Raw genomic sequence first — 51962 nt, 5'->3', positions numbered from 1 at the left:
GGCGGCCAGGGCGGTCAGGGTCTCGGCGCGGTAGTAGAAGTCCTCGCGCAGCACCTGGTGTTCGCGGCCCTCGGTGCGGTCGAAGGTGAAGTCGAAGGTCAGGTCGTGGGTGAGGTGCGGCAGCTTGGCCTGGAGGCCGTTGCGGGACAGCGTCTCCTTGGCGCCGATCAGGATGTCAGGGTTGATCACAGTGGCCTCGCCCTGCCCAAGGTGGGAGGCGGTGCCCTCCACTTCGTGGAGGGTAGGCAACGTCGCTTTGTCAGTTCGTGCCTACCCCATCCAAGGGGCGTGCCATCGGTGCTCGTCTCCGTTACCGGGAATACTCACAGTCAACCGCATGGTGCGGGACCGCAAATGCGCCGGACATGACGGCGTGCCCCCGCATGGCCGAAGGCGAAGCCCCGGTGGGGCCCCGCCAGAGGGGAAAGAACGGCGGCGGGTCCCGGTGGGGTGCCCCCACGATCTTACGGGCGGACATCCGGGTGAGCTCCCATGGTGCGCTAGGCGCCCAATCGGGCATAGAGCCCCGGGACGAATCCCATGGCGACGCCCGGCCCTCACCGCCTGTCGCTGGCTGTGACTCAGGGATCTTGGAGCGGACACCCCTGCGAGGGCCGAGCAATTCAGAGTTTAAGGTCCCCCGCGTTAGCCGGACAGTCCTCATCCGAGCGAACGCCGAGGCGCCAGATTGACAAGTGTGATGTATCGCTGGGCATATTCCGCCCCGTTGACGCCCGACGCCAGCCTCCATCCGGTCCCCCTCAGACAACCGCCCCGCGGGCGAACGGCCGTCGCAGGCTGGTTCCAACCCAGTTCGGGTGGCCGGGCCTGGGCTCATGCACTGATCGCGACTGATCCGCCCAAGACCACCACGCCGGGTTGCCACCATCGTGGTGCGCGCGCCGGCCTCCAAGGCACCGATCGATCCCGGGGCCCGCGATCTCGAACCCCTGACGTCGACGCCGTTCGCGTCCATGCGGCTGGCCGAGGTGGCGGTGTCCACCATGCCACTGGCTGACCGGCCGCGGTTTTCCGAGCACGTACATGTGCATCCCCATGGGCCACGCGAGAACCATGCGGACAAGAAGGCTGGCACCGAACGGCTTCGCCCTTCGGTGTGAGGTGCCGGGGCGCCTACGCGTCATCCCCCCGTAGCTTCACGGACGGTGAACGTGAGCCCACATCGGCGGGTATCCGCCCAACGATCTGGCTCCCCCGGGCCGCCCAACAACCTCAAGGACTCCCATGCGCATCCGTGCCGTGATCGCCGCCATGTCACGAGGCACTCGCTCTCGCCAGCCCCGCCCAGACCAACGCCTCGGTCGGCGTGACCTGTCCCAGCGACGTCCTGTGCATCTTCTGATCTACACAAGCGTTGTGGCCAGGCCCGGTCGCAGCCAGCGACGGCCACGACCGCGCCAACCACGGGCACGCCCGGGCGGCCGAACCACGCAGGAGTTCGGAGTGAGCGTCTTCGTGGCGTAGGCGTCCAACCCTCGGGGCGCCACCGGCGCCTTCGCGAAAGCGCGTGACGGCGCTCTTCTCCGCCCGTTTGGGCCGAGAAGAGCGCCGTTGCCGCGTGAGGGGAGAACGGCCGTGTCGCCACGGCCCCGCACGGAGCCGACCCGCTGGTGCCGACCGCCCCCGTCCTCGTCGTCCACCGGCCGCTTACGTCCACCAGCCCAATATGCGGCATCTGGGCGGCTTTGCATTTGCGGGCCCGATATGCCGGCCACAGGCTGTGGGGGAGACCGCGCTACCGGAGTCCGCGGTGAACTGGATGGAGGTCCCTGATGGAAGAGCCCATGACGGAGTCGGTGGTCAAGGAGCCCTACGAGCCGCCGATGCTGGTGGAGGTGGGGTCGTTCGGCGAGCTGACCGCCGCGGGCGGGATCGACCGCAACGACTTCTTCGACTCCTACGCCTGAGTCGGCGTCGCGCCATGGCACATGGAGAAGAGTCGGGTCATGGCCGTGACTGGTTCGCGGTGCTGCCGGACTGCGACGCGGCCTGGGCCGCGATCGCCTCGGTGGCACCGCGTCCAGTCGTGTCCGCGTCTCACGCTTCGGGTCGGCCTTGGCTGGTCGAGCCGGGCGACGCGGGCGGGCGAGGCAACCGGCGGAGGGGCGTCGTGGCGGAGGCGGGCCCGGTCCGGCTGGCGGTGTGGGGGGACTGCTCGCCGAGTGAGAGACGGTTGGCCGAGTTGGCCGGCCGCGTTCGCTGTCTCGAGGATCTGGATCGCCTGGTCGGCGCGATCCCCGGCAGCGTCCACCTGCTGGCGTCGGTGGACGGGCGGGTGCGGGCCCAGGGCACGGCCTCCGGACTACGCCGGATCTTCCACGCCCGCGTCGGTGGTGTGACACTGGCCTGCGACCGCTCCGACGTACTGGCCGCCGCGATGGGCGCGGAGCTGGATGAGGAGACGCTCGCGACGCGGCTACTGGAGCCCGCGGTGCCGCACCCGCTGGAGGAGCGTTCCGTCTGGCGGGGCGTCCACACGGTCGGCGACGGCTGGTGGCTGCGATTGGACGAAGACGGCTCCGCTCGCTGCCGGCAGTGGTGGACGGCGCCCGAGCCCGAACTCCCGCTGGCGCGCGGCGCCCGTTCAGTGCGTGCCGCGCTGGCCTCGGCGGTCGCCGCTCGAACCGCCGACGGCGGGAGCGTGAGCGCCGACCTGTCCGGCGGGATGGACTCCACTTCGCTGTGTTTCCTGGCCGCCCGTGGCCCTGCCCGCCTGCTTACCTGTACTCGCACCGGAGGGGACAGCTCCCACGACGACGCCGCTTGGGCACGGCAGGTCCCGGCTCATCTGCCCCGTGCCGAACATCTGTTGATGGACTGCGCCGACCTGCCGCCGTTCTTCGCCGGCTTGCTGGCCTTCGGCCGTGACGCCGACGAACCGGTCCGCGGCGCCCGCACCGCCGCCTACGCCACGGACCTGGCCCGCCGGATGGCCGCCGCCGGCTCGCGCCTGCATCTGTGCGGCGAGGCCGCCGACCAGGTGGTCCAGGGATTCCCCTCCTACCTGCACACCGCCGTCCGCACCGCGCCTGCCGTCGCCGTGCGTCATCTGCGGGCCCTGGCCGCCCACCGCCGCTGGCAGGTGGTTCCGACGGTGCGGGCCCTGGCCGACTCCCGCACCTACCCGCGATGGCTGACCGCCACCGCGGGTGATCTGACACCGCTGTGGCAGCACAGCGGCCGCCCGGCAATGGGCTGGCAGTTGCGGCCTGGCATGCCGCCGTGGGCCAGCGACCAGGCCGTCGCCACCGTCCGCGGCCTGATCCGCGACGCCGCCCCCGACGCCCGGCCGCTGGCGGCCTCGCGGGGTCAGCACACCGTGCTGATGGTGATCCGCTCCGCCGCCCGCATCGCCCGCCACCTCGCCCGCACCACCGCCGGCGCCGGCACTCCCACGCACTTTCCCTACCTCGACGACCAGGTCATCGACGCCTGCCTGGCCGTACGGCTGCACGAACGCACCAGCCCCTTCGTCTACAAGCCCCTCCTCGCCGCGGCCATGCGCACCACCGTGCCCGACGTCTTCCTGGGCCGCCGCACCAAGGGCGAGTTCACCCTCGACGTCCACACCGGCCTGCGCCAACGCCGCGCCGACATCGCCGAACTGCTCGACGACCCGCTCCTGGCCCGCCTCGGCCTCGTCGACCTCCCCGCCCTGCGCCAGGCCGCCCTCGGCCTGCACCCACCGCTCCTGCCCACCGTCCAGCTGGAGACCACCCTCGCCCTGGAGAGCTGGCTGCGCCACCACACCGCCCCTGGCACCCCGGCCCGCACGACACCGCCAGCGCCTCTCGTGAAGGAGCCACACCCATGAGCCCAGCCCTGCGCCGCGACATCAGCACCGCCGACACCCCGGAAGGCACCGTCCTGCTCGACCAGCGCACCGGACGGTACTACCAGCTCAACCCCGCCGCCGCCCTCATCCTGCGCGCCCTGCTCGACGGCGCCGACCCTCGGCAGGCCGCCGACGCCCTCACCCACCACTACGACATCCCTCGCGACCGGGCGGAAGCCGACGCCACCGCACTCACCGCCCAGCTGCACGCCGCGGGACTGATCACCCGGTGAGCGTCCACGTCATCGTCGCCGAACGCCGCCGCCTGCCCCCGCACCGCCAACTGCTCCCCCGCCTCGCCGTGGGCGCCGCCCATCTCATCGCGCGCCTGCCGCCCGTGCACATCCGGCGTCTGCTCACCCTCGCCGCACGCGACGCCAAGCCCGCCACCTACGCCCAGGCAGCCCAGGCCCGCGCCGACGTCACCGCCGTCAGCATCCGCTGCGCGGGCAACGGATGCCTCCCCCGCTCCATCGCCACGGCCCTCCTCTGCCGCGCCCAAGGCACCTGGCCCACCTGGCACGCCGGCGTCCGCGTCATCCCCTTCACCGCACACGCCTGGGTCGAAACCGACGGCACCCCCGTCGACGAACCCTGCCCCACCACCAGCCTCCACCCCCTCATCACCGTGCCACCCGGGACAACCCCGGCCCCACCCATCAACCAGCCCGGCCCGCACCTCTGACCGGAGAGAACCGGCTCCTACGTCGGCTCGCCACCCGCGGATGGTCGAGTTACCGGTTTCGCGACGGCGACTACCTTCTGAAAGAGACAGATACGCCGATTTATCCTTTCTCGTCGAGTGTCTGCCGGGAGAGGCCAGACACGGGTGACGGAGAGACGCCATGACGAAGAAGAAATTCAAGGCGGAGAAGAAGTTCATGGCAGAGGCGGTGCGCCTCGCGATGGAGTCGGTGGTACACGGCTGGGGCGGGCCGTTCGGCGCGGTGATCATCCGCGACGGTGAGATTATCTCCCGTGGCCAGAACCGGGTCCTGCTGACCGGCGACCCGACAGCGCACGCCGAGGTGGAGGCCATCCGCAAGGCGATTCAATTGCTGAATCCGAAGGCGCCGTCGATCTCGGTGAAGCACCAGAACGAGAGCACGCTGGAATTCATCGAGCGCGAGGAGGGCTCCCCCGACACGGTGAAGGAGCGGGCTCGGATGCTCAAGGGCTACGAGATCTACGCCAGCGGCCAGCCGTGCCCGATGTGCATGAGCGCCATCTACTGGTCTCGGTTCGACGCCCTCTACTACAGCCGCAACCTGCACGACACCGCCGAGATCGGGTTCAGTGACGAGTTCCAGTACCAGGACTTCACGAAGCCGGACAACAAGCGCATCATCCACATGGAGCAGAGCTACCCCGAACTCGGCAAGAAGGCTTACAAAGCCTGGGCAGTCAGACCTAACAAACATCCCTACTGATATTCCGAGCAGATGAGCAGCTGCCAGAATCAGATAGCGGAGTTCCTCAGCGGGTTGCACCGCTGCGCACCTGCCGATTGACGGCTCGGATAAGGAAATCCTCGACTGCGCGGGCGTAGGCGCCTGGATGAGAGAAGCGGAACATGTAGCCCGGTGCGGTCCCGTACGGCCTCGTGGACACCCGGGATGTGCTCGCGCGAGATCCTGGGCGGCGTCCTCACCGATCGGCACGTCATGGGACGGGGTCAGAATCAGCATGAGTACGTGCACTTGGCCGAGACGATTGGTGTAGTCGGCGTTTGGTGCAGCGACGAGGCGGGCGGCCGGGTGTTGTCCAGGCGGCTGCTGTCGGCCTGCTCCAGGGGACTTGCCCCTCAGCATCATGATCATGCGGCGAGGCCAACCGGCGCACATGGACGCGAAGACCGCCGGTTCCGGGCGAGCAGCCGCCCGGCGCGGCACATCGCACCATCCTTCACCCTCACGGGCGAATAACCCTCCTGATGGGCTTAGCCGCGGAGTACCTCGGTCACCATGGCGGTGGGGTGGCTTCTCCTTCGGCACCCTCCCGGCGCCACCGCGCGCGACATGGCGCTCCGCCGAGAGGTGCACACGAGACGCGGAGGTGCCAACGTGTCTTCCGGATCGCTGGTTGTCGTCGGGACGGGCATCAGGGGCATCGGCCAACTGACCTTCGAGGCCGCGGGGTGGATCCAGCAAGCGGACCACGTCGCCTACTGTGTGTCCGATCCGGTGACCGAGGTGTGGATCCAGGAACACAGCAAGTCGTCCCAGGACCTGTACGCGCTGTACGGCAACGACAAGCCGCGCCGGGAGACCTACCAGCAGATGGTGGCCGCGTTGGTCCAGCCGGCGCGCGAGGGCCAGACGGTGTGCGGGGTGCTCTACGGGCACCCCGGCGTGTTCGCCGACCCCCCGCACGAAGCGATCAAGGTCCTGCGTGCCGAGGGAATCCCCGCGATGATGCTCCCCGGGGTATCGGCAGTGGACTGTCTGTTCGCCGATCTGGGAATCGACCCGGGGACGGTCGGCTGCCAGGAGGTCGAAGCCACCGAACTGCTGCTCAGCAGCCCCCCTGCTCACCGACTCACACGTGGTGATCTGGCAGGTCGGCTGCGTCGGAGACCTGGGGTTCCGCTTCGGTGGCTTCGACAACGACGACAACCGTCGAGTACTCGTCGAATACCTGGAGAGGTTCTATCCCTCGGAACACCAGGTCACCCACTACTCTGCCGCCCAGTACTCCGTGTGCGGGCCGCTCATTCGCACACTCGGGCTCCATGAGCTTCGCGAAGAACACCTGACCGGTGTGAGCACCCTGCATGTGCCACCCCTCGCTCCACCGGGCGAAGACCACGCCATGGCCCACCGTCTGAGAATCCCGTCGAGGCCACAGACGGGACGTGCCGCCAGGACCAGGGTGCCGCCGCACCTGGACCGCTACCTGCCCACCCGCAGAACCAGCCCGCTGGCGACCTACCTCGCTCGGCTGGCATCTGATCCCTCCCTGTTGAGCGCATTCATGCGGGCTCCCGAATCGGCGGTCACGGAAGTCGCGGGACTGGGCGACGACGAGCGCGAGGCACTGCTCTCCGGCGATCCCGGCGCGATCCGCATGGCGATGAAGGACACCACCGAGGCAAGGGAAGCCGAGACCCCCTCCAGCTGATGGAGGGCCAGGGCCGAGCCGTGCCCAACCAGCGCACCACCGACCTCAGGAGGAACAGCCGTGCCCCAGCACACTCCCGGCCCCCGCTCCACGGATGAGCGAACCGCGCCCGCGAGCGAGGGCCTGCGAGCGGCGGTCATGGACCCCACCCGCTGCGCCATCCGCACCCTTCCCCAACCCGGCACGACCCAGGTGGCGATCATCAACGTCCACGTCACCCACGCCGTCTACCCCTCTCCGGGCACGACATGACCTGAGCCGGGGCGCCGGACAGCGGGGACCACCGGCCGGCCGGGCAGCCCTCCGGCCGCCCGGCCCATGCTCTCCCGGCCCAGCCGCCTTCACGCCTTCCGCGCGCCGTTGCCGTTGCGCGGCTTGGTCTGCTGCTGCGGGTCGTAGCCGGCGAAGGGCCGGTCGAAGAGCCAGTTGTAGAGCATCTCCCGGCAGATCTCCGGTTGGTACGCCGGCACCTCGTGACCGGAGTCCGGCACGGCCACCTGCGTCAGGTTCCGCAGGCTGCGGACGAAGCCCTTGGGGTTGCCCTGTGCCTGGGTCCAGACCAGCCGGGGCGCGTTGCGCCACTGCGCCTGCTCGCCCCGCTGCTCCATGAGGCCGTCGAGGATCTCCTCGGTGCACCGGTATCCGCAGGCGAGGTCGAAGTTCCCGGTGTAGAGCAGGGTCTGGTATCCCTTGTCGATGATCTCCCCGTACTTGCCGGAGGCGTCCGCCATGTTGTCGTCCACCAGGGCCTCCGCCACTGGGCCCTCGTTGTCCTGGCACTCCCAGACGATGTCGGAGTGCACGTGTAGGGCCTTCTTGACGTCCGAGCTGTTGAGGTAGGTGCGCAGCGCGCCCATGGAGATGTCGTCCCAGCGCCGGACGTCGTAGAGGTCGAAGTTCCCGCCGTAGGCGAGGACGGTGTTGACCAGGTCGTTGCCGAGCTTGGTGGCCTTCTTCATGTCTCCGGCCCGCAGGGCGGCCTGGAAGTCGGCGTAGGCGTCGTCGAGGGAGTCGCGCCCGCTGATGCCGAGGTAGCCGGTGGCGTAGGCGTAGTCGATCGAGACGCGCAGCGAGAGCTCCGGGGTGATCCAGCCGTTGCCGACGGCAATGCCCTTCAGCTCGAGGTGTCGGCCCTCGGTGCCTTCGCTGTTGCGCCGGTCGATCTCCAGGGCGATGGCCGGCACGTACTTGCCGGCATAGCTCTCACCGCAGACGTAGAGCGGGCACTTGGCGTATTCGGGGTGCAGGCGGAAGAACTCCTGAAGGCCCTGCCAGAACATCCGGGCGAGGGTCTCCTCGTCGTGGACGTACTCGCCCTCGGTGTCGGAGTAGCTGTATCCGGCGCCGATCGGCTGGTCCCAGTAGACGACGTGCGCCTCCTGGTTCCAGCTCCTGGGGGTCACCGACACCGTCCCGTCCGCGTCGTCGCCGATGGACAGCGGGCCGTTCTCCAGGAACAGGCCCATCAGCGAGGAGGCGCCGGGCCCGCCGTTGAGCCAGATCAGCAGCGGCGTCCGGCTGATCACGTCCTGCTGGTCGGGCACGGCGATGTGGGGGTTGCAGGTCTGGCTCTCGAAGAACCAGTAGAAGAGGTGGTTCTGGGTTCCGGGGTGCTCGGTGTCGTCGATGTGCACGTGCCCGGCGTAGGAGCGGACCTTCTTGGTGTCCTTGGTGAGGAAGTCGATGCTCAGCGTGTTGGGGATGTTCGCCGGAATCGAGGCGACGAGGTCGGAGGACATGGTTGCACCGTCCGTTCGGCAGCGAGGGTCAGGGGGCGAGCAGGCGGCGGCGCCGCGACTGTGTGTGGTAGGAGCCGGTGAAGAGACCGGCCGTCCTCTCCTTGGCTTCGAGGGTTCCGATGCGCTGTCCCATGTGCAGTTGCAGGGCGGGGAACCGGTCCTTCTCGAACAGCAGGATGTTCAGCGACCCGCCGTACTTGAAGTTTCCGATCTTCTCGCCCTTCTCCACCGGGACCGGCTCGTCGATCGGGCCCTTGAACTTGTCCAGGAAGTTGACGGAGGCGATCGAGTTGAGCCCGACGGGCACCAAGCCCACATGCGTTTCGTGTCGTTCGCCGAACGGGTCATGGAACGCGGTCCTGATGATGACGTAGCCGCGGCGGAAATCGTCGAACATCTCGTAGTCGTAGCCGTAGCCGACATTCCCCTTGTTGAGCAGTTCGGGGAAGTCCCGCATCCCGTAGTAGACCCCGCCGACGCCGTCATTGGCCTCCACTACCTCACCGCCCACCGGTGAGTGGTACCAGTGATAGGTGTCGGGCATCAGGATGCAGGACACCGCCGTGCCGCCGATGAAGTTCTGGTAGTAGTCGGAGTCGGCGAGCAGCTGCTTGACGTTCATGGTGACCGTCTTGACGGGGATCGGCGTGGTGTCCGTGAGTTCGTCGACGATCATGTTGATGACGCAGTCGGTCGGAGCGACCACGACGCTGTTGTCGTTCTCGGCTTCGATCGGTCGTTTCCCTGGCTTGAGATCCCGTACGAAGAACTCGTTGAAGTTGGGCCAGGGGCCGTCCTCGAAGTCCTCCATCTTCGATCCGAGCTTCTCGATCCAGATGTTGACGAGTTCCTGCGACTTCACCGGGTCGTCCATCTGCTGGCCCTGAAGTTGAGTGAAGTCCGCCGTCATCTTCAGGCCAGGTCCGCAGGTCACGAACACCATGCCGTAGTCGTTCTCGTAGTTGATCCAGCTGAACTTCTCGATGAAGTCGAGGCCGGCGTTGGGCTCCGCCGTCCAGCCCCACTCGTACCACTCCTCGAAGAAGCGGCACAGGAATTCAATATCCCTTTTCCGCCAGTCGCAGCGCACGTTCGCCGGAGTGTCCGCCGGAAACGGCACCACGTTCCTGATCGCCGCGTCATACATGGTCCTGAAACCCTCGTAGTCGACCTCATACCACCCTCTGATCTTCGCGAGAAAATCACCGAGGCTCTGCGATGGTTCATCTTTGACCTGCATAGGCTGCCCCTGACTCTTCTGGCCATCGTGGTACCCCTGCGACACCACGATCACGGCAGCACCAGTATTAACTGTTTCGGGCTCGCCACCCGGGGCACACGCGCTCGCTTCACCAGGACGTGAACTGCCCTCCTGATGTGAAAAATTCCGTTCTCGTCATAGCTCGAAAGAAGCCGGAACGTTTTACCGCGCCTCCGGGCTGAGATCCCATCATTCGAACCAATGACAGCCGCACATCATCGCCCACGGCGACCTCCGCGCGAACAGGGGACCGCTGATCGGCGCATCGGACCGCCCCGCTGGATCGCGACGCACCTGCGGCCCTCCCGGGCAGGCTTGTCCACCGCTCCTGGTCATGGCCCGCCGTAGCCCGACTGGATGTCCCACCCGTCAACCAATCCGTCGGCCACTGCGGATCGCTTCTTCTGCATGCCCACTGTCGAAACTGCCGACAAGGGCACCAACAGAACCGCGCTCCGAACGGTGAACCAGTCCCGCGGCACGCAAGTCGAAAGTGGCCAAGGCGCACTTCACGCCGTACACATGAGCAGCATCCGTGCCTGCCCCTGGGGCCGCTCGGGTGCGATCACGCCGCCCCGCCAGCCACTCATGGCCTGCGACACACCTACTGCCCCAGGCAGCCACACTGGCGCCGGGCCCTGCCTCCACTGGATCATCCGTCCGCAGACATCCGCCCGCGCGCCGGCGCGACATTCCCGCTATTTGGCGGTGTTCTTGTAATAGGTGTAGAGGGGGGATCCTTCCTTGATCGCCTTCTCCCACTTCTTGTGCAAATAGGTGTGCATGTCGATGGAGGCCGCGCCGCCTTCACCGATGGCCGCGGCGATCCGGCGTACGGAGCCCTCGCGTACGTCTCCGGCGGCGAAGAGCCCGGCCGAGCCGGTCTCGGTGAGGGAGCCGAGCTCGTGTTTGACCGCGCCGGTGACCACCGCGCCGACGGTGCGGTACCTCTTTGCCTTGACGTCGTCCTCCGTGACGAGCTGGACAAGACGGACCGGCTTGTTGAGCCATGTGTTGTCGGCGTCGCCCCCGATCAGCACGTACAGGGAAGTCAGGTTCATCGACAAAGTATTGGTTGGCTTGCCGGTTGGACGGTATTTCACTCCGGTGAACTTCCCACTCTGCCCGTCACACTCGAACACCTCCGTGTTTTCGTGGACCTCGATGACCTTGTCCTTGGTGACCCCACCCTTGTCCACATAGCTGTTGATCGCGTCGAGGTTCGACTTGATCATGTCCGTGCCGAGTTTTCCACGAATGAACATGACCACCTTGTTCGTCGAGGATCCCTTGCCTTTCTTCTTCTCGGCGAACATCTTGGCCGCCACCGCGGCGGTGTCCCCGCCCCCGTCGATACCGATGACGCTTGTCGCCGCCGCATGGTCGACATCCGTGGGGAGCGCGCCGTAGTACACCCCGCGCCCCAGATAGTCCGCTTCTCCCTTACGGTTGAGCAGCCGCGGCTTGAGACCGGTGGCGATCAGTACCATGCCCGCGCAGATCGTCTCGGTCTTTTTCTTGTCCAGCGTCTGCACGGTGAGTTGGTACGCCGGATAGACCGAGGAATCCGGGTCGACCTTCTCCTTCGCGGGATCCGCGACCTTGGTGATTCCGGTGGCCCGGCGGCCGGAGAGCCATTCGGCACCGGCACTCCTGATCTGCAACATCCACGTGTGGGTCAGCTCCAGGGGAGCGACGCCCTTGCCGTCGACCTTGGGGACGCCCAGGACGTTGTCGATCGGGTTGAGCGCCGAGCCGGCCACGCCGCCGGGGGCATTGTCCTCGACGATGAGCGTGGTCCAGTTGAACAGCGTCCTCGCGTTCAGCGCGGCGGACATCCCGGTCGGGCCGCTGCCGATCACGACCAGGTCGTACGAGGCCTTCCCGGTGTAGGTCTTTCCGTAGAGCGCCTCCGTTACCTTCGCCTCGATACCCTCCGTGATCCTCGTCTGCGTCTTTCCGTCGAGCGTGAAGTCGACAACAACCTCATGGTCCTTCTCCGGGTCTACGAAGCTGCACTTGACGTCGTTGAGCTCCAGGAACCGTTCCACCCGAAGGACCTGTAGGTGGCTTCGATCCCCATGGATGACGGCACTCGGGCCTGCCATGTGTGTGCTCCCTTTCGTTGGTGAGGTGTCCGCTCGTCGCGGAGATCACCTTCCGGTGCGCGATGGCCGCGAGTTCTCCGGCCTGTGAACGGCACGCTCGCTCGAGGTCGACGACCCGGCGGCGCATGTGCGTACGAACCTATGGGAACCATTGCAAAGCGGAACGATTCCTCTCGCCTCGGATCCCCCGTTCGGAAGCGGGCGCGCGTCAACCACGCGCGGCGTGCGGTGGGTCGGGTCGCAGCGGAGAACCCGCCACGCCCTGGGGGCGCGCCACTGGCCACCATCACCCACACGGGTCACTTCGCGTGTCCGTACAGCTGCGGACGGAAAGGGAGTTGGAGGTAGCGGTCGATCCGGAAGGAGTGCCTGTCATGGAGCATGAGTCGCGTATCGAGGAGTCCGAGGTCTACGAGCCGCCGGTCCTGGCGGAGGTCGGCGGGTTCGCCGAGCAGACCAGGGGCTGGATCGGAGACCATTCGGACGGCTTCGTAAGGACGTACGCGGGCGGCTGACGCACCCGTGACCTCAGCCTGTGGCGGGCGATGGTTCGTGGTCCTTCCCGATCACGAGGCGGCGCCCGCCGTTTCGAAGCGGTTTGCGCCCTATGCATGCCGGATCCTGAGGCATGTGTCCGGCAGGTCGTGGCTGGTCGGCTGCTGGGCCGATGGGGAGGCGGTGACGGCTACCATCGGCACGACCCGGCTCGCGGCGATCGGCCCCTGTTCTCTGACACCTGATGGCCTCGCCGCTCGGGGCACGGCGTCGGACGGCATGGCGGGCAGCTTCCACCTGCTGGCTTCGTACGACGGCCGGATCTATGCCCGGGGTACCAACTCCGGCGTCCGACGGCTGTACACGGCCCACGTCGACGGTCTGACCGTGGCCGCGGACCGGGCCCACACCCTCGCCTGGCTGACCGGAGCCGAGCCGGACCCAGCCCGACTGGCCCTCCGCATGCTGCTGCCGGAACCGCCGCATCCGTTCCAGAGCACGGGAATGTGGCGGAACATCGAAGCCGTTCGACCAGGGCATGCCCTGCGCATCCACCCGGACGGGAGCAGCCACACCAAGCGGTGGTGGCAGACGCCCTCGCCGGAACTGCCACTAGAGAAGGCCGCACCGCTGCTGCGGGACACGTTGCGAAAGGCGATCGCCCTACGCGTACGGCCGGGGGAGGTCTGGGGCGCGGATCTGTCGGGCGGCATGGATTCCACCTCACTGTGCTTCCTCGCCCACGAAGCCGGCGCCCGGCTGGTCGCGGCCACCCTGGAATGGTCCGCCGTGGGCAACGAGGACGCCGCCTACGCCCGTGAAGCCGCCCGCCATCTGCCGGGAATCGTCCACCTGACGATTCCCACCCACGAGATCGCGGGCCATTTCGCTGGCATCGAGAGCCGGCGTCCGCCCGGAGACGAGCCCTCGGAGTTGGTTCGCAGCAGGGCTCAACAGGCGGATCTCCTGGCGAGATTGCTCGAACACGGTGCCCGGTCGCGGTTCTGCGGCCATGGTGGGGACCACGTCGTCATCCCACCGCCCGCATACCTGCACCGGTTCCTGCGCGGCCACCCGCTCGCGGGTCTGCGGCATGTCGCCGCACATCGCGCGGCCAAGCGCTGGCCGCTCGCTGGACTCCTGCGAGAACTGGCCTCACGACGCACCCTGGCCGACTGGCTCACCGCACAGTCGGAGACCCTGGGCAGCGTCCAACGCAGGGAATGGCCCATGTGTGACTGGGGCCCACGCCTGTCCCTTCCGCCCTGGTCGACACCACAGGCTCGGGAGCTTGCGGCCGGGCAACTCAGGATCGCCGCCGCGGAGTGCGAACCGCTGGGTCCCGACCGCGGCTCCCACACCTGGGTCTACGCGGCCCGGGCCGCCGGCACCCTGGCCACCCATGTCACCGAGTGGTCCGAGCGACTCGGCCTGCCCACCGAGATGCCCTTCTGTGACGACGCGGTGCTCGACGCCACTCTGCGCGTCCGACCGCAAGACATCGGACACCCCACCGTCTACAAGCCGTTGCTCGCCACGGCGATGGACGGCATCGTCCCGGCAACGATCCTGGAGCGCACCACCAAGGACCACTGTGACACCGAGTGGTACGCGGGCATCACCGCCCAGCGCCGCACCCTGGCGGCCTGGGCCGACGACTCCCGCCTCGTCGCCACCGGCCTCGCCGACCCGGCGTCGCTGCGCCGCGCCGTGCTCGCCCCCACTCTGCTCACCGGCGGCGTCGGCGAACTCGAGTCCACTCTCGGCGTCGAGGAGTGGCTACGCGACCTCGAAGCGCATCCCCACCCCCACTACCTCAAGGAACACGCCCATGACCTCGCCCCCGCCGGCCCCGAGGATCCGGCTGCGCCATGACGTCACCACCTGCGAAACGGACGCGGGCATGGCACTCCTCGACGAACGATCCGGCCGCTACTGGCAGCTGAACACCGCCGGCGCGCATGTCCTGCGTCAGCTCCTGGACGGCACCACCCCCGAAGATCTGGCCGATCAGCTCGCCACGACCCGAAACGTCACCCGTGCCCGGGTCGCGGCCGACATCGACACCCTGCTGGACCAACTGGCCGCCGCGAGGCTCACCGAACCCGGCCCGACCACCCGGCGAGCTCCGCGGTGAGTCAGATCCTCGATCGCCGCGGCGGCCGCCCCCCGCTGCGTCGCCGCGTCCCCACCCGCCTCGCGATCGTCATTGCCGGTCTGTTGGCACGTCTCCCACCCCGCCGGATCCGTGCCATCCTCAGCATCGCGCGTCGCGGCGCGAAGGCGGCCGGCTACGAGCAAGCCCTTGCCGCCCGCCGCGACGTGACCGGCACCTCCACCCTGTGCTCCGGCCAGTACTGCCTCCAACGCTCACTGGCCACCACCCTGCTGTGCCGCCTACGCGGAACCTGGCCCACCTGGGTCACCGGCGTCCGCATGCCCCCCTTCGCCGCCCACGCCTGGGTCGAAGCCGACGGCCGCCCCGTCGACGAACCCGAAAGCACCACCACCTACCGCCGCCTCATCAGCGTCCCGCCACGCCACTGACACTGCCTGGAGTTCAGTGCGGCGAGGCCCGACCGCCATGACCGAGTCGCGATCTCGCGAACCTGACGGAAACGGCCGGTGAGGTTCTGCCTGCCCGTGACTCGAAGGTGTGGCCCCGACGGCGAGGTCGTCCCCGGGGCTGGAAGCCTCGGATCGTGCTCACCGAACAGGCAGTCGAGATGTGGGACCACGACCTGGACAATCTCTTCGTCAACATCGGACACCACTTCGGTCGCGTTGAACCTCGCCGCCGCATGCGGGACTACGTGCGCGGGCTGCTGGCTCCGGTGGCCCGTAAGAACAGCTGGCAACTAGCCGAGCACGCCGGCAACGCCACCCCCGACGGGGTGCTGATCGTGGACGATACGGGGTTCCTGAAGAAGGGCACCACCTCCGCCGGGGTGCAGCGCCAGTACTCCGGCACCGCGGGCCGCACCGAGAACTGCCGGATCGGCGTCTTCGCCGCCTACGCAAGCTCCGCCGGCCGCGCCTTCGTGGACCGGGAGCTGTACCTGCCCAAGTCCTGGACTGGGGACCGTGACCGATGCCGCACGGCCAAGGCCCCCGTTGAGCGGGAGTTCACTACCAAGGGTGACCTGGCCAAGGCCATCGTGCTGCGGGTGCTCGCCTCGCCGCTGCCGATCTCGTGGGTGACGGCTGCCGCCGCCCACGGTCAGGAGTGCCGTTTCCGGCGGCTGTTGGAGAACGCCGGTGTCGGCTACGTCGTGGCGGCGCCGAAGTCCCAGTTCACCGTTGGCTGCCCACGTAGCGATCACCTCTTCGCCCAAGCGCCGAAGCAGGCGTGGGAGCGTCGCTCGTGTGGGGAGGGCGCCAAGGGGCCGCGGATGTATGACCGGGCCGCGGTGCGGCCGCCCGTGGTGGCGGAGTTCGACTACCAAGGTGACGTGCCGGTGCAGCAGCGGTGGGCACTGGCGCGGCGCAGTGTGAGCAAGCCGGACGAGGTCGCCTACGACCTCGGTTACGCGCCCTTGGCCGTCGGCGTCGACGAACTCGTGCGCGTCGCCGGCATCCGGTGGGCCATCGAAGAGTGCTTTCAGGCGGCGAAAACGAGTGTGGGCTGGACCAGTACGAGGTGCGGCGCTACGTCGGTTGGTACCGACACATCACCCTCGCGATGCTCGCTCACGCCTTCCTCGCGGTGACGACCGCGCCGACAGGGGAAAAGAGGGCCACACTGGTGGGGAGGCCGAGGTCATCGAGCTCACCGTGGCGGAAGTGCGGCGACTCCTGGCAGCTCATACTCCCCGACACCCCTGTGCCCCCACGCGCGCGCTGAGCTGGTCGCATTGGCGTCGACAACGACAGGCAGTGGCCCGCCGCTGCCACTACCGCAGTCGGGGCCACACCTTCGAGTCACGGGCAGGCAGAACCCGCCCGTGACCGGCACACCCCAACGACTACACTCCCACCACTCCACGTTTCCCCAGGTCAGACACCAAAGTCCTGCTGGAGTACTCAGCCGAGCAAGGAGCAAAACGCCTGGGATGCACGGGGAGTCACCATCTCCTGCGACGCAGGGTGGAGCGATCACCGCTCAAAGAGCCGGACAGGCTGTGGGAATTCTCTGGGACTTTCGGCCGCATCAGAGAGCAAGCGCGGGAAAGACCTGAAATGGCATACCCACAGGCCAACGGCCCATCGGCGCTCATCGTCGCAGGTCAGAAGACCGCGTGGTCTCTTCCGCAACATCTGACAGAACCCGTTCGACGCACCCGCCCCGGCCCGACGTTCCGAAGGCCGGGGCGGGTGCGGTCACGGCCGGAGGGCCGCGTCGAGGTGGTCGACTTCCGGGCGATTCCCGGTGGTTCGCCCGCCCCCCGCTTCCGCCGGCCCCCGAGGGGGCCTAGCGTCGGCGCCAGGGGGTGTCGATGACGGGGAACGGCGGCGATCAGCAACAGGAACCCGATGGAGACGCGGGGGCGGACAGCGGCGGACTCCTGGGCCTGCGTGCCTGGGCGGCCAGCCTGATCGATCGCGCGGACGCGATGCTTCCCGGCACCGGATCCCGCGCCCGGATCGAGGAACTGGGTCCGCTCCTCGCCCAGCTCACCGAGGTGGCGGAGCTGCTGGGCGACGAGGAGCCGCAGCGGCCACGACTCGACTTCCGGCGCGGCGCCCTGCTCGCGCTCCGCGGTCTCAGCCCCGCCGCCGAGCCCGGCGACCTGGCGGAGGCCGAGCGGATCCTGCGCGGCGTGAGGCAGTGGGGGCTGCCGGGGCCCGACGGGGCACGGGCGGCCCTCTTCCTGCTCGTGGTCCTGCGCGACAAACCCGGTGCCGGGGCGGAGATCGACCAGGCCGCGCTCGTCGACTGGGCGCTCGCCGGGGGTGCGGAGCACTTCACCACGCGGCTGCGGGAGTTGGGCGAGCTGGCGGCGGACGTCTACCCCGCCATGGACGAACTGGGGTTCCTCGGCGGCCCCGGAACCCGGGCGTGGTCGGATGAACTCGCCCCGATCGCCGCCCTGATCCGCGAAGGGGCGTTGTCCCCGGACGCCGAGGTCGCCGACATGCTCGGCCGGCTTCCCGAGGACTCCCCCTTCCGCCCACTCCTCGAGACCGCGATGCGGATGTTCGGTGTCGACGAGCGGGCGGGTGCGATGGCCGGGGAGGCGGCCGGGGAGGCATCGTCCGCGGGCCGGGCAGACGCCGCGGACACCGCTCCCACGGGGTCGGAGGAGGCGTCCCCGAGCGAGCGCCGGCGGGAGACCGCGCTGACCGTGTCCATGCTGGGGTCGATGGCGCCGGGGTCCGTGGCACCGGAGACCCTGCGCCGACAGGTGGACGCGCTCGACGCCCAGTTGGCGGAGCACGGCCGCGCGTCCGCCGCACCGGGGGAAGGGATGCCTCCGCGGGAGGTCATGCTCGCGGCCCTGATGTCCCTCCAGGTGAAGCTGACGGCCGCGCTGCGCGACGGCGACACCGGCGCCATGGACGATGCGTTGAAGGTACTGCGGGACGCCATGGCCGCGCTGCCCGCGGACGACGAACTGCGCCACGTCCTCGAACCCCTCGTCCCGGCTCTCCTCGATCTGGGAGGTCAGGTCGGTGGCAACCTGCGGGACCAGGAGGCCGCCAGGCGCCTGCTGGACGCCACGGCCGCGCGAAGCGACCCGACGGAATCCCCTGGGCCCGCGGCCGGGCTGGCCAACGCCGCCCGGCTGGGGATCCGAGCCGCGCTGGCCTCGGCCGAGGCCCTCCGCACCGGAGACCCCGCCGTCCTGAGGCAGGTCGTCGCCGAGGTGGAGGCGACCCTCGCCGCCCCGCACGACGACCTCGGCATCATCGACGACGCGCTGTCGCTCGCCCTCGGTCAGCTCGTCCTCCAGTTGGGCAACCTCACCCGGGACCGGTCACAACTGCTGGCCGGCGTGGGCCTGATGGAGGGGGCGATCGAGCGTCTCTCGTGGCAGCCGTCCGTCCGCCGCTGGGGGCAGGAGGTGCTGCTGTCCCTCAAGGCCGTGCGCGCCGAGGTCGAGGCCGCGCCGGAGGTGCTCAGGCAGAGCCTGGAGGAGCCATCCGACCCGCCGCGCCTTCCCGGTGACCCGCCGCCTTCCGGCGAACCGGCCGCCGGGAGTTGGGGAGCCGCGCTCGGCCGTACCTCTCTCTTCGCCCTCACCAAGGAGCCGGCCGAACTCGACCGCGCGATCGAGGAGTTGGAGCGGCTGCGCACCGAGATCCGGGACGGACGCCACCCCGGATTGGCCCCCGACGGGCTGTGGCGTCTCGCGGAGGTGTACCAGTCCCGCTGGGCCCTGGCGGCCGATCTGCACTCCGCCGTCGGTGCCGCCATGGAGTCACTGCGCCACCTCGCGGCCGACGTCCTGCTCCAGAGCGGGCCGGAGCACGGCCTGCTGACCGCCAGGCGGGGGGCGGCGCGCGCCGTCGCGACCGCGGGCTGGGCCGCGAGCAACGGCTGGATCGACGAGGCCGTCGCCGCGCTGGAACTCGGCCGCGCCATGGTCCTGCACGCCGCCGCGGCTTCCGACGCGGTGGCGGACCTGCTCTCCGCCCGCGGCCACACCGCACTCGCCGCCACCTGGCGGGAGCACTCGGCGGCCAGCGCCGAAGGAGCGGAGGACGAGCCGCCACCTGACGTGACCGAGCTGCCGAGCAGTCTGCGCCGCCGAGCCCTCGAGGCACTCGGCTACCGGCAGGACGGCGGAGCTGAACCGAGCCCCTTCGCGGCACCCGGCGTGTCGGAGCTGGCGGCCGGCGTGGCGGCCGCCGACGCCGACGCCCTCGTCTACCTGATTCCCTCGCGGGGCTCCGATCCGGGGACCGCCCTGGTCATCGGAGCCGACTTTCCCCCCGGGGTGCTGGCGCTGCCCGGGCTCATCAGGGAGAACGCCGAGCCCCTGTGGGACTATCTGGACGCGGCGGCGGCCCGCTCCGGACTCCCGGCCGACGCCCGGGCGGCTGACCGCGAGGCGACCGAGCAGGCGTGGGAGAAGGCCCTCGGCGAGCTCTGCGACTGGGCCTGGTCCGCCGTCATGTCCCCGCTCCTCAGCGGAGTCGCGCATCGACTGGCGGCCAACCCCGACCGGCGTCGCGGCCGGCCGGGACCGCCCCGGCTGGTCCTGATCCCCTGCGGCACGCTCGGCGTGGTGCCCTGGCACGCGGCGCGCTACAGCCACGGAAGGGGATCGTGCCGGCACTACGTCTGCCAGCAGGCGGTGATCAGTCATGCCGCCTCGGGAAGCCAGTTCCTGCGCACGATCGCCCGCTCGCCGCGCCCGGTCACCACCGCGCCGGCGCTGATCGCCGACCCGCGGATGGACCTGGTGTGGGCCGAGTTGGAGGTGACCGCGCTGCACGAGGCGTGCTACCCGCGCGCGGTCGTCTACGGGGAACTCTGCGAGCCGTCGGGGCCGGTCAGTGGAACCGGGACGCCCGAGGAGGTGCTCGCCCTGCTGTCTCCCCCGCGCTCCGGGGCGCCCGTACCGGTGTCCCTCCTCCACGTCGCGTCCCACGCGGCCGCCGGTACACGTCCCACGGTCTCCGCACTCCGCCTCGCCAGCCCCGCGGGCGGCGCGGGACGGCCCGCGGAGCCGGACGGCGCCGCGTCCGATGCCGGGCTGCTCACCGTCGCCCGGCTGCTGGAGAAGCGCGGAACCAGCACCGCGCCCCAGGACACCGGCCCGCTCGTCGTACTCAGCGCCTGCGAGACCGATCTGACCACCCGTGACCACGACGAGGCGCTCACCCTCGCCACCGCCTTCGTCGCCCGCGGCGCACGGGACGTCGTCGGGTCCCGGTGGACCACCAGGGACAGCGCGTCCGCGGTCATGATGGCCGTCTTCCACCACCACGTCGCGGTGGAGGGCCTGTCGCCCGCTGACGCGCTGCGGGCCGCGCAGCGGTGGATGCTCGACCCCCGGCGCGTCCCCCCGCCCACGCTCACCGAACCGCTGCTCGGCGAGGCGACCCGCCCCGGTCTCGACCGGCTCTCGGCCTGGGCCGCGTTCATTCACCAGGGCCATCCGGGACCACTCTCGGCGGGCCGCCGGGGATGACGTCAGCCGTGCCGTCGGCCGTGCCGTCGGCCGTGCCGTCAGCCGGGCAGGAGTTCGCCGGTGAGCACCCGGTCGGTCTCCTGGTCCACGACGCCGACCCGGATCGCCTGGCCGAGCGGGCGGTCCAGGTCGGCGGCCGCGTCCAGCGCGAAGACCACGGAGACCGGGCGCTCACCGCCGCGGTCGGGGTCGGGTCGGGCGCCGGCGTAGTGCAGGATCCGCCAGCCGTCCTCCTCCCAGTGGTCGAGCAGTCCCGACCTGATCAGCGGCGCCGCCGTCGCCCAGGCTCGGGAGCCTTCGAGCAGTTCGACGGAGGCGGCGAGCGGCACCGGGCCGCCGGCCCTGGCGGGCGCGGCCAGCGGGCTGCCGAACAGCCGCCGCCTGAGCCGGCCGAGCGCCCGACCGGCCGGGCGTCGGCAGAGCGGCGCGGCGCCGAGGGCGAGCATCGTGGCGGCGGCGACCGGATGGTGGGCGGCCGCCGTCCACCAGGGGGTGGTGGCCGACACGGTGCCGGCGCCGCCGAGCGCCACGGCCCCCGCCCTGACGAACGCCCGCCAGGAGATCGGCGCCCGGTCACGCGCGGCACAGCCGCAGGGCGAACCGGGGGCCACCGACCTGGCCACGGTCAGGTAGCCGAGGAACGCCACGCCGAGCAGGGCCGTCGCCGCGCCGGCGGCCGCCCGGCCAGGACCGGCGAGCAGCCAGCACCCGAGGGCCACCTCGACGGCGCCGGTGGCGCGGAGCACGCCGGCGGCCCGGCGCGGCCCACCGACCAACAGGGGCAGGGCGGTGCCGGCCGCCCTGCCGGGCCGCCGGCGGCCGGCCAGCAGCTTGGCGGCGGCGGTCGCGGCGAGCGGCCAGGCGACCAGCGGCGGGCAGAGCGCGGCGACCAGGTCGATCCAGAACATGGCCTGTTCCCCCTTTGGTTCCTTCAGTGGCCGACGGTGACGCGGACCACGTCGACCGAGCCGTCGGCCGGCCGCCAGGCGCCGAGGACCTGGGCGCGCTGGCCGATGCGCAGCCGGCCGAGGTCGGGGATGAGCGCGCCGCCCGCGTAGCGGGCCGCGGTCTCCGGGCCGGTGTGGCCGACGAGTTCGCGGTGGTGGTGGACGAGGTGGATCCGCCTCCGGTGGAGGCCGCGGATCTCGGTGCGGAGGTTGACGATGTTGACCCAGACGGCGTCGGCGGCGACGGAGCCGTCCGGCATGCGCACGCCCCGCGCGTAGAGGCCGTCGCCGACCTCGACGGCGTCCGCGGTGGTGGGGCGGGCCTTCCAGACGCTGGTGGCCTGGGTGAGCCTGACGTGGTGGGTGGTGCCGGACACGCCGGCCACGTGCAGCAGGCTGCCGCGGAGGGCGCCGATCCGGCCCGCCACGAAGACGCCGGTGACGGCCGGATCGAGGGCGGGGCCGGGCGCCGCGAAGGCGGCGTCCGCGTCCAGGGCGCCGAGCGAGGAGGCGCCGACGATGGTGGCGCCGCCGAGTGCCGCCGAGCCGAGGAAGCCGCGCCGGCCGAGGCCGCGGGGCGGCGCGGTGTCGCGCCGGGACGTCGGGCTCACCATGACCGCTCGTCCCCCGCTACTCGGTGATGACGACGGGCAGCACGCCCGAGTCGAGGCTGCCGAGGGCGGCGAAGGCGGCCGGGGTGAGGTCGAGCACCCGGTTGGTCCGGCAGTCGCCTTCGCAGCACACTCCCTCGCCGCAGAACTCGCGGGTGCGGGGGCCGCAGTCGCTGACCGTGACGGTGACGGCGGCGCCCGTGCACTGGTGGCTGACCGTCAGCACCGAGCCGCAGCCGCGCCTGGGGAGGTCGTGCTCGCCGCAGAGGTCGGGGCGGGTCAGCTCCCAGCACGACTCGGAGAGATGGGGCCAGGCGGCGTGGTCGCCGTCGGCCCGGCAGTCGCCGCAGGCTCCGCCGCCCGCCGCGCCGCAGGGGCCCCACGAGGCGCCGCAGCAGAACCAGGTGGTCTCGCCGGCCCAGAGGGCGTCGGTGGCACGGGTCACGGAGGAGAGTCCCTTCGGAGAAGTCGAGTGCAACGGGGGGAAAGGGGATCGCCAACATCCGTCGCGATTCCCATGCATGACAGCAAGCCGCCAGGGAAGGACACGAGGTGATCACGTTCTCTTGCCAGTTCGCCCATGTTCGAAGCACTGCATGGAGCGGCCCGATCCGGGGGAAAGTGATCGCAGGACCGGTCAACCACCCGGCTGTGCAGAGGAGTTCCGTCATGGACCACGCGCTGGACAACAGGCTGGACAGCAGGACCTCGCGGCGCACGCTGGCTCTCTTCGGTGCCACGTTGGTGCTCGCCGTGCTCGCCTCGCCGCTGTTCGCCATCTACGAGCTGCTGATCGGCGCTCTCGGCCTGGTCGCCACCGGGCTGCTCGCCCGCCTGAAGGACGGCGCGGGCACGATGACGGCGACCGTCGTGTTCGCCGGCGTGCTGGCGGGCAGTCTGCCCTATCTGGCCGCCGCCTCCCTCGTGCTCTGACCGCCGTTCCGTCCGTCACAGCCAGTCCTGCCGCTTGAAGGCGAAGAACAGCAGCATCGTGATGACGACGATCAGGGCCGACGAGGTCAGCAGCCCGATGTGGTTGTCGAAGCCCGGATACGGCAGGTTCTGGCCGTAGAAGCCGGTGATCGCCGTGGGCACGGCGATGATCGCCGCCCAGCTGGTCACCTGCTTCATGATCTCGTTCATCCGGTTGGCCTGGACGGCGAGGTTGGTCTCCATCACCGAGCCGACCAGGTCCCGGAGCGACTCCGTCCACTCGGTGGCCCGCAGCACGTGGTCGTAGACGTCCTGGTAGTAGGGCATCAGCGGCTCGGTGACGACGTGGAGCGTCGGCCGCATCAGCGTGTTGATCACCTCGCGCATGGGCAGCACCACCCGGCGGAACCTGACCAGCGACTTGCGCAGCTCGTAGGCGCGGCGCTGCACGTCCCGCACCACCCTGGGGCCCTCGGAGAAGAGCAGGTCCTCCAGGTCCTCGATACTGTCGTCGAGCCGCTGGACAGCGACGAAGTAGCCGTCGACCAGGTGGTCGAGCAGGCCGTGGAGCAGGAAGCCGACGCCCTGCGCGGTCAGTTCCGGGGCGTCGTCCCAGCGGGCCAGCACGTCGTCCATCCGGATCCCGTCGTCCTTGCGGACGGTGATCAGCGCCTGGGGAGTGACGAAGACGGCGAGCTCGCTGGTCACCAGCTCGCCGCTCCGCTCGTCCATGGCGACGCCGTAGGCGCTCAGGAACTCGTGCGCGTGGTAGCGGTCGATCTTGGGCCGCTGCCCCTCCTTGCCCGCGTCCTCCAGGGCCAGCTCGTGGATGCCGAACGCCTGGCCGACCCGGTCGAGCACCTCGCGGCCCGGCTGGTAGAGATCCATCCAGACCACCGACTCGGGGTCGGCCAGGCACTCGGAGACGTCGTGGACCGGAAAGTCCTCCCGGACGAGGGAGCCACCGCGGTACAGCCGGGTGCGTGCCATGGGCCCGACTGTAGGGGCTGGTCAGGGCCAGGTCCGGTAACCGCCGTTCCGGGTGCCGTTCCGGGTCGTGCTAGAGCCGGAGCGCGACCCGGTCGAGCACCGGGCGGTAGCCGATGCGCTGGTAGATGGCGTTGCTCGTCGGGTTGGCGAGGTCGGTGAAGAGCAGCACCTCGTCCGCCCCGGCGTCCAGCGCGCGCCGGCTGACGGCGGCGGTCAGCGCCGAGGCGTAGCCGTGACCGCGGTGTTCCGGCGGGGTGTAGACGTTGGCGACCCTGGCCTGCCCGGCGACCAGCCGGGTGAGGTGGGCCATGGCGACGGGGGCGCCGTCGGCCGCCGTCCAGATGTCGACGCCGCGGTGCGCGAGCCGGTCGTCGACGAGCGCGGCGACGGCCCCTGGGGCGGCGACGGCGTCGTCGACGTCGTGGAGGAAGCCGTTGGTCCAGTCGATCAGCAGCGCCCGGTCGTCGGAGGTCGCGGCCCGGCTCGCGCCGGGCGGCGGCGCCTGCGGCGGGCGGAGTCCGGCCAGCCGGTAGAGCCGCGTCTCGTGGTGGACGTCGGCCCGGCGGCCGGTGCGGGCGAGCCAGGCCGCCGCGAACGGGTCGGCGTCCACGCGCGACAGCAGCGCCTCGGCCGGCGCCGGCCCTTCGTCCGCCGCGAGCGCGTCGGCCAGGGCCGCCACGGCCTCGGCCGGCGCGCGGCTGACGTTCACCGGCCACGGCGGCGTCTCCAGCACCACGGCCGCCACCTCCCCCGCCACGCCACGCCACCACCCGAACCGGGGCGCCCGCTCCCCGTACATCCCGAGCCCGGCGCTCCGCAGGGTGTCGGTGACGGTCAGGAACACGGTGTTCTCGGCGGGCCGGGCACGGAGAAACGGACCCGCCTCGTCGAGGAAGGCGTCGAGGTCACGGCTGAAGGTCCAGGTCATGCCCCCATCCTCGCCGGGCGGCTGCGCGGTGCGTACCGATTATCTGTCAACGAGACACGAGGCTGAACACTCGTTCGAGTGAGAAACGGTGGCACGACGCGCGTCGGCGCTCCGCCATGCCGTAGAGAGATACGGGATGGTCCCGAACGGACCGGCTGAGGAGTGGGACCTGATGGAAAGCCAGGACGAGTACACCGTCCTCGATCCCGAAGCGGCCCTGAAGTACGCGATCCGGCAGACCCGGCTGGACCGCGTGGAGATCGTCGAGGGTTGGATCGAACCGCAGTCGAGATGCTGGCTCGGCGAACGCATCGTGGTGGGCATCAGGAAACAGTTGCGGTCCGCTCTGGATCGGCTTGACGGCATGGCCGGCGCCGGCGATCTGGATCTACCCGGCTCGCTCAACTGGTTCATCCCGCGCCTGGCCATCGTTCCTCGTCCCTTGGCCGAGCGGAGCGGCACCCTGCTGCCCAGCCAGACGATGTTGATCGTGGAGGTGGCCACCGAGTTCGCCGGCGATCACGCCCGTGACGCCAAGCGACGGCGCTACGCGGAGTACGGGGCGCCGCTCTATCTCCTGGTGGACCGGCAGGAGCGGTCCTGCACGCTGTTCAGCCAGCCCGGTGAGCTGGGCTACACCCGAGTCGACGGCCCCCTGCCCTTCGGCACTCCCGTACCATTGCCCGAACCGTTCAATCTGGCCGTCGACACCGCGGAGATGGCGTGACCCCCTGGCTCACCACGGTAGGTCGCGGACCTGCTGGACGCACAGGATCAGGAACATCACGCCGGAGCCGAACAGCATCACGTTGCTGATGGGGCCATTGCGCCACTCGCGGGAGATGCGGTCGGTGTTGAGGAGCCAGAGCAGGGTGAGGGCGAGGAACGGCATGAAGAACGCGCCGAGGACGCCGTAGGTGATGATCAGGCCGATCGGCTCGTCGAGCCAGAGGAGGGCCATCGGGGGGAACGTGAGCCAGAGCAGGTAGGCGCGGAACGGCCAGGACTTCTCCGGTTCGCCCTCGGGGACGCGGGAGGGCAGGAGGCGCTTGACGAAGTCGGTGAACAGCAGGCTCACGCCGTGCCAGACGCCGATGACGGAGCTGAACGAGGCGGCGAAGAAGCCGATCAGGAAGAGGTCGGCGGTGAGGCCGCCGAAGCGGTCCTCCAGGACCGTGCCCACGTCGAGCAGCCCTCGGTCGCCGCTGGCCAGCGTGACCTCGGCGGAGTGCAGCAGCTCGGCGCCGATCACCAGCATGGAGATGACGAAGAGGCCGGTGGTGGCGTAGGCGACCCGGTTGTCGAGCCGCATCATCGGCATCCAGGAGGGGCCGTTCCAGCCCTTGGCCGTCACCCAGTAGCCGTAGGAGGCCAGGGTGATGGTGCCGCCGACGCCGCCGATCAGGCCGAGGGTGTAGAGGACGGAGCCGTCCGGCAGGGTGGGCCAGAGGCCGGCGCCGAGCGCCGCCGTGTCGGGGACGATGCGGATGGCGATGCCGACGACCACCACGAACATCACGCCGACGAAGGCCATCATCAGCTTCTCGACCACCGCGTAGCGGTTGAACCAGACGCAGACCAGGCCGAGCAGCCCGGTGAGGATGCCCCAGGTGCGCAGGCTCGGCCCGTCGGGGAAGAGCGCGGCCAGCGGCATGCCGCTGGCCGACATGCCGGTGGCGCCGTAGATGAAGCCCCAGATGACGATGTAGATGCCGAAGTAGACGACGGTCCAGCGGCCGAGCGAGCGCCAGCCGTCGAAGATGGTGGTGCCGGTGGCCAGATGCCAGCGGCCGGTGGCCTCGGCGAGGGAGATCTTGATCAGGCAGCCGATCACTGCGGCCCACAGCAGCGTGTAGCCGAATCTGCTGCCGGCCACCGCCGTTGCGACCAGGTCGCCCGCGCCGACGCCGGTGGCCGCGACCACCAGGCCAGGGCCGATCAACCGCCAACGTGCCTTTGGTAGTTGGGACTCCGGCCCCGGGTGCGTCTTCGCCACGAGGGGGAATATGCCCAGCGTTGCGGTCGCCAATACGAACCCGCGAACGATTCTTTTCGGTCTCCGGCGACGTTGGTGTCCGAATGCCGCCAGCGGGCGGTCGGCGCGACTGGTGGACTGTGGCCATGAACGACACGAAAGAGCTCGCCGCCCGGGCCCGGCTCCTGCACGATCTGCACCGCGGCGAGGAGCCGCTGGTGCTGCCCAACGCCTGGGACGTGGCCAGCGCCCGGCTGGTGGCGGGCGCCGGCGCCCGAGCCGTCGCGACCACCAGCTCGGGGGTGGCCTGGTCCCTCGGCACTCCCGACGGCGATCGTCTCGACCGCCGGCTGGCCGTCGACCTGGTCGCCAGGATCGCGGCCGCCGTCACGGTGCCGGTCACCGCGGACATCGAGGCCGGCTTCGCGTCGGACGCCGCCGGCGTCGGCGAGACGGTGCGGCTGGTGATCGAGGCGGGCGCGGCCGGCGTCAACATCGAGGACACCCACCATCGCGGCACCGACCCGCTGCGACCGGTGGCGGAGCAGGCCGCCCGGCTGGCCGCCGCCCGCGCGGCCGGCGAGGCGACGGGCGTGCCGGTCTTCGTGAACGCGCGGGTGGACGTCTTCCTCGGGGCCGCGGCCGGCCGGCCGCGGGACGAGTCGCTGCGGGAGACGGTGGAGCGGGGCCTGGCGTATCTCGACGCGGGCGCCGACGGCATCTTCGTGCCGGGCGTCACCGACCCGGGGACGATCGCCGCGCTCGCCGCCGAACTGCCCGCCCCGCTCAACGTGATGACGGGCCCCGGAGCGCCGCCCGTGGCGGAGCTGGCCGCGGCCGGCGCGGCGCGGATCAGCGTCGGCTCCGGCCTGGCGCAGGCGGCGTACGCGCTGGTCGAACGGGCCGCCGGCGAGCTGCTCGGCACCGGGACGTACGCCGGACTCGACAGCGGGGACCTGAGCTTCGGCCGGTTGAACGCGCTGATGGACGACTGACCAGGCAGCGACGAAAACCCGTGGTCGCCCGCCGGAGCCGCGCACCATACTCAGGCTGGTGTTCCTGACGATATCGACCACCGGTGACGCCCAACGCCCCGCGACCGACCTCGGGTTCCTGCTGCACAAGCATCCGGACAAGGCCCAGGAGTTCAGCACCTCGACCGGTCGCGCCCAGGTGTTCTACCCCGAGGCCACGGCCGAACGGTGCACCGCGGCGCTGCTGCTCGAGATCGACCCGGTCGCCCTGGTGCGCTCCCGCGGGCAGGGCCGGGGTGCCGCGCCCGACGCCACCCTGGCCCGCTACGTCAACGACCGCCCGTACGCGGCCTCCTCGCTGCTGGCCGTGGCGCTCGGCCAGGTGTTCCGCTCCGCGCTGCGCGGCCGGTGCGAGGCGCGGCCCGGGCTCGCCGAGCGGCCGTTGCCGCTGACGATCGAGGTGCCGGCGCTGCCGGCCCGCGGCGGTCCCGAGGAGGTACGGCGGCTGTTCGAGCCGCTGGGCTGGACGGTCACCGCGGAACCGGTGCCGCTCGACGGCCGGTTCCCCGAGTGGGGCGACTCCCGGTACGTGCGGCTGACGCTGGCCGGCACCGAGACGCTGGCCACCGCGCTGCGCCAGCTCTACGTGCTGCTGCCGGTGCTCGACGCGGCCCCCCGGCTCTGACCGCCCGTGGTTGCCGCCGCCCGGCCGAGGGGCCGGGCGGCGGCGCGTGGGCTGCGCGCAGAATGGAGCCATGACCTTCCATGTCGACTCGGAGACCGGTCGTCTGCGGCGCGTGATCCTGCACCGCCCCGGTCTCGAGCTCAAGCGGCTGACCCCCACCAACAAGGACGAGCTGCTGTTCGACGACGTGCTCTGGGTGCGGCGCGCCCAGCAGGAGCACGACATCTTCGCCGGCCTGCTCCGCTACCGCGGGGTCGCCGTGCACCTGTTCGGCGACCTGCTGGCCGAGAGCCTGGCCGTGCCGGCGGCGCGGGCCCTGGTGCTCGACCGGGTCTTCGACGAGCGCGAGTACGGCCCGCTGGCCACCGACCGGCTGCGGTCGGCGTTCGACGAGCTGCCGGCGCCCGAGCTGGCCGAGGCGCTGATCGGCGGCATCACCAAGCGGGAGTTCCTGGAGCGGCATCCGGAGCCCACCTCGGTGCGCTTCCACGTGATGGAGCCCGACGGCTTCCTGCTGCACCCGCTGCCGAACCACCTGTTCACCCGGGACACCTCGGCGTGGGTCTACGACGGGGTGGCGATCAACGCGATGCGGTGGCCGGCGCGGCAGCGGGAGAGCGTGCACTTCGAGGCGATCTACGGCTACCACCCGCTGTTCGCCGGCGAGGCGGCCGGCCGGTTCCACCTGTGGTCGGAGGGGCAGGGCGCGCACCCGTCGACCATCGAGGGCGGGGACGTGCTGGTGATCGGCAACGGCGCGGTGCTGGTGGGGATGAGCGAGCGGACCACGCCGCAGGCCGTGGAGCTGCTGGCGCGGCGGCTGTTCGCGGCCGGCTCGGCCCGCACCATCGTGGCGCTCGACATGCCCAAGCGGCGGGCGTTCATGCACCTGGACACGGTGCTCACGATGGTGGACGGGGAGACCTTCACCCAGTACGCGGGCCTCGGCATGCTGCGCTCCTACACCATAGAACCGGGTTCCGGGGCCCAGGAGTTGAAGGTGACGGACCATCCGCCCGAGCACATGCACCGGGCGATCGCGGCCGCGCTCGGGCTCGGCGCGATCCGGGTGCTGACGCCGACCCAGGACGTGCACTCGGCCGAGCGGGAGCAGTGGGACGACGGCTGCAACGTGCTGGCGGTCGAGCCGGGCGTGGTGGTGGCCTACGACCGGACGGTGACCGCCAACACGCATCTGCGCCGGCAGGGGTTCGAGGTGCTGGAGATCCCGGGCGGCGAGCTGGGCCGGGGTCGGGGCGGGCCGCGCTGCATGAGCTGTCCCGTGGAGCGCGACCCGGTCTCCTGACCGGCGGGGCCCGCCGTCACCCCGAGCGGCGGCGGGCCGGCCACCAGACGCGGTCGCCGAGCAGGACGACGGCCGCCGGCACCTGGACGGAGCGCACCAGCAGCGTCTCGACCAGCACCCCGATGGACACCCCGACGCCGACCTCGGCCACGGTCACGTCGGGGATCTGGGCGAGGGCCGCGAAGGTGCCGGCGAGCACCAGACCGGCGGCGGTGATCACGCCCCCGGTGGCGGCCAGGCCACGGCGGACCGCCTCCGGGGTCGGGTGGTGGCGGCGCTCCTCGCGGACCCGCTCCATCAGGAAGATCGTGTAGTCCACGCCGAGCGCGACCAGGAACACGAAGACGTAGACGAACAGGTCGGCGGCGACCCCGCCGAAGCCCATCACCTCGGTGAACACGAGGGTGGACAGGCCGAGCGAGGCGGCGAAGGACAGCACGGTGGCGGCGAGCAGCAGCACCGGCGCGACCAGTGAGCGGAGCAGCGCGGCCAGGATGACGGCGACGGCCAGCAGCACCAGCGGGACGATGCGCGCGGTGTCGTCGAGGGCAGCCTCCCGGTAGTCGAGCTGCACGGCCGGGGCGCCGCCGACCAGCGCGTCGTCGGTGACGTCGGCGAGCGCGGCCCGGACGGCGCGGATCGCGCCGCCCGCCAGGTCGCCGTAGGGCGGGACGGCGAGTTCCACGGCGAGCGTCGGCCGGCCGGCCAGCTCCTCGGCCGGTGCGACCGCCGCCACCTCACCGAGGCCGGCGACGGCGCGTTCGGCGTCCGCCCGGGTGGCGGGGTCGGCGTCGGCCGGCAGCACCACGGTGAGCGGCGCGGTCAGGCCCTCGGGGAAGTGCTCGGCCAGGGTCTCGCGGCCGACGACGGACTCGGCGTCCGGCGGCACCTTGTCGATCGGGTCGGCGCTGGTGGTCAGGCCGGTGAGGCCGAGGGTGGCCAGGCAGAGCCCGAGGGTGACGAGGAGTCCGGCGCGGCGCGGCCTGGCCACCACCCGGCGGGCGACCGCGTCCCAGAGCCGGTGGTCGGTCGCCCCGCGCGGGCGTCCCGGGCGGGGCGCGCGCGGCCACAGCGGCCAGCGGCCGGCGCAGGCGAGGACCGCGGGCAGCAGGGTCAGCATGGCGACGAGCGAGATCACGATGCCGGCGGCGGCGACCGGGCCGAGGCCGCGCAGCCCGGCGAGGTCGGCGACCAGCAGGCAGAGCAGCCCGGCGGTGACGGTGCCGGCGCTGGCCAGGATGGCGGGCCCGGTGCGCCGCAGCGCCTCGGCGACGGCCTCGTGGCGGTCGTGGTGGCGGGCCAACTCCTCGCGGTAGCGGCTGAGGTAGAGCAGCGCGTAGTCGGTTCCGGCGCCGAAGACCAGCACGATCTGGATGGCGGAGGACAGTTCGTTGACGGTGAGCCCCGCCTCGGCCAGGCCGTAGGCGGCGGCGCGGGAGACGACGACGGCGACCAGCGCGGCCAGCAGCGGCACCAGCCAGAGGACGGGGCTGCGGTAGGTGCCGAGCAGCAGCACGGCGACGATCGCCATGCTGGTGAGCAGGAGCGCGGCGTCCACGTCGCCGCCGCTGTTGTCGACGCCGAGCGCGGCCTCGCCGGTGACCCGGGCGGTCAGCCCGGCGGGGGCCTCGGCGACGGTGTCGCGGAGCGCGGCGACGGCGCGTTCGACGGTGTCGTCGTCGGCGTGGGCCGGCTGGATCCGCACCGGGAAGAGGGTGGCGCGGCCGTCGTCGGCGACCTCGATGTCGACATCGGCGGGCGGCGCGGCGCCCGGCACGTCGGCGGCGGAGACGGCGGCCGCGGCGGCGCGGACGGCGGCCAGGTCGGCGTCGTCCAGGGGCGCGCCGTCGTCCCTGGTGTGGAGCACCAGCGCGGTCTCGGCGTCCGGGTGGTCGGGGTCCGGCTCGGCGAGTTCGGCGACCCGGCTGGACTCGTAGCCGCTCGGCAGATAGGCGGCCGCGTCGTCGCGTTGCACGTCGCCGAGGTCGGCGGCGAGGCCGGCGGCGGCGAGGGCGAGCAGCAGCCAGCCGAGGAGTACCGGCCACTTGGCGCGCCTGACGAACCGGCCGAGCCGGGTCGGCCGGTCGGCCGGTGGGTGCGGGTGGGGGGCCGTGGACGCGGCCGCCTGGGAGTGGGACATGGCCTCGATGGCACCAGCCGGCGGGGGGCGGGCGCATCGCCGGCGGGAGCGGATCCGTAGCCGCGGTACTCACTCTCGGGGACCAGCCGCGGACGGTGCGACTCGGCCTTCCGGGTGAGGCGTTCCGGCCCCGCTCTCCCTACGCTCGGGTGGATGTTCGACGATTCGGGTTCGCGGCGCGGGGGCCGCCTCACGGTGCGGGCGGCGACCGTGGTGACGGCGGTCGCGCCGGCGCTGCTCGACCAGCCGACCACCGACACCTCGGGCACCGCCTGGCTGGCGCTCGGCGGCTACGCGCTGGTGGCCGCGGCGGCGATCGCGCTGGGGCCGCGCTGGCCGCTCGGCACGTTCGTGGCGACGCTGTCGACGCTGGGCGTGGCCGAGGTCGTGGCGGCGGCGGTCGAGGCCAAGATCAGCCCGCTGGCGGTGCTGCCGCTGGCGTTCGGCCTGTACGCGCTCGGCGCGCACAGCCGGCCGCGGCGGGCGGTGCTCGCCATGGTGGGCGGCGCGGCCGTGGTGCTGTTCGGGGTGGGGGTGAACCACGCGACGGCGCCCGACGGTTGGCGGGGCGGCTCCGACGTGCTGGCGCTGCTCGCGCCGCTGCCCGCGGCCTGGGCGCTCGGCCTGGCGGCGCGCGGCCGGCGCGAGGAGCTGGCGGCGGCGGCGCGGCGGGCCGAGGCGGCGCGGCTGGCCCAGGAGTGGCGGGAGGAACGGGCGGCGACGGCCGAACGGCTGCGGATCGCCCGGGACATGCACGACGTGGTGGCCCACTCGTTGACGCTGCTCGTGGTGCACGCCGAGACGATGCGGGCGCGGGGCGGCGAGCTGCCTGAGTGGGCGAGCCGGAGCGTGGACTCGATGGCGGCGGCGGGCCGGCAGACCACGGCCGAACTGCGGGAGCTGCTTGGCTATCTGCGCGGTTCGGCCGCGGCCCGGGAGGCGGCGCCCCGCGATCCGGCGCCCCGGCTCGGCGCGGTGCCCGAGCTGGTGGAGGCGGCGCGGCGAGCGGGGACGCCGGTGTCGCTGCGCCTGCCGGCGGACGCCGAACTGCTGCCTGGCGCGGTGCAGTCGGCGGGCTACCGGATCGTGCGGGAGTGCCTGGCGAACGCGCGCCGGCACGCGCCGGGGGCGCCGGTGCGGGTGGCGGCCGAGCTGGTCGACGGACGGGCGGCCAGGTTCGAGGTGGAGTGCGGGCCGCCGCCCGCGGACCATCCGGCGGCCCGGGGCGCGGGGGTGGGGCTGCTGGGGCTGCGGGAGCGGGTGACGGCGCTGGGCGGCAGCATGACGGCGGGGCCGGCGGCGGGCGGCGGGTTCCTGGTGAGCTGTACGGTTCCGGTGAGGTAGCCGGGCGTCGGCCGTGCGCGGCCGCGAGGTCAGGGAGTGGTCAGGCGTCATGTCCGACGGGGGCGGCCGGGTCGTGCGGGTGGTGATCGCGGACGACGAGCGGGTGGTCCGCGACGGGGTGCGGATGATGCTGGAGACCCAGCCCGACCTGGCCGTGGTGGGCACGGCGGGGGACGGCGAGCACGCGCTGCGGCTCTGCGCGGAGCTGCGGCCCGACGTGCTGATGCTCGACGTGCGGATGCCGGGGCTCGACGGGCTCGCGGTACTGGCCGAGTTGGGGCGGCGGGGGCGGCTCGGCCGGGACGGGACGCGGGTGTTGATGCTGACGACCTTCGACCTGGAGGAGTACGTGGCGGAGGCGCTGGCGGCGGGCGCCAGCGGCTTCCTGCTGAAGAGTTCCTCCTACGAGGAGCTGACCGCCGGGGTGCGGGCGACGGCCGCCGGGGACGGCGTGCTGAGCCCGCGGGTGGCCGGGCGGATCATCAGGGAGTACGCGGCGGCGCGGCGGGCCGAGCGGCCCGATCCGGCGGCCCTGGCGCGGGTGGCCGAGCTGACGCCCCGGGAGCGGGACGTGCTGCGGCTGATCGGCGAGGGGCTGTCCAACGGGGAGATCGCCGGGCGGCTCACGGTCTCGGCACATACGGTGAAGTCGCATGTGAGCCGGCTGCTGGCGAAGACGGGCTGCCGGGACCGGGCCCAGGCCGCCGTGCTGGCCAGGCGGTTGGACTGAGCCTGGTGCTCCGGTGACGGAGTTCACGGACCGTTATTGCATAACCATGAAAGTGCGCGTATATACTTCCAGTCTTCTCGATCGAACACGATTCCGACGACCGATGGAGTCATCCCATGGCGACAGATCTCACGGGCCGCCACCTGCTGCGCGAGCTGGACCTCACCCCGGCCGAGTTCGGGGGTCTCCTCGACCTCGCGGCGGAGCTCAAGGCCGCCCGCCGGGAGGGCACCGAGGAGCGCCGGCTCACCGGCCGGCGGATCGCGCTGATCTTCGAGAAGAGCTCCACCAGGACCCGCTGCGCCTTCGAGGTGGCGGCCTTCGACCAGGGCGCCCACACCACCTACCTCGACCCGTCCGGCTCGCACATCGGCCGCAAGGAGTCCGCGCAGGACACCGGCCGGGTCCTCGGCCGGATGTTCGACGCCATCCAGTACCGGGGCAGCGCCCAGCGGACCGTGGAGGAGCTGGCCGAGCACGCCGGCGTCCCGGTCTACAACGGGCTGACCGACGACTGGCACCCGACGCAGATGCTGGCCGACACGCTGACCATGGTCGAGCACGGCGGCGGCCGCCCGCTGGCCGAACTCGCCTTCGCCTACCTCGGCGACGCCCGCAACAACATGGGCAACTCCTACCTGGTCACCGGCGCCCTGCTCGGCATGGACGTACGGATCGTGGCACCGCGCCAGCTCTGGCCGGCCGAGCCGGTGCGGGCCGAGGCCGCCGCACTGGCGGCCCGCACCGGCGCCCGGATCACCCTCACCGAGGACGTCGAGGAGGGCGTGCGGGGCGCGGACTTCGTGGCCACCGACGTGTGGGTGTCGCTCGGCGAGCCCGAGGAGGTCTGGGACGAGCGGATCGCGCTGCTGCGGCCCTACGCGGTGACGACGGACGTGCTGCGGGCCACCGGCAACCCGGCCGTCCGGTTCCTGCACTGCCTGCCCGCCTTCCACGACCTGGGCACCGAGGTCGGCCGCGAGGTGCACGCCCGGCACGGCCTCGACTCGCTGGAGGTCACCGACGAGGTCTTCGAGTCCGCCCACTCGGTGGTCTTCGACCAGGCCGAGAACCGGATGCACAGCATCAAGGCGCTGCTGGTCGCCACGCTGGCCGGCCGCTGACCTTCAGCCCGCCCTGACGCCGACGAGGCTGCTCAGATCCGGCGCCAACCGCAGCTCCACGGCGCGCAGCGCCGGATGGCCGAGCCAGTGGGCACGCGCCGGATCGGGCCCGGCCCGGCCGGGCGTGAAGTCGTCGACGACCAGCGCGCCACCCGGTGCCAAGAGCGACTCCGGGTCGGCCGGCTCCTCGCCCGGCTTCTTGCCGCCACCGCCACCGTCGAGCACCAGCAGGTCGAACGGCGCGTGGCCGGCTATCTCCCGCCAGTCGCCGCACAGCACGGTGACCCGGCCGTCCCCGGCGAAGAGCCGGGCCGCCGCCTCGGCGAGTTCGGGTTCGCGCTCCACGCTCACCAGCCGCGCACCGGGCGAGGCGGCCGAGGCCAGCCAGGCGAGGCCCACCCCGCAGCCGGTGCCGGTCTCGCCGATCGCCCCGGCCGCACCGCCGGCCAACGCCGCCAGGAGCCGGCCCTGTTCGGGCCGACACGAGTAGGCGAAGCCCTGGGCGCGGGCCAGCCGGACGGCGGCCGCCACCAGGGGCGGCAGCCCCTCCGCCGCCTCGTACGCCGCGGTGCCTGCCAGCGACATGGATCTCAACTGCCTTCTTTCGGGGAGGCCCCGGCGCTCAGATCATGGGAACACGTGTGTCGTTGATCGCTGGTCGGGGTGGCGGCTGTCTGATCAGGGTACGTGTGGGGGCCGTCGTGCGTATTGTCCTTGGGTGGGTTCGGGATGGCATGGCGTCCCGGCTGGGGATCGTGCGGAGCGAGATGGCGCGGGTGAGGGCGGTTGTGGAGGCTGGGCATGCCCGCTACACCTATCGGCTGCGCGTGTCGTCCACAGCCCGCGCCGCTTTGGCGGCGGAGTGGGGCCGGTGCCGCTGGATCTGGAATGAGTGCGTGGCCAAGTCCAAGCAGGTCCACGCTTGGAACAGAACTCGGCCCGAAGGGGCGGACCAACGGACATGTGGTCCGGCGCAGCTGGACAAGATGCTGACCGAGGCCCGCGCCCACACGTTGTGGCTGCGTGGGGGCTCGTCGGTTCCCCAGCAGCAGGTCATCCGCGACTTCGGCCGCTCCCGCGCGAAGGCGCACAAGGACATCAAAGAGCGCCTGCCCATGGCGCGACGGGCCGGGATGCCGAAGTGGAAGAGGAAGTGTGAGGCGCTGCCGAGCCTCAATTACACCAAGCGAGGCTTCCGGCTGAGTCACGGCATGCTGCATCTGGCGGGCGGCATCGTTCTGACGGTGGTGTGGTCCCGTGATCTGCCGGCCGAGCCGTCGAGTGTGCGCGTGTACCAGGACGGTCTGGGGCATTGGTACTGCTCGTTCGTCGTCCCCGGCCAGATCGAGCCTTTGCCGGAGACCGGCCGAGTGCTCGGCGTCGACTGGGGCGTGAGGGAGACCGCGACCACCACGTCCGACGCGCATGACCTGCCGCACGCCGAGTACGGCAAGAAGGCCCAGGCGAAGCTGACCCGGTATGACCGGATGATGGCCCGCCGCAAACCGAAGAATGGCCAGCCCGGATCGAAGGGCTACCGCGAGGCGAAGCGGCTGCGGGCGAAGGCGTACAAGAAGGCCGCCCGCCAACGCGAGGACACCGGCCGCAAGTGGGCCAAGAAGGTCGTCCGAGACCACGACGCCATCGCCGTCGAGGACTTCCGCCCGAAGTTCCTCGCCAAGACCACCATGGCCCGCAAAGCCGCCGACGCCGCCATCGGCGCCACCAAGACCGCCCTGATCGAGATGGGCCGCAAACACGGGCGGGACATCAACCTCGTACACCCCACGCACACCACGATGGACTGCGCCAGCTGCGATGCGAGAGCCAAGCACGCACTACCGCTGAGCCAACGCACCTACACCTGCACCACCTGCGGAACCGTCTCCCCACGAGACAAGAACTCCGCATACGTCATGCTTATCCGGGCTGGTCTCAACCCGGCTGGCGCTGAAGGCGGAAGACCTCCCGGAGCGCTGCTCCAAGAGGCGGCCTGAGCCAGGAATCCCCTCCCGCCTCAGGGAGAGGAGGATTCAATCCCCCGCCTCGTGGACCAGGATCGCCACCTGGACCCGGTTGCCGCAGTCCAACTTGCCCAGGATCCGTGAGACATAGGTCTTCACGGTGGCGACGCTCATGAACAGCTCGCCGCCGATCTCCGCGTTCGACTTGCCCTCGCCGATGGCGCGGGCCACGTCCCGCTCGCGGTCACTGAGCGCGGCCAGCGAGCCCCGGGCCCGGTCGGCCTTCCGGCGCCGCTCCTCGTCCCGGTCGGTCTTGACCACGTGGTCGATCAGCCGGGTGGTGACCGCCGGCGACAGCATGGACTCGCCGCCGGCGGCCCCCCGCACCGCCCGCAGGAAGTCGGTCGGCGGAACGTCCTTCAGCAGGAAGCCGTTGGCCCCGGCGCGCAGCGCCCGCAGCACGTACTCGTCAGTGTTGAAGGTGGTGAGCACGATGATCGCCGGGCCCTGCTCCCCGACGGTTGCCGAGCGGAGCGCCTCCGTGGCGGCCAGCCCGTCCATCCTGGGCATCCGGATGTCCATCAGCACCACGTCGGGGCGGAGCCGCCGGGCCGCCTCCACGGCCTCGGCGCCGTCCACCGCCTCGCCGACCACCTCGATGCCGGGATCGGCGCCCAGTATCAGCGAGACGCCCGCCCGCACCAGCGCGTCGTCGTCGGCGATCAGGACCCGGATCAGGTCGGCCACGGCAGCCATGCCTCCAGACGGAAATCGATCGCGCCGGCCTCGCCGCGGCGCGCCCCGTAGTCGATGCGCCCGCCCGCCAGCGACACGCGCTCGCTCAGCCCGACGAGGCCCTGCCGCGCACCGGGCAGCGCCGGCCTGGCCTGGCCAACCGTCAGCGGGTTGTCCACCCGGACGTGCAACTCCCCCTCGCCGGTGCGGTCGAGCAGCACCCTGGCCCTGCGGCCCGGCGCGTGCTTGCGGGCGTTGGTCAGCCCCTCCTGCACCACCCGGTAGGCGGTGCGGCCGATGGACGCCGGCAGCGCGCCGGCCGCCTCGGGCAGCCGGTCGACCAGGGCCACCGAGGCGCCGGCCGCCCGGGACTCGCCGACCAGCTCCGCGATGTCCGCGACGCCCGGCTGGGGCCGGGTGGCGGCCGGCGCCGCCGCCCCCTCGGCCACCGCCTCCCCCGACCGCAGCACGCCGAGGATCTCCCGCAGGTCCTCCAGGGCCTGGTGCGCGCTCGACCTGATGGTGCCGGCGACGCGCGCGACCTCGTCGGGGCGCATGTCGGGCCGGATCTCCAGGGCGCCAGCGTGCAGGCTGACCAGGGTGATGCGGTGGGCCAGCGCGTCGTGCATCTCGCGGGCGATGTGCTCGCGCTCCCGGCCGCGGATCCGGTCGGCCCGCAGCGCCGCCTCCGCCTCGGCGCGCTCGGCCCGCTCGCGCAGCGAGCCCACCAGCTCGCGCCGCGCCCGCACCACCATGCCCCAGGCCACGAACGGCACGCTGATCAGGATCGTGAGCACCACGGCGAACGTGGCGAGGCCGACGCCGCCGTATCCGGCGGCGGACAGCGCGGGATCCGGCCGGAGCACGGCGTACGGGACGCTGCCCGCCGTGTGCGCCGCGGTCAGCGCCACCGCGAACCGCCAGGGGCGGTGCACCGCGAGGCTGAACAGCGACACCAGCACCGCGCCGAACGCCATCTCGGTGTACATGCCCACCGGCAGCATCAGCAGCGCCACCAGCAGCGGCCGCTCCCGCCGCTTCCACAGCGCCACCGAGCCGGCCACCGAGAGCACGAGGCCCGAGACCAGGAAGGGGTGGGGAAACCGCGGGTCGTCCCAGGAGTCGAGCAGCAGCGCGAAAGCGCCGAGCAGCGACAGCGTGACGCACGTGAAGTCGACCACCCGGTCCCGCCGGGGCGACCGCACCGCGGACCTCATGACCGCACCAGCGGACGCCAGTACTGCCGGGTGGACTCGTCCCGGACGGCGAATCCCAGCTTCTCCACCTCTTCGCGCAGCTCCGCTATGTCGGCCGACGCCTTCTTCTCCAGCGCGACCTCCCTGGCCTTCAACAGCGCGTTCACCGCGCCCGGCATCTCCGGGGTGTCGGGCACCCAGCGCCGGTACAGCTCGGCGTAGGGATCGGCCTCGACCCAGGGATAGCCGTGGGCGGCGAAGGCCCGCGCCACGTCGGCCGGCTTCTCCTCGCTGGTGTCCCGCAGCAGCTGCCGGGACTCGCGGTCCAGGATGACCAGCCGCTTGCCGTCCATGAAGACCGCGTCGACCGCGGCCCGGTCGATGCCCCAGCGGGTGTCGTTCTTCTCCAGGTCGACCCGGGAGTCGGTGAGGGTGACCTTGAGGCTGGTCGTGAAGGCGACCACCACCAGGGCGAGGCCGGCCAGCAGCCCGAGCCCGCCCAGCGCCGCGCCGACCCAGGGGCCCTCGAACGAGGCCACGAGCTCGAAGGGACCCCGCATCGGCACCCAGGGCAGGCCCATCAGCCAGTCGGCCAGGGACGGCAGCAGCAGACCGAGGCCGGCTCCCAGCAGGGGCGCGCCGATGAGCAGCACCAGCCGGTCGGCCAGGGGCAGCCAGAGCTGGGTGGTGGGTTCCTCGGCCTCGGTGGGCATCGTGCCGCTCCTCGCCCTCTCGTCCTCGCCCCGGTCGGGGGGTGCCACGCCGCGTGGCACACCTCGACGCTAGATCCTCGGTCACCCTCCGCGACAGTCATCCAAAGTCGGAAACCTTCGGCCGACCTGCCGCGCTCCGGCGCACCGTGCCGCACCGTGCCGCACCGTGCCGCGCCGTGAACTCAATGACCGAAAGGCGACTTAGTTCCGCAACCGAGCGCGGCGTAGACAGCCCCGTTTACGCGTAGGCAACATGTGGCGCCCTCATCTCCCGACCAGATGTTCGATGGAAAGGCGGCGTTCCGTGCGCCTGCGTGTACTCCTGTCGCTGCTATCGGCGACGCTGCTCGTGCTACTGGTGCCTCCCCTGTTGAGCTCGGAGAGCTCGGCGGGCTCCGGCACCAACATCCCCGGGCTGCGCTTCATGGTGCCCAACACCCCGGGCGGCGGCTACGACATCACCGCCCGCACCGCCGCGCGGGCCGCCGAGGACGCGGGGCTCACCGGCTCCATAGAGGTGTTCAACCTGCCGGGCGCCGGCGGCACCGTCGGCCTGAGCAGCCTGGTCTCCGACCACGGCAACGGCCGCATCGCGATGTCCATGGGCCTGGGCGTGGTCGGCGCCGTGCACACCAACCAGACGTCCTCCACCCTCGCCGACACCACCCCGATCGCCCGGATCACCCAGGAGTCGGACATCGTCGTGGTGCCGGCCGACTCGCGGTACCAGTCCTTCGAGGAGCTGCTCGCCGACTGGCAGGCCAACCCCGGCTCGCTCCCGGTCGGCGGCGGTTCGTCGCCCGGTGGCCCCGACCACCTGGCGCCCATGCTGATGGCCCAGGCGGCCGACATCGACCCGCGCGAGGTCAACTACGTCTCCTACGACGGCGGCGGCGAGCTGCTGGCCTCCGTCCTCGGCGGCCAGGTCGCGTTCGGCGTCTCGGGCGTCGGCGAGTACCGGGACCAGATCGAGGCCGGCGAGCTGCGGGTGCTCGCGGTGACCGGCCCCGAGCGCGTGGACGGCGTGGACGCGCCCACCCTGACCGAACTCGGCGTCGACGTCGAGTTCACCAACTGGCGCGGCATCGTGGCGCCGCCCGGCCTGACCGACGCGGAACGCGAGCGGCTGATCAACCTGGTCACCGAGCTGCACGAGTCGCCCGAGTGGCAGGAGGCGCTCGAGGTCAACGGCTGGACCGACGCCTTCGTCACCGGCGAGGACTTCGGCGACTTCCTGGCCGCCGAGGACGAGCGGGTCGATGGAATCCTGAGGGAGCTCGGACTGTGAACGACACCACCACCAACACCGCGCCCCCGTCGGGGCTGCGTGAGCGCCTCAGGGGCCGCTCCGAACTGGGCGTCTGCGCCCTGCTGTTCGCCCTCGGCCTGCTGGTGCTCGGCGACGTGCTCACCATGAACACCGACTTCGCACAGCGCGGCCCCGTCGGCCCCAAGACCGTCCCCACGGTCGTCGGCTTCGCCCTGCTGGTCGTCGCGGTGCTCCTCGCCGTCGACGTGCTGCGCGGCGGCCGTGGCCAGGCCGAGGGCGGCGAGGACGTGGACCTCGAACGGTCAGGCGACTGGCGCACGGTCGCGCTGCTGGTCGGCGTCTTCCTCGCCAACGCCGCGCTGATCCAGCCGCTCGGCTTCCCCATCTCCGGCGCCCTGCTGTTCTGGGGATCCGCCTACGCGCTGGGCAGCCGGGCCTACGACCGCGATCCGCTGATCGCGGCCGGGCTCTCCATCGTCACCTTCTTCGTCTTCGACACCCTGCTCGGCACCCCGCTGCCCGGCGGCCCGCTGATGGAAGTGCTGTAGCCCCATGGACTCACTGAACTCGCTCATCGAGGGCTTCGGCACCGCCCTCACCCCCACCCACCTGCTGTGGGCCGCGGTCGGCGTGCTGCTCGGCACCGCCATCGGCGTGCTGCCCGGCATCGGCCCGGCCATGGCGCTGGCGCTGCTGCTGCCGGTCACCTACGCGCTCGACCCCACCGCCGCGTTCATCATGTTCGCCAGCATCTACTACGGCGGCATGTTCGGCGGCTCGACCACCTCGATCCTGCTCAACACCCCGGGTGAGACCGCGGCCGTGGTGGCCGCCATCGAGGGCCATCCGATGGCCCGCGCCGGGCGCGGCTCCCAGGCCCTGGCCGCCGCCGCGATCGGCCACTTCACCGGCGGCATGATCGGCACCATCCTGCTGGTGGCGCTCGCGCCCGTCGTGGCCGAACTCGCCGTGGACATCGGCGCGCCGGACTACTTCGCCATCATGGTGCTGGCCTTCGTCGCCGTCACCTCGGTGCTCGGCAGCTCCCGGATCAGGGGCTTCGCCTCGCTGCTGATCGGCCTCACCATCGGCCTGGTCGGCCTCGACCGGCTCACCGGCCAGCAGCGGCTCACCTTCGGGACGCTGGAGCTGGCGGACGGCATCGACGTGGTGATCGTGGCGGTCGGCCTGTTCGCGATCGGCGAGGCGCTGTACGTGGCACTCCACCTGCGCCGCGGCACCCAGGAGCCGATACCGGTGGGCCGCCCCTGGCTGGGCAAGGAGGACCTGCGCCGCACCTGGAAGCCGTGGCTGCGCGGCCCGCTGATCGGCTTCCCGTTCGGCGCGGTCCCGGCCGGCGGCGCGGAGATCCCCACCTTCCTCTCCTATGTGACGGAGAAGCGACTCTCCAAGCACAAGGACGAGTTCGGCAAGGGCGCCATCGAGGGCGTGGCGGGACCCGAGTCGACGGCCTCCGCCTCCGCCTCGGGCACCATCAGCGCCATGCTCACGCTCGGCCTGCCGACCACGGCCACCACGGCCGTGATGCTGGCCGCCTTCCAGACCTACGGCATCCAGCCAGGACCGCTGCTGTTCGAGCGGGAGTCCAGCCTGGTGTGGGCGTTGATCGCCTCGCTGTTCGTCGGCCTGGTGATGCTGCTGGCGCTCAACCTGCCGCTGGCGCCGCTGTGGGCCAAGCTGCTGCGGATCCCGCGCCAGTACCTGTACGCGGGCATCCTGTTCTTCGCCGCGGTGGGCGCCTACGCGGTGAGCTCGCAGCCGCTCGACCTGGTGATCCTGCTGGTCATCGGCCTGATCGGGCTGATGATGCGGCGGTTCGGACTACCGGTGCTGCCGGCCGTCCTCGGCGTGATCCTCGGCCCCTCGGCCGAGCTCCAGCTGCGCCGGGCGCTGCAGATCAGCGACGGCAGCCTCAGCGGCCTGGTCAACTCCCCGTTCGCCGTGACGGTGTACGTCGTGGTCGGGCTGATCGTGCTCTGGCCGCTGCTGCGGAGGGCGCTGCCGCGCCGTGAGCGGGAGCGCACGCCGGTGGCGTGAGCCGACGGCACCCGCGCCGCCCCTCCCGACCGCCCTGGCGTTCGGGAGGGGCGGCCGCTTTACGGGAGCGACGCCCGCCATGTCCGGCGGTACCGTGGAACCATGGGGGACGGAGGCAGACAACCGGGGCCGGTCGCTGGCGCGTTGCGGCGTGCCCTGCGCACCGCGGCCTGGCTGGCGCCGCTGGTGTTCGCGGTGGTGACGGCCGGAGTGCTGCTGCTCACGAATGGCGGCGCGTCCGACGGCATGAACCACCCGCCCGATCCCGGGACCACCACCTCGCCGACGGAGGCCGGGGTGCCGGGCACCTCGGTCGGCGGCGAAGGCGACGGCGAGAGCAACGGTCCGCTGGACGGCCTGGGCTCGGCCGCCGGGCTCGGCGCCGGCGCCGCCCTGGTCACCGCGCTCGGCACGGCGGCGTCCCGGGTCCTGGTGGCCATGGGGCAGTTCAGGCTCGCCAACGCCAACGCCGAGGCCATCCGGGCCGGCCGGCCGCCCGCCCCGGCCCAGGACCCCGGCGAGGGTCCTGAGGGGGACGGCCCGCCCTGAGCCGCCGGCTCAGCGCGGGAGGGCGCGGCCTTCGCCGGTGACCCTGACGAACGGCTCGGCGACCGCGGACGAGGTCAGCGCGCCGTAACTGGCGGGCCGCCGGAAGGCGTTGCCCCAGGTCTCCCGGCGCCGGTAGGCGCGCAGCGCGGCCAGGTCGAAGACCGCAGGGTAGACGCCCGCCGCCTCGCCGGCCTCCACCACCAGCATGTCCCGCGATCCGCGGGGGCCGAACGCCATGCCGTCGAAGGCGATCGAGTGCCCCCAGCCGGCGCCCGCGTAGTTGGCCATCGCCAGGGCCAGCATGTTCTCGTACGCGCGGGCCCGGAACTGGTCGAGCCGGTTGCGTTCCAGGTCGCAGGCGTTCGGGGTGAGCACCAGTTCTGCGCCGGCCAGCATCAACGCCCTGGCGCTCTCCGGGAACTCGCGGTCGTAGCAGATCATCGCGCCCACCCGGACGGGTCCTGCGGCGGTGTCCAGGGTGGCCACGTCGAAGGAGTCGCCAGGCGTGAGGGCGGCCTCGGGGGCGTCGAACGCGCAGGTGTGCACCTTGGCGTGGGTCAGCGCCAACTCGCCGTGCCGGTCGATCAGGAAGAGGGTGTTGCGGGGCGCGCCAGGCCACGCCTCGAAACAGGTGAGGGCGATGGCCATCCCCAACTCGGCGGCCAGCGCGCTGAAGTGGGCGACGTACGGGGAGTCGGCGGCGACGGCCTCGCCGCGCCAGCCCTCGCCGCCCGCCGGGACGGCGAGGGGCGGCCGGCCGGCCCAGAGCTCCGGGTGCCGGTAGAGGTTCCCCTGCTCGCGCTCCGCCGACGGCACCCACTGGTAGCCGTTGCTCCACATCTCGGGGAAGAGCGCGATGTCGGCGCCCAGCGCCGCGGCGCGCCGGCAGGCGGTCTCGCCAGCCTCCCGGGTGGCCGCCGACTCGGGCGCGGGGCGGTCGAGTTGGAGCAGGGCGACGGTCAGTGTGGTCATGGGTCGGTGTCCTTCCTTCGCTGGGGTGGTGGAGACGTCCTGCGTCGGAAGGAGCGGAGGGGCCCGCGAGCGGGGCCGGCGTCAAAGCATGGGCTCACCGTACCCGCGGAGGGCCGCCGCCGGGCGGCGCGGCCGAGAGCGGGGAGGCCCTTCGGATCGGCGCACGGCCAGGCGGCGGCCGGCGAGACCTCTGCCCTGCACCGCTGAGGTCTCGCCCGCTGGTGGCGAGTCTGCCGGAATCCCGGGGGAACGCCATGGGGCAGCGGCGGGATTCGGTCGCGATGCGTGGCATGCCCATTACCAACCGTCAGGCGTCCCGCGGGGCGCCTGGCGGCCCCTGAGCCGCCGGCGCCGGTGCCGGGCCGGGCTGTCGGTGACGTCTGAAACCGCCGCAACACGGCCGGAATTCACAGACCGAACGGGGTCAGCCAGCGTCCGCGAGGACGGCGGCGAGCTCCGCGATCCGCTCCGGGCCGACCCGGCAGCAGCCACCGATCAACCGGGCGCCCGCGTCCCGCCAGGCGAGGGCCGACCCGGCCGGCCACCGCGCGGTGCCCCGCCACCTCCGCCCGGCCGCGTCCCACTCCTCGCCGCTGTTGGGATAGGCGACCACCGGCTTGCCCGTGGTCGCCGCCGCGAGCTCGACGGCGGGCGAAACCTCCGCCGGATCACAGCAGTTGACGCCCACCGCCAGCACCCGGTCGTCGCCGGCCGCGAGCGCGAACGCCTCGGCCAGCGGCTGCCCGGCGCGCGTCCGCCCGCCCGCCACGGTGTACGAGAGCCAGACCGGGACGCCGCAGCCCTCGGCGGCCCGCAGCAGCGCCTCCGCCTCGACCACGTCGGGCACCGTCTCCAGCGCCAGCAGGTCGGGGCCGGCGGCCGCCAACGCCTCGATCCGCGGCCGGTGGAACGCGACGAGCTCGGCGACGCCGAGGCCGTAGCGGCCCCGGTACTCCGAGCCGTCCGCCAGCACCGCGCCGTAGGGCCCGACGGAACCGGCGACCAGCACGTGCCGCCCCTCCGCCGCCGCGTCGTCGGCCGCCGCCCTGGCCAGCCGCACGCTGTCGCCGAACAGCCGCTCGGCCGCGGCCCGTTCGACGCCGTGCCGGGCGAAGCCGGCGAACGACGCCTGGTAGCTGGCGGTGATCAACACGTCGGCCCCGGCGCGGACATAGGCGGCGTGCGCCGCGCCGATCGCCGCCTGGTCCGTGCGGAGCAGGCCCGCGGTCCACAGCTCACCGTCCACCCCGTGGCCCCGGGCGGCGAGCTCGTTCGAGAGACCACCGTCCAGCACCAGGGGCGACGACAAGTCGATCGTCACGTCAGTTGGGGCGCGACCTGGGAGGCGATCAGCTCCAGGTGGTCGAGGTCCGACAGGTCGAGGATCTGGAGGTAGAACCGGGACGAGCCGGCCTCGGCGTACCGGCCGATCTTCTCCGCCACCTCGGCGGGGGTGCCGGCCAGGCCGTTCCGCCGGAGCTCGTCCACCTCCCGGCCGATGGCGGCCGCGCGGCGCGCCACCTCGACGTCGTCCCTGCCGACGCAGGCCACCAGGGCGTTGGAGTACACCAGGTCGTCCGGCTTGCGCCCGGCGTCCTCGGCGGCCCGCCGCACCCGCTCGAACTGGGCGGCGCTGTCCTCGGCCGAGGCGAACGGGATGTTGAACTCGTCCGCGTAGCGCGCGGCCAGGGCCGGCGTGCGCTGCTTGCCCATGCCGCCCACCAGGATCGGCACCCGGTCCTGGACGGGCTTGGGCAGCGCCGGCGAGTCGGCCAGCTGGTAGTAGGTGCCGTCGTACGAGAACGTCTCGCCCGCCGGCGTGCCGAGCAGCCCGGTGACGATGGCCAGCTGCTCCTCGAGGCGCGGGAACTTCTCCTTCGGGAACGGGATGCCGTACGCCGTGTGCTCGGCCGCGAACCACCCGGCGCCGAGGCCGAGTTCGACCCGGCCGCCGGACATCGCGTCGACCTGCGCCACCTGGATGGCCAGCACGCCTGGCAGCCGGAAGGTGGCGGCGGTCATCAGGGTGCCGAGCCGGATCCGGCTGGTCTCGCGGGCCAGCCCGGCCAGCGTCAGCCAGGCGTCGGTCGGACCGGGCAGGCCGTCCGCGTCGCCCATGCTCAGGTAGTGGTCGGACCGGAAGAACGCGTCGAAACCGAGCTCCTCGGTGGCCTTGGCGACGCTCAGCAGGGTGTCGTAGCTGGCGCCCTGCTGCGGTTCGGTGAAGATACGGAGGTCCATGCCGGCATTCTCTCCCGGGCGGGAGGCCGGCCGGGCGGGAGGCCCGCTCTCGGCGGGCCGGCTCCACGCCCCACGTCACTCCACGTCACTCCACGCAGGCGTCCGCGTCGACGCCCTCGACGCGGTCGAGCAGCCGGCGAAGGGCAGCGAGCTCCCGCTCGTCGAGGCCGTCGAACAGCTCCGCCTCGACCGCCCGCACCGCCTCGTCGACCGCGCCGACCAGCTCCCTGCCGCGGTCGGAGATCTCCACGACGTGGCGGCGCCGGTCGGCCGGATCGCGGCGGCGGGCCACCAGGCCGCCGTCCTCCAGGGTGTTGAGCAGCGAGACCAGCACGCTGGGATCGACCGCCAGCTCCTCGATCAGCGCCTGCTGGCTCAGCCGCTCACGCGCGGCCAGCAGCCCCAACACGTGGGCGTGGCTGAGCTTGAGCCCCCGCCCGGCGAGCGCCTGCCGGATCCGCGCCTCGGCGAGCCGTCCCGAGCGGGCCAGGGTGAAGCTGACACGGTCGATGATCACCTCGCCAGTCTATCAACGGGCCACAACGATAGGAATAGGACGATCGTTGGTCATGTTCCACGATCTGATAGATTCCACGAAACGGGCCCCGGCGGGGGCCACCTCGCCAGCGCGGCGCACTCGAGACGGGAGTCATCCCATGACCGACTACGGTCACGACCTGCGGTTCGGGTCGTTCCTCACCCCCCTGAACCGGGACGCCGAGCGCGTGGTCGACCTGGCGGTGCTCTCCGAGCGGGCCGGTCTCGACCTGGTCACCTTCCAGGACCACCCCTACCAGCCGGCCTTCCTCGACACCTGGACCCTGATCAGCTGGGTCGCCGCCCGCACCGAACGCGTCCACCTGGCGGGCAACGTCACCAACCTGCCGCTCCGCCAACCCGCGGTCCTGGCCCGCTCGGTGGCCAGCCTCGACCTGCTCTCCGGCGGCCGCGTCGACCTCGGGCTCGGCGCCGGCGGCTTCTGGGACGCCATCGAGGCGATGGGCGGGCGCCGGCTGACTCCGGCCGAGAGCGTCGTGGCGCTCGGCGAGGCCATCGACATCATCCGCGGCATCTGGGCGGCCGACGACCGCGCCCCGCTGCGCGTCGACGGCACCCACCACCGGGTCGGGGGCGCCAAGCGCGGCCCGGCGCCGGCGCACGACGTGCCGATCTGGCTCGGCGCCTACAAGCCCCGCATGCTGCGGCTGATCGGCGAGAAGGCCGACGGCTGGCTGCCCAGCCTCGGCTACCTGTCCACGCCCTCCCTGCGCGAGGGCAACGCGATCATCGACGAGTCGGCGGGAAGGCACGGCCGCGACCCACGCGAGATCCGCCGGCTGCTGAACATCTCCGGCGCCTTCGGCGCCTCGGCCGAACCGTTCCAGGGCCCGCCCGCGCAGTGGGTCGAGCAGCTGCTGCCGTTCGTGCTCGACGACGGCGTCGGCACCTTCATCCTCGGCTCGGACGACCCGCGGACGCTCCAGACCTTCGCCGAGGAGGTGGCGCCGGCGCTGCGCGAGCGGGTCGCCGCCGAACGCGGGTCCGCCGGCACGCCCACCGGCGGCGTCCGCCCGGCCGCCGCCCTCGCCAGGCGCCGCGCCGGCATCGACTACGAGGGCGTACCGGCCGCCCTCGCCGAGCGGGCCGTCGAGCCGGGCGACCGCGAGTTCCCCACGGTCCGCTCCACCTACCTGTGGCACGGCTCCCCCGGGCTCGTGCTACGCCCCACCACACCCCGGGAGACCGTCGAGGCCCTGCGCTTCGCCCGTGCCCAGGACGTGCCGTTGGCGGTGCGCAGCGGCGGACACGGCATCAGCGGCCGCTCCACCAACGACGGCGGCGTCGTCATCGACCTCGGCGCCCTCGACGGCGTCCAACTCCTCGACCGCGAACGGCGGCTGGTGCGGGTGGGCGCCGGCGCCCGCTGGGGCGACGTGGCCGCCACGCTCGCCCCGCACGGCCTGGCCATCAGCTCGGGCGACAGCGGCGACGTGGGCGTCGGCGGGCTCGCCACCGCCGGCGGGCAGGGCCTGTTCGGCCGCTCCTACGGCCTGACCATCGACCATCTCACCGGCGCCGAGGTGGTGTTGGCCGACGGCTCCCTGGTGCGCGCGGACGCCGAGCACCACCCCGACCTGTTCTGGGCGCTGCGCGGCGCGGGGGCCAACGTGGGCATCGTCACCTCGTTCGACATCGAGGCCGCCGAGCTCGGCGACGTCGTGCACGCCCAACTCCTGCACGACGCCACGGACACCGCCGAGCTGCTCCGCGCCTGGGGCGCGGTGAGCGAGGCCAGTCCACGGGAGTTGACCGCGTTCCTGATGCTGGTGCGGCAGGGCGGGCAGCGGCTCGCGCAGACCTACGCCGTCTGGGCCGGCGACGACACGGAGCGGGCGGCCAAGGCCCTGGCCCGCTTCCTGCCCATCGCCCCCGTACTGCACCAGAGCGCCCAACTCCTCCCCTACGCCGCGGTGGTGGCGCCGGCGCGCCAGCCGCACCGCGGCTACTCGCCGCTCCGCGGCCACGGCGCGCTGGTGGCGCACGTGGACGCCGACACCGCGGACGTCATGGCCGGCCTGTTCGACCGCGGCGACTCGTCCTACCTCCAGATCCGCACCGTGGGCGGGGCGGTGAACGACATGCCGGCCGACGCCACCGCCTACGCGCACCGCACGGAGAACTTCTCCCTCTTCGCCGCGGTGCGGACCGGCCACGAGGAGGCGGCCCGCCGGGAGTGGCGGCGGCTCCCGGCCTCCGGGATCTACCTCAGCTTCGAGACCCACGACCACGCCGACGCGCTGACCAGGGCCTTCCCGCCGGCCACCCTCGACCGGCTGCGCAGGGCGAAGGCCGCCTACGACCCGGAGAACGTGTTCCGGCACAACTTCCCGATCACGCCCGCCACTTCGGTGGGCCCGGCGGGCGGCTGAGCCGGGGCGCTGGGGCGCTGGGGCGCCGGGCGCCGGGGCGGCCGTCAGCCCTCGGCGGACGGCACCCGGCGTTGGCCAGGGGTCAGCAGCGCCGTCTCGCCAGGGGAGATGTCGGGCCGGAGCACGTCCACCCCGCCGGGGCGGAAGAGGGCGATCTCGCCCGGCGCCAACGCGGCGGTGACGCGGGCCGGTTCCGGGCCGAGGACGCGCTCCACCGGCTCCGCGAAGTGCGCGTCGAGCGCCAGCACCGCGTCGGCCGCCGTCCAGAAGGCCGAGCGGCGCGGCGCGGCGCGCGTCACGTGCAGCACCGTGCGCCAGGGGCCGGCCGCCAGCGCGACGTGCGGGGCCCGGCGCAGGTCGCAGACCAGGGCCTGCGGGCCGTCCGCCACGGTGGGGGGCGCCGCCGGGTTGCCAGGCCAGGCCGGGATGGTGTCGAGGACCGACAGCCGGTCGCCGGCGGCCTGCGCGACGCCCGTCCACTGGTCGACGACCCGGGTGACGGCCGTGACCCGGGCGCCGACCGCCAGCAGCCGCAGCGCGAAGAGCCGGCCGAAGAGGGACTCGCCGAGCACACCGATCCGCATGCCGGCAGGGCCGGGCGCGGGGATCGCGACGGGCTGGCCCGCCCGGTCGGTGCCGAGGTGGATGCCGGTGAAGGCGGGCGTGAGCCGGCAGTCGGCCGGCTCCTCGTCCCGCCACGAGGTGGCCGGGAGTTCGGCCAGGTCGGGGATGGTGGTCACCGCGTTCCTCCCGTCGTCGTGAACCCGGTCGCCTCGACCAACCGCCACCACGTGGCGGACAGCCCGGCCACCCCCGAAACGCTGGTCACCGCGTTCCCCCCGTCGTCGTGAACCCGGTCGCCTCGACCAACCGCCACCACGTGGCGGACAGCCCGGCCACCCCCGAAACGCTGGTCACCGCGTTCCCCCCGTCGTCGTGAACCCGGTCGCCTCGACCAGGGAGCGGGCCGGGTAGGCCACCGGGAGGGTGGCGAGCAGGCCGGCGGTCTGGTCGGCGGCCGATGGGCCGACGACGCCGGCCTTGACCAGCCGGTCGCGTTCGGCCGCCGCGTGCTGGGCCATGGTGCTGACGACCCGGACCGCCGTCCGCACCCGCAGCTCCGTGCCCTCCCTGGTCAGGGTGGCGGCGGTGATCACCCGGTCGGCGGTGCAGGTGGCCAACGAGCCGAGCAGCCGCGCCCAGTCGGACTGGTTCGCCACCTCGGCCGTGACGGTGCAGTGGGTGGCCGCGCTGCCGGCCCAACTGCCGGTGATCGCCCGGCCCTCGGGCGACGCGTCGCCGATCTGCCGCAGCAGGTCCCGCAGCTGTCCAGCGTCGAGCGGCAGGCTCGGCATGCCGCGGGTGGCGAGGGCGGCCCGGATCCTGGCGGTGGCGGCGGCCTCCGCGGCCCGCGCGCCGGCCGCGCCACCGCCGCGCCGCTCGGCCGACTCGGGCGCGTCGAACGGCTCGTAGCGCAGCACCAGCCAGGAGCGCACCGCCACCGGGCGCCCGGCGAACGGCAGTTGGCGGTAGGCGATGGTGGGCTGGTAGCGGTAGTGGAAGTCCCAGGGCGGCAGGCCGAACTGCTCGACGACGAGTTGGGCGGCGGCCGGGCGGGCCGGGTCCTCGTCCAGCCAGCGGGCGATGACGCCGGCCGGCAGCGAAGGCAGCACCCCGCCGGGGAACTCGACGATCGCGGCGTGGCCGCGGCCGTCCGCCAGCACGCCGAGGTCACGGCCGTTGCGGTCCGGGAACTCGGCGATGTCGAGGGCCGGCAGCAGCGCCGTGGCGAGCCCGAGGTCCGCCGCGTCGGCGCGGTCGGCCGGGGCGGCCGTGCCGTCCGGGGCCAGCGCGTCGCGGCGCAGCCGGTCGAGCAGCCACTGGTCGGCCCAGGCGCCGCGCCGCCGCAGCAGCGAGCCGGCGGTGACGAGCGCGCCGACGCCGGCCAGGCCGTAGCCCCACGGCCCCTGGGAGGCGGCGCCGGCGG

The 51962-nt window shown here is 72.2% G+C and carries 46 protein-coding genes and 4 pseudogenes; 29 read left to right on the top strand and 21 right to left on the bottom strand.

What is annotated here, in order from left to right; translation table 11 throughout:
* Nucleotides 1–186: pseudogene (locus tag ACYVPE_RS22435) on the bottom strand (methyltransferase); the annotation flags it as partial.
* Between the two features lie 704 nt (nt 187–890).
* Here ACYVPE_RS22435 and ACYVPE_RS22430 point away from each other — a divergent pair.
* From ACYVPE_RS22430 to ACYVPE_RS22390, 9 genes and pseudogenes are all read left to right on the top strand, one after another.
* Nucleotides 891–1121, top strand: a complete 231-nt coding sequence (locus tag ACYVPE_RS22430; protein ID WP_461035467.1) for a hypothetical protein — start codon at nt 891–893, stop codon at nt 1119–1121.
* A 672-nt stretch (nt 1122–1793) separates the two neighbouring features.
* On the top strand, nt 1794–1928 hold the full coding sequence (locus ACYVPE_RS22425) for a lasso RiPP family leader peptide-containing protein (protein ID WP_461035466.1): 135 nt from the start codon (nt 1794–1796) through the stop codon (nt 1926–1928).
* 203 nt (nt 1929–2131) lie between these two features.
* Nucleotides 2132–3835 (top strand): asparagine synthase-related protein, encoded by a 1704-nt coding sequence (locus ACYVPE_RS22420; RefSeq protein ID WP_461035465.1) that lies wholly within the window; start codon nt 2132–2134, stop codon nt 3833–3835.
* The gene (locus ACYVPE_RS22415) at nt 3832–4089 is read left to right on the top strand and encodes a lasso peptide biosynthesis PqqD family chaperone (RefSeq protein WP_461035464.1); all 258 of its coding nucleotides are present in this window, start codon (nt 3832–3834) and stop codon (nt 4087–4089) included. The genes ACYVPE_RS22420 and ACYVPE_RS22415 overlap by 4 nt, the downstream gene beginning before the upstream one ends.
* Complete coding sequence (locus tag ACYVPE_RS22410; RefSeq protein ID WP_461035463.1) at nt 4086–4541, top strand: lasso peptide biosynthesis B2 protein; 456 nt, start codon at nt 4086–4088, stop codon at nt 4539–4541. The genes ACYVPE_RS22415 and ACYVPE_RS22410 overlap by 4 nt, the downstream gene beginning before the upstream one ends.
* 160 nt (nt 4542–4701) lie before the next feature.
* Entirely contained in the window at nt 4702–5286 is a 585-nt protein-coding gene (locus ACYVPE_RS22405; RefSeq protein WP_461035462.1) for a nucleoside deaminase, read from the top strand.
* A gap of 534 nt (nt 5287–5820) precedes the next feature.
* Nucleotides 5821–6366 (top strand): annotated as a pseudogene (locus tag ACYVPE_RS22400) (SAM-dependent methyltransferase); the annotation flags it as partial.
* Nucleotides 6367–6400: 34 nt separating this feature from the next.
* On the top strand, nt 6401–6976 hold the full coding sequence (locus ACYVPE_RS22395; protein ID WP_461035469.1) for a hypothetical protein: 576 nt from the start codon (nt 6401–6403) through the stop codon (nt 6974–6976).
* Between the two features lie 60 nt (nt 6977–7036).
* On the top strand, nt 7037–7228 hold the full coding sequence (locus ACYVPE_RS22390; RefSeq protein WP_461035461.1) for a hypothetical protein: 192 nt from the start codon (nt 7037–7039) through the stop codon (nt 7226–7228).
* An 89-nt stretch (nt 7229–7317) separates the two neighbouring features.
* On the opposite strand, the gene ACYVPE_RS22385 is transcribed toward ACYVPE_RS22390, so the two are convergent.
* From ACYVPE_RS22385 to ACYVPE_RS22375, 3 genes are all read right to left on the bottom strand, one after another.
* Nucleotides 7318–8715 carry a S10 family serine carboxypeptidase-like protein gene (locus tag ACYVPE_RS22385; protein WP_461035460.1) on the bottom strand — a complete coding sequence of 466 codons (1398 nt, stop codon included), beginning with the start codon at nt 8713–8715 and terminating at the stop codon, nt 7318–7320.
* Nucleotides 8716–8743: 28 nt separating this feature from the next.
* Nucleotides 8744–10009, bottom strand: a complete 1266-nt coding sequence (locus ACYVPE_RS22380; protein ID WP_461035459.1) for a phosphatidylserine decarboxylase — start codon at nt 10007–10009, stop codon at nt 8744–8746.
* A gap of 665 nt (nt 10010–10674) precedes the next feature.
* Nucleotides 10675–12027 (bottom strand): NAD(P)/FAD-dependent oxidoreductase, encoded by a 1353-nt coding sequence (locus ACYVPE_RS22375; RefSeq protein WP_461035458.1) that lies wholly within the window; start codon nt 12025–12027, stop codon nt 10675–10677.
* Between the two features lie 431 nt (nt 12028–12458).
* On the opposite strand from ACYVPE_RS22375, the gene ACYVPE_RS22370 reads away from it, so the two are divergent.
* The 6 genes and pseudogenes from ACYVPE_RS22370 to ACYVPE_RS22345 all read left to right on the top strand — a co-directional run bounded on the left by ACYVPE_RS22370 (nt 12459) and on the right by ACYVPE_RS22345 (nt 20660).
* Nucleotides 12459–12599 carry a lasso RiPP family leader peptide-containing protein gene (locus ACYVPE_RS22370; RefSeq protein WP_461035457.1) on the top strand — a complete coding sequence of 47 codons (141 nt, stop codon included), beginning with the start codon at nt 12459–12461 and terminating at the stop codon, nt 12597–12599.
* A gap of 115 nt (nt 12600–12714) precedes the next feature.
* On the top strand, nt 12715–14454 hold the full coding sequence (locus tag ACYVPE_RS22365; RefSeq protein ID WP_461035456.1) for an asparagine synthase-related protein: 1740 nt from the start codon (nt 12715–12717) through the stop codon (nt 14452–14454).
* On the top strand, nt 14411–14716 hold the full coding sequence (locus ACYVPE_RS22360; RefSeq protein WP_461035455.1) for a lasso peptide biosynthesis PqqD family chaperone: 306 nt from the start codon (nt 14411–14413) through the stop codon (nt 14714–14716). The genes ACYVPE_RS22365 and ACYVPE_RS22360 overlap by 44 nt, the downstream gene beginning before the upstream one ends.
* Nucleotides 14713–15126 (top strand): lasso peptide biosynthesis B2 protein, encoded by a 414-nt coding sequence (locus ACYVPE_RS22355; protein WP_461035454.1) that lies wholly within the window; start codon nt 14713–14715, stop codon nt 15124–15126. Before ACYVPE_RS22360 ends, ACYVPE_RS22355 begins: the two co-directional genes overlap by 4 nt.
* A 179-nt stretch (nt 15127–15305) precedes the next feature.
* Nucleotides 15306–16423, top strand: a pseudogene (locus tag ACYVPE_RS22350) (IS701 family transposase).
* 592 nt (nt 16424–17015) lie between these two features.
* Nucleotides 17016–20660, top strand: coding sequence for a CHAT domain-containing protein (locus ACYVPE_RS22345; RefSeq protein ID WP_461035453.1), 3645 nt, complete (start codon nt 17016–17018; stop codon nt 20658–20660).
* 38 nt (nt 20661–20698) lie between these two features.
* Here the strand turns inward: ACYVPE_RS22345 and ACYVPE_RS22340 are convergent, their stop codons facing one another.
* Genes ACYVPE_RS22340 through ACYVPE_RS22330 form a run of 3 tightly spaced genes read right to left on the bottom strand, consistent with a single transcriptional unit; the run spans nt 20699 to nt 22663 of the window.
* Complete coding sequence (locus tag ACYVPE_RS22340) at nt 20699–21568, bottom strand: MauE/DoxX family redox-associated membrane protein (protein WP_461035452.1); 870 nt, start codon at nt 21566–21568, stop codon at nt 20699–20701.
* Nucleotides 21569–21591: 23 nt separating this feature from the next.
* Entirely contained in the window at nt 21592–22221 is a 630-nt protein-coding gene (locus ACYVPE_RS22335; protein ID WP_461035451.1) for a cell wall protein, read from the bottom strand.
* A gap of 16 nt (nt 22222–22237) precedes the next feature.
* On the bottom strand, nt 22238–22663 hold the full coding sequence (locus tag ACYVPE_RS22330) for a septal ring lytic transglycosylase RlpA family protein (RefSeq protein WP_461035450.1): 426 nt from the start codon (nt 22661–22663) through the stop codon (nt 22238–22240).
* A gap of 224 nt (nt 22664–22887) precedes the next feature.
* Between ACYVPE_RS22330 and ACYVPE_RS22325 the strand changes: the two genes are divergently transcribed.
* Nucleotides 22888–23151, top strand: coding sequence for a hypothetical protein (locus tag ACYVPE_RS22325; RefSeq protein ID WP_461035449.1), 264 nt, complete (start codon nt 22888–22890; stop codon nt 23149–23151).
* Nucleotides 23152–23166: 15 nt separating this feature from the next.
* Here the strand turns inward: ACYVPE_RS22325 and ACYVPE_RS22320 are convergent, their stop codons facing one another.
* Nucleotides 23167–24141 (bottom strand): magnesium transporter CorA family protein, encoded by a 975-nt coding sequence (locus ACYVPE_RS22320; protein ID WP_461035448.1) that lies wholly within the window; start codon nt 24139–24141, stop codon nt 23167–23169.
* 70 nt (nt 24142–24211) lie between these two features.
* On the bottom strand, nt 24212–25069 hold the full coding sequence (locus ACYVPE_RS22315; protein WP_461035447.1) for a GNAT family N-acetyltransferase: 858 nt from the start codon (nt 25067–25069) through the stop codon (nt 24212–24214).
* Between the two features lie 172 nt (nt 25070–25241).
* Between ACYVPE_RS22315 and ACYVPE_RS22310 the strand changes: the two genes are divergently transcribed.
* Nucleotides 25242–25796, top strand: coding sequence for a Uma2 family endonuclease (locus ACYVPE_RS22310; protein WP_461035446.1), 555 nt, complete (start codon nt 25242–25244; stop codon nt 25794–25796).
* A gap of 9 nt (nt 25797–25805) precedes the next feature.
* On the opposite strand, the gene ACYVPE_RS22305 is transcribed toward ACYVPE_RS22310, so the two are convergent.
* Nucleotides 25806–27065 (bottom strand): Nramp family divalent metal transporter, encoded by a 1260-nt coding sequence (locus ACYVPE_RS22305; protein ID WP_461035445.1) that lies wholly within the window; start codon nt 27063–27065, stop codon nt 25806–25808.
* 125 nt (nt 27066–27190) lie between these two features.
* Between ACYVPE_RS22305 and ACYVPE_RS22300 the strand changes: the two genes are divergently transcribed.
* From ACYVPE_RS22300 to ACYVPE_RS22290, 3 genes and pseudogenes are all read left to right on the top strand, one after another.
* On the top strand, nt 27191–28039 hold the full coding sequence (locus ACYVPE_RS22300; RefSeq protein ID WP_461035444.1) for an isocitrate lyase/PEP mutase family protein: 849 nt from the start codon (nt 27191–27193) through the stop codon (nt 28037–28039).
* A 58-nt stretch (nt 28040–28097) separates the two neighbouring features.
* A pseudogene (locus ACYVPE_RS22295) lies at nt 28098–28691 on the top strand (3' terminal RNA ribose 2'-O-methyltransferase Hen1); the annotation flags it as partial.
* A gap of 82 nt (nt 28692–28773) precedes the next feature.
* Complete coding sequence (locus ACYVPE_RS22290; RefSeq protein WP_461035443.1) at nt 28774–30009, top strand: arginine deiminase; 1236 nt, start codon at nt 28774–28776, stop codon at nt 30007–30009.
* Between the two features lie 16 nt (nt 30010–30025).
* Here ACYVPE_RS22290 and ACYVPE_RS22285 read toward each other — a convergent pair whose 3' ends face one another.
* Complete coding sequence (locus ACYVPE_RS22285; RefSeq protein ID WP_461035442.1) at nt 30026–32149, bottom strand: MMPL family transporter; 2124 nt, start codon at nt 32147–32149, stop codon at nt 30026–30028.
* 153 nt (nt 32150–32302) lie between these two features.
* On the opposite strand from ACYVPE_RS22285, the gene ACYVPE_RS22280 reads away from it, so the two are divergent.
* From ACYVPE_RS22280 to argF, 3 genes are all read left to right on the top strand, one after another.
* The gene (locus ACYVPE_RS22280; protein ID WP_461035441.1) at nt 32303–33493 is read left to right on the top strand and encodes a sensor histidine kinase; all 1191 of its coding nucleotides are present in this window, start codon (nt 32303–32305) and stop codon (nt 33491–33493) included.
* Nucleotides 33494–33542: 49 nt separating this feature from the next.
* A complete protein-coding gene (locus ACYVPE_RS22275) occupies nt 33543–34223 on the top strand; it encodes a response regulator (RefSeq protein ID WP_461035440.1) in 681 nt (226 codons plus the stop codon).
* 116 nt (nt 34224–34339) lie between these two features.
* Nucleotides 34340–35347, top strand: coding sequence for an ornithine carbamoyltransferase (argF, locus tag ACYVPE_RS22270; protein WP_461035439.1), 1008 nt, complete (start codon nt 34340–34342; stop codon nt 35345–35347).
* A gap of 3 nt (nt 35348–35350) precedes the next feature.
* Here the strand turns inward: argF and ACYVPE_RS22265 are convergent, their stop codons facing one another.
* The gene (locus tag ACYVPE_RS22265; RefSeq protein WP_461035438.1) at nt 35351–35932 is read right to left on the bottom strand and encodes an O-methyltransferase; all 582 of its coding nucleotides are present in this window, start codon (nt 35930–35932) and stop codon (nt 35351–35353) included.
* Nucleotides 35933–36114: 182 nt separating this feature from the next.
* Here ACYVPE_RS22265 and ACYVPE_RS22260 point away from each other — a divergent pair, with 182 nt between their 5' ends.
* Nucleotides 36115–37344 (top strand): RNA-guided endonuclease InsQ/TnpB family protein, encoded by a 1230-nt coding sequence (locus ACYVPE_RS22260; RefSeq protein WP_461035468.1) that lies wholly within the window; start codon nt 36115–36117, stop codon nt 37342–37344.
* A gap of 36 nt (nt 37345–37380) precedes the next feature.
* Here ACYVPE_RS22260 and ACYVPE_RS22255 read toward each other — a convergent pair whose 3' ends face one another.
* The 3 genes from ACYVPE_RS22255 to ACYVPE_RS22245 are packed head-to-tail and all read right to left on the bottom strand — an operon-like array spanning nt 37381 to nt 39955.
* On the bottom strand, nt 37381–38067 hold the full coding sequence (locus ACYVPE_RS22255) for a response regulator (RefSeq protein ID WP_461035437.1): 687 nt from the start codon (nt 38065–38067) through the stop codon (nt 37381–37383).
* Nucleotides 38046–39263, bottom strand: a complete 1218-nt coding sequence (locus tag ACYVPE_RS22250) for a sensor histidine kinase (protein ID WP_461035436.1) — start codon at nt 39261–39263, stop codon at nt 38046–38048. Before ACYVPE_RS22250 ends, ACYVPE_RS22255 begins: the two co-directional genes overlap by 22 nt.
* Nucleotides 39260–39955, bottom strand: a complete 696-nt coding sequence (locus ACYVPE_RS22245) for a YqeB family protein (RefSeq protein WP_461035435.1) — start codon at nt 39953–39955, stop codon at nt 39260–39262. The genes ACYVPE_RS22250 and ACYVPE_RS22245 overlap by 4 nt, the downstream gene beginning before the upstream one ends.
* A gap of 304 nt (nt 39956–40259) precedes the next feature.
* On the opposite strand from ACYVPE_RS22245, the gene ACYVPE_RS22240 reads away from it, so the two are divergent.
* The 4 genes from ACYVPE_RS22240 to ACYVPE_RS22225 all read left to right on the top strand — a co-directional run bounded on the left by ACYVPE_RS22240 (nt 40260) and on the right by ACYVPE_RS22225 (nt 43832).
* Nucleotides 40260–41243, top strand: coding sequence for a Bug family tripartite tricarboxylate transporter substrate binding protein (locus ACYVPE_RS22240; RefSeq protein WP_461035434.1), 984 nt, complete (start codon nt 40260–40262; stop codon nt 41241–41243).
* Nucleotides 41240–41773 carry a tripartite tricarboxylate transporter TctB family protein gene (locus tag ACYVPE_RS22235; protein ID WP_461035433.1) on the top strand — a complete coding sequence of 178 codons (534 nt, stop codon included), beginning with the start codon at nt 41240–41242 and terminating at the stop codon, nt 41771–41773. Before ACYVPE_RS22240 ends, ACYVPE_RS22235 begins: the two co-directional genes overlap by 4 nt.
* Nucleotides 41774–41777: 4 nt before the next feature.
* On the top strand, nt 41778–43283 hold the full coding sequence (locus ACYVPE_RS22230; RefSeq protein ID WP_461035432.1) for a tripartite tricarboxylate transporter permease: 1506 nt from the start codon (nt 41778–41780) through the stop codon (nt 43281–43283).
* 102 nt (nt 43284–43385) lie between these two features.
* Nucleotides 43386–43832, top strand: a complete 447-nt coding sequence (locus ACYVPE_RS22225) for a hypothetical protein (protein ID WP_461035431.1) — start codon at nt 43386–43388, stop codon at nt 43830–43832.
* Nucleotides 43833–43841: 9 nt separating this feature from the next.
* On the opposite strand, the gene ACYVPE_RS22220 is transcribed toward ACYVPE_RS22225, so the two are convergent.
* The 4 genes from ACYVPE_RS22220 to ACYVPE_RS22205 all read right to left on the bottom strand — a co-directional run bounded on the left by ACYVPE_RS22220 (nt 43842) and on the right by ACYVPE_RS22205 (nt 47562).
* A complete protein-coding gene (locus ACYVPE_RS22220; RefSeq protein ID WP_461035430.1) occupies nt 43842–44804 on the bottom strand; it encodes a carbon-nitrogen hydrolase family protein in 963 nt (320 codons plus the stop codon).
* Nucleotides 44805–45228: 424 nt separating this feature from the next.
* On the bottom strand, nt 45229–46125 hold the full coding sequence (gene mmuM, locus ACYVPE_RS22215) for a homocysteine S-methyltransferase (RefSeq protein ID WP_461035429.1): 897 nt from the start codon (nt 46123–46125) through the stop codon (nt 45229–45231).
* Entirely contained in the window at nt 46122–47045 is a 924-nt protein-coding gene (locus ACYVPE_RS22210; protein WP_461035428.1) for an LLM class F420-dependent oxidoreductase, read from the bottom strand. The genes mmuM and ACYVPE_RS22210 overlap by 4 nt, the downstream gene beginning before the upstream one ends.
* Before the next feature lie 85 nt (nt 47046–47130).
* On the bottom strand, nt 47131–47562 hold the full coding sequence (locus ACYVPE_RS22205) for a MarR family winged helix-turn-helix transcriptional regulator (RefSeq protein WP_461035427.1): 432 nt from the start codon (nt 47560–47562) through the stop codon (nt 47131–47133).
* A 139-nt stretch (nt 47563–47701) separates the two neighbouring features.
* Between ACYVPE_RS22205 and ACYVPE_RS22200 the strand changes: the two genes are divergently transcribed.
* Nucleotides 47702–49975 (top strand): LLM class flavin-dependent oxidoreductase, encoded by a 2274-nt coding sequence (locus tag ACYVPE_RS22200; protein ID WP_461035426.1) that lies wholly within the window; start codon nt 47702–47704, stop codon nt 49973–49975.
* Between the two features lie 44 nt (nt 49976–50019).
* Here ACYVPE_RS22200 and ACYVPE_RS22195 read toward each other — a convergent pair whose 3' ends face one another.
* Complete coding sequence (locus ACYVPE_RS22195) at nt 50020–50715, bottom strand: hypothetical protein (protein ID WP_461035425.1); 696 nt, start codon at nt 50713–50715, stop codon at nt 50020–50022.
* 174 nt (nt 50716–50889) lie between these two features.
* Nucleotides 50890–51962: type VII secretion protein EccE (locus ACYVPE_RS22190; RefSeq protein WP_461035424.1), on the bottom strand; the 1073-nt coding region annotated here is incomplete at its 5' end.

Source organism: Streptomyces mayteni (assembly GCF_054783955.1).
Note: the sequence above shows the minus strand (reverse complement) of the source record. Positions and strands in the feature narration are given on the sequence as shown.

What these genes read in the sequence shown, in the direction of transcription:
- ACYVPE_RS22425 (WP_461035466.1), top strand. Translation starts at nt 1,794, where the DNA reads ATGGAAGAGCCCATGACGGAGTCGGTGGTCAAGGAGCCCTACGAGCCG.
- ACYVPE_RS22415 (WP_461035464.1), top strand. Translation starts at nt 3,832, where the DNA reads ATGAGCCCAGCCCTGCGCCGCGACATCAGCACCGCCGACACCCCGGAA.
- ACYVPE_RS22405 (WP_461035462.1), top strand. Translation starts at nt 4,702, where the DNA reads ATGACGAAGAAGAAATTCAAGGCGGAGAAGAAGTTCATGGCAGAGGCG.
- ACYVPE_RS22385 (WP_461035460.1), bottom strand. Translation starts at nt 8,715, where the DNA reads ATGTCCTCCGACCTCGTCGCCTCGATTCCGGCGAACATCCCCAACACG.
- ACYVPE_RS22370 (WP_461035457.1), top strand. Translation starts at nt 12,459, where the DNA reads ATGGAGCATGAGTCGCGTATCGAGGAGTCCGAGGTCTACGAGCCGCCG.
- ACYVPE_RS22360 (WP_461035455.1), top strand. Translation starts at nt 14,411, where the DNA reads ATGACCTCGCCCCCGCCGGCCCCGAGGATCCGGCTGCGCCATGACGTC.
- ACYVPE_RS22345 (WP_461035453.1), top strand. Translation starts at nt 17,016, where the DNA reads ATGACGGGGAACGGCGGCGATCAGCAACAGGAACCCGATGGAGACGCG.
- ACYVPE_RS22340 (WP_461035452.1), bottom strand. Translation starts at nt 21,568, where the DNA reads ATGTTCTGGATCGACCTGGTCGCCGCGCTCTGCCCGCCGCTGGTCGCC.
- ACYVPE_RS22335 (WP_461035451.1), bottom strand. Translation starts at nt 22,221, where the DNA reads ATGGTGAGCCCGACGTCCCGGCGCGACACCGCGCCGCCCCGCGGCCTC.
- ACYVPE_RS22325 (WP_461035449.1), top strand. Translation starts at nt 22,888, where the DNA reads ATGGACCACGCGCTGGACAACAGGCTGGACAGCAGGACCTCGCGGCGC.
- ACYVPE_RS22320 (WP_461035448.1), bottom strand. Translation starts at nt 24,141, where the DNA reads ATGGCACGCACCCGGCTGTACCGCGGTGGCTCCCTCGTCCGGGAGGAC.
- ACYVPE_RS22315 (WP_461035447.1), bottom strand. Translation starts at nt 25,069, where the DNA reads ATGACCTGGACCTTCAGCCGTGACCTCGACGCCTTCCTCGACGAGGCG.
- ACYVPE_RS22310 (WP_461035446.1), top strand. Translation starts at nt 25,242, where the DNA reads ATGGAAAGCCAGGACGAGTACACCGTCCTCGATCCCGAAGCGGCCCTG.
- ACYVPE_RS22300 (WP_461035444.1), top strand. Translation starts at nt 27,191, where the DNA reads ATGAACGACACGAAAGAGCTCGCCGCCCGGGCCCGGCTCCTGCACGAT.
- ACYVPE_RS22290 (WP_461035443.1), top strand. Translation starts at nt 28,774, where the DNA reads ATGACCTTCCATGTCGACTCGGAGACCGGTCGTCTGCGGCGCGTGATC.
- ACYVPE_RS22285 (WP_461035442.1), bottom strand. Translation starts at nt 32,149, where the DNA reads ATGTCCCACTCCCAGGCGGCCGCGTCCACGGCCCCCCACCCGCACCCA.
- ACYVPE_RS22280 (WP_461035441.1), top strand. Translation starts at nt 32,303, where the DNA reads ATGTTCGACGATTCGGGTTCGCGGCGCGGGGGCCGCCTCACGGTGCGG.
- ACYVPE_RS22275 (WP_461035440.1), top strand. Translation starts at nt 33,543, where the DNA reads ATGTCCGACGGGGGCGGCCGGGTCGTGCGGGTGGTGATCGCGGACGAC.
- argF (WP_461035439.1), top strand. Translation starts at nt 34,340, where the DNA reads ATGGCGACAGATCTCACGGGCCGCCACCTGCTGCGCGAGCTGGACCTC.
- ACYVPE_RS22265 (WP_461035438.1), bottom strand. Translation starts at nt 35,932, where the DNA reads ATGTCGCTGGCAGGCACCGCGGCGTACGAGGCGGCGGAGGGGCTGCCG.
- ACYVPE_RS22260 (WP_461035468.1), top strand. Translation starts at nt 36,115, where the DNA reads ATGGCGCGGGTGAGGGCGGTTGTGGAGGCTGGGCATGCCCGCTACACC.
- ACYVPE_RS22255 (WP_461035437.1), bottom strand. Translation starts at nt 38,067, where the DNA reads ATGGCTGCCGTGGCCGACCTGATCCGGGTCCTGATCGCCGACGACGAC.
- ACYVPE_RS22250 (WP_461035436.1), bottom strand. Translation starts at nt 39,263, where the DNA reads ATGAGGTCCGCGGTGCGGTCGCCCCGGCGGGACCGGGTGGTCGACTTC.
- ACYVPE_RS22245 (WP_461035435.1), bottom strand. Translation starts at nt 39,955, where the DNA reads ATGCCCACCGAGGCCGAGGAACCCACCACCCAGCTCTGGCTGCCCCTG.
- ACYVPE_RS22230 (WP_461035432.1), top strand. Translation starts at nt 41,778, where the DNA reads ATGGACTCACTGAACTCGCTCATCGAGGGCTTCGGCACCGCCCTCACC.
- ACYVPE_RS22225 (WP_461035431.1), top strand. Translation starts at nt 43,386, where the DNA reads ATGGGGGACGGAGGCAGACAACCGGGGCCGGTCGCTGGCGCGTTGCGG.
- ACYVPE_RS22220 (WP_461035430.1), bottom strand. Translation starts at nt 44,804, where the DNA reads ATGACCACACTGACCGTCGCCCTGCTCCAACTCGACCGCCCCGCGCCC.
- ACYVPE_RS22210 (WP_461035428.1), bottom strand. Translation starts at nt 47,045, where the DNA reads ATGGACCTCCGTATCTTCACCGAACCGCAGCAGGGCGCCAGCTACGAC.
- ACYVPE_RS22200 (WP_461035426.1), top strand. Translation starts at nt 47,702, where the DNA reads ATGACCGACTACGGTCACGACCTGCGGTTCGGGTCGTTCCTCACCCCC.